Source organism: Aquimarina sp. AU119, assembly GCF_900312735.1.
GTDB lineage: Bacteria > Bacteroidota > Bacteroidia > Flavobacteriales > Flavobacteriaceae > Aquimarina > Aquimarina algiphila.
On sequence record NZ_OMPF01000014.1, the window covers coordinates 461,371 to 519,041 of the forward strand.

50 protein-coding genes (1 of these 50 running past the window's edge) are annotated in these 57,671 nt (G+C 33.5%); 26 read left to right on the plus strand and 24 right to left on the minus strand.

All coding sequences use genetic code 11. The features are described 5' to 3' along the window. Positions 1 to 57: 57 nt before the first annotated feature. Positions 58 to 618, plus strand: coding sequence for an RNA polymerase sigma-70 factor (locus DK442_RS12840; protein WP_109436277.1), 561 nt, complete (start codon positions 58 to 60; stop codon positions 616 to 618). 231 nt (positions 619 to 849) lie between these two features. Here DK442_RS12840 and DK442_RS12845 read toward each other — a convergent pair whose 3' ends face one another. Then, positions 850 to 5,460 (minus strand): T9SS type A sorting domain-containing protein, encoded by a 4,611-nt coding sequence (locus tag DK442_RS12845; protein WP_109436278.1) that lies wholly within the window; start codon positions 5,458 to 5,460, stop codon positions 850 to 852. A 371-nt stretch (positions 5,461 to 5,831) separates the two neighbouring features. Between DK442_RS12845 and DK442_RS12850 the strand changes: the two genes are divergently transcribed. After that, the gene (locus DK442_RS12850; protein WP_109436279.1) at positions 5,832 to 6,557 is read left to right on the plus strand and encodes a hypothetical protein; all 726 of its coding nucleotides are present in this window, start codon (positions 5,832 to 5,834) and stop codon (positions 6,555 to 6,557) included. Positions 6,558 to 6,698: 141 nt separating this feature from the next. Continuing rightward, a complete protein-coding gene (locus DK442_RS12855) occupies positions 6,699 to 8,573 on the plus strand; it encodes an expansin EXLX1 family cellulose-binding protein (RefSeq protein ID WP_109436280.1) in 1,875 nt (624 codons plus the stop codon). A gap of 201 nt (positions 8,574 to 8,774) precedes the next feature. Here DK442_RS12855 and DK442_RS12860 read toward each other — a convergent pair whose 3' ends face one another. Continuing rightward, positions 8,775 to 9,746 carry an endonuclease gene (locus DK442_RS12860; protein WP_109436281.1) on the minus strand — a complete coding sequence of 324 codons (972 nt, stop codon included), beginning with the start codon at positions 9,744 to 9,746 and terminating at the stop codon, positions 8,775 to 8,777. A gap of 122 nt (positions 9,747 to 9,868) precedes the next feature. Between DK442_RS12860 and hflX the strand changes: the two genes are divergently transcribed. Then, on the plus strand, positions 9,869 to 11,077 hold the full coding sequence (gene hflX, locus DK442_RS12865) for a GTPase HflX (protein WP_109436282.1): 1,209 nt from the start codon (positions 9,869 to 9,871) through the stop codon (positions 11,075 to 11,077). 70 nt (positions 11,078 to 11,147) lie between these two features. Here the strand turns inward: hflX and DK442_RS12870 are convergent, their stop codons facing one another. Then, positions 11,148 to 12,257, minus strand: coding sequence for a DUF3078 domain-containing protein (locus DK442_RS12870; RefSeq protein WP_235010953.1), 1,110 nt, complete (start codon positions 12,255 to 12,257; stop codon positions 11,148 to 11,150). 285 nt (positions 12,258 to 12,542) lie between these two features. Between DK442_RS12870 and DK442_RS12875 the strand changes: the two genes are divergently transcribed. Continuing rightward, positions 12,543 to 15,812, plus strand: a complete 3,270-nt coding sequence (locus tag DK442_RS12875) for a S41 family peptidase (RefSeq protein ID WP_235010954.1) — start codon at positions 12,543 to 12,545, stop codon at positions 15,810 to 15,812. A gap of 104 nt (positions 15,813 to 15,916) precedes the next feature. Then, a complete protein-coding gene (locus DK442_RS12880) occupies positions 15,917 to 16,372 on the plus strand; it encodes an N-acetyltransferase (protein ID WP_109436284.1) in 456 nt (151 codons plus the stop codon). Positions 16,373 to 16,436: 64 nt separating this feature from the next. Here the strand turns inward: DK442_RS12880 and DK442_RS12885 are convergent, their stop codons facing one another. The 9 genes from DK442_RS12885 to DK442_RS12925 all read right to left on the minus strand — a co-directional run bounded on the left by DK442_RS12885 (position 16,437) and on the right by DK442_RS12925 (position 23,844). Next, positions 16,437 to 17,390 carry a DUF3078 domain-containing protein gene (locus DK442_RS12885; protein WP_109436285.1) on the minus strand — a complete coding sequence of 318 codons (954 nt, stop codon included), beginning with the start codon at positions 17,388 to 17,390 and terminating at the stop codon, positions 16,437 to 16,439. Between the two features lie 189 nt (positions 17,391 to 17,579). Continuing rightward, positions 17,580 to 18,089 carry a DUF2480 family protein gene (locus tag DK442_RS12890; RefSeq protein ID WP_109436286.1) on the minus strand — a complete coding sequence of 170 codons (510 nt, stop codon included), beginning with the start codon at positions 18,087 to 18,089 and terminating at the stop codon, positions 17,580 to 17,582. Positions 18,090 to 18,117: 28 nt separating this feature from the next. After that, positions 18,118 to 18,555 carry a PaaI family thioesterase gene (locus DK442_RS12895; protein WP_109436287.1) on the minus strand — a complete coding sequence of 146 codons (438 nt, stop codon included), beginning with the start codon at positions 18,553 to 18,555 and terminating at the stop codon, positions 18,118 to 18,120. A gap of 32 nt (positions 18,556 to 18,587) precedes the next feature. Then, the gene (locus DK442_RS12900) at positions 18,588 to 18,914 is read right to left on the minus strand and encodes an SUF system Fe-S cluster assembly protein (protein ID WP_109436460.1); all 327 of its coding nucleotides are present in this window, start codon (positions 18,912 to 18,914) and stop codon (positions 18,588 to 18,590) included. Between the two features lie 50 nt (positions 18,915 to 18,964). Continuing rightward, positions 18,965 to 19,387 (minus strand): SufE family protein, encoded by a 423-nt coding sequence (locus DK442_RS12905; RefSeq protein ID WP_109436288.1) that lies wholly within the window; start codon positions 19,385 to 19,387, stop codon positions 18,965 to 18,967. Between the two features lie 39 nt (positions 19,388 to 19,426). Next, positions 19,427 to 20,140, minus strand: a complete 714-nt coding sequence (locus DK442_RS12910; RefSeq protein ID WP_109436289.1) for a DUF4377 domain-containing protein — start codon at positions 20,138 to 20,140, stop codon at positions 19,427 to 19,429. 40 nt (positions 20,141 to 20,180) lie between these two features. Beyond that, positions 20,181 to 21,194 (minus strand): zinc metalloprotease, encoded by a 1,014-nt coding sequence (locus DK442_RS12915; RefSeq protein WP_333925017.1) that lies wholly within the window; start codon positions 21,192 to 21,194, stop codon positions 20,181 to 20,183. 197 nt (positions 21,195 to 21,391) lie between these two features. Continuing rightward, positions 21,392 to 22,510 carry a hypothetical protein gene (locus DK442_RS12920; protein WP_109436462.1) on the minus strand — a complete coding sequence of 373 codons (1,119 nt, stop codon included), beginning with the start codon at positions 22,508 to 22,510 and terminating at the stop codon, positions 21,392 to 21,394. 119 nt (positions 22,511 to 22,629) lie between these two features. Continuing rightward, entirely contained in the window at positions 22,630 to 23,844 is a 1,215-nt protein-coding gene (locus DK442_RS12925) for an aminotransferase class V-fold PLP-dependent enzyme (protein WP_109436290.1), read from the minus strand. Between the two features lie 96 nt (positions 23,845 to 23,940). Between DK442_RS12925 and DK442_RS12930 the strand changes: the two genes are divergently transcribed. Continuing rightward, positions 23,941 to 25,293 carry a serine hydrolase gene (locus DK442_RS12930; protein ID WP_109436463.1) on the plus strand — a complete coding sequence of 451 codons (1,353 nt, stop codon included), beginning with the start codon at positions 23,941 to 23,943 and terminating at the stop codon, positions 25,291 to 25,293. A 66-nt stretch (positions 25,294 to 25,359) separates the two neighbouring features. On the opposite strand, the gene sufD is transcribed toward DK442_RS12930, so the two are convergent. Genes sufD through DK442_RS12955 form a run of 5 tightly spaced genes read right to left on the minus strand, consistent with a single transcriptional unit; the run spans position 25,360 to position 29,724 of the window. Continuing rightward, complete coding sequence (gene sufD, locus DK442_RS12935; RefSeq protein WP_109436464.1) at positions 25,360 to 26,673, minus strand: Fe-S cluster assembly protein SufD; 1,314 nt, start codon at positions 26,671 to 26,673, stop codon at positions 25,360 to 25,362. Between the two features lie 4 nt (positions 26,674 to 26,677). Continuing rightward, positions 26,678 to 27,430 carry a Fe-S cluster assembly ATPase SufC gene (gene sufC / locus DK442_RS12940; RefSeq protein ID WP_109436465.1) on the minus strand — a complete coding sequence of 251 codons (753 nt, stop codon included), beginning with the start codon at positions 27,428 to 27,430 and terminating at the stop codon, positions 26,678 to 26,680. Positions 27,431 to 27,471: 41 nt separating this feature from the next. Further along, positions 27,472 to 27,876: a hypothetical protein gene (locus DK442_RS12945; protein WP_109436291.1), complete on the minus strand. Its 405-nt coding sequence runs from the start codon at positions 27,874 to 27,876 to the stop codon at positions 27,472 to 27,474. Between the two features lie 25 nt (positions 27,877 to 27,901). Next, positions 27,902 to 29,347, minus strand: coding sequence for a Fe-S cluster assembly protein SufB (gene sufB / locus DK442_RS12950; RefSeq protein WP_109436292.1), 1,446 nt, complete (start codon positions 29,345 to 29,347; stop codon positions 27,902 to 27,904). Positions 29,348 to 29,394: 47 nt separating this feature from the next. Then, entirely contained in the window at positions 29,395 to 29,724 is a 330-nt protein-coding gene (locus tag DK442_RS12955; RefSeq protein WP_109436293.1) for an iron-sulfur cluster assembly accessory protein, read from the minus strand. 171 nt (positions 29,725 to 29,895) lie between these two features. On the opposite strand from DK442_RS12955, the gene thiL reads away from it, so the two are divergent. After that, a complete protein-coding gene (gene thiL, locus DK442_RS12960; protein WP_109436294.1) occupies positions 29,896 to 30,942 on the plus strand; it encodes a thiamine-phosphate kinase in 1,047 nt (348 codons plus the stop codon). Positions 30,943 to 30,946: 4 nt separating this feature from the next. On the opposite strand, the gene DK442_RS12965 is transcribed toward thiL, so the two are convergent. Together DK442_RS12965 and DK442_RS12970 are read right to left on the minus strand one after the other, a co-directional pair. Beyond that, complete coding sequence (locus tag DK442_RS12965; RefSeq protein WP_333968281.1) at positions 30,947 to 31,222, minus strand: hypothetical protein; 276 nt, start codon at positions 31,220 to 31,222, stop codon at positions 30,947 to 30,949. Positions 31,223 to 31,454: 232 nt separating this feature from the next. Continuing rightward, positions 31,455 to 32,234, minus strand: a complete 780-nt coding sequence (locus tag DK442_RS12970; RefSeq protein WP_109436296.1) for an alpha/beta fold hydrolase — start codon at positions 32,232 to 32,234, stop codon at positions 31,455 to 31,457. 37 nt (positions 32,235 to 32,271) lie between these two features. On the opposite strand from DK442_RS12970, the gene brnQ reads away from it, so the two are divergent. After that, on the plus strand, positions 32,272 to 33,564 hold the full coding sequence (gene brnQ / locus DK442_RS12975) for a branched-chain amino acid transport system II carrier protein (protein ID WP_109436297.1): 1,293 nt from the start codon (positions 32,272 to 32,274) through the stop codon (positions 33,562 to 33,564). 393 nt (positions 33,565 to 33,957) lie between these two features. After that, the gene (locus tag DK442_RS12980; protein ID WP_109436298.1) at positions 33,958 to 35,337 is read left to right on the plus strand and encodes a cytochrome-c peroxidase; all 1,380 of its coding nucleotides are present in this window, start codon (positions 33,958 to 33,960) and stop codon (positions 35,335 to 35,337) included. Here DK442_RS12980 and DK442_RS12985 read toward each other — a convergent pair. After that, positions 35,334 to 35,717 (minus strand): glyoxalase/bleomycin resistance/extradiol dioxygenase family protein, encoded by a 384-nt coding sequence (locus DK442_RS12985; RefSeq protein WP_109436299.1) that lies wholly within the window; start codon positions 35,715 to 35,717, stop codon positions 35,334 to 35,336. The genes DK442_RS12980 and DK442_RS12985 overlap by 4 nt on opposite strands. A gap of 113 nt (positions 35,718 to 35,830) precedes the next feature. Further along, positions 35,831 to 37,324, minus strand: coding sequence for a serine hydrolase (locus tag DK442_RS12990; RefSeq protein WP_109436300.1), 1,494 nt, complete (start codon positions 37,322 to 37,324; stop codon positions 35,831 to 35,833). Between the two features lie 334 nt (positions 37,325 to 37,658). Here DK442_RS12990 and DK442_RS12995 point away from each other — a divergent pair, with 334 nt between their 5' ends. Then, positions 37,659 to 38,162 carry a DinB family protein gene (locus tag DK442_RS12995; protein ID WP_109436301.1) on the plus strand — a complete coding sequence of 168 codons (504 nt, stop codon included), beginning with the start codon at positions 37,659 to 37,661 and terminating at the stop codon, positions 38,160 to 38,162. A 65-nt stretch (positions 38,163 to 38,227) separates the two neighbouring features. On the opposite strand, the gene DK442_RS13000 is transcribed toward DK442_RS12995, so the two are convergent. Next, complete coding sequence (locus tag DK442_RS13000) at positions 38,228 to 39,523, minus strand: aminopeptidase P family protein (protein ID WP_109436302.1); 1,296 nt, start codon at positions 39,521 to 39,523, stop codon at positions 38,228 to 38,230. Between the two features lie 137 nt (positions 39,524 to 39,660). Here DK442_RS13000 and DK442_RS13005 point away from each other — a divergent pair, with 137 nt between their 5' ends. Then, a complete protein-coding gene (locus DK442_RS13005) occupies positions 39,661 to 42,513 on the plus strand; it encodes a glycosyl hydrolase (protein ID WP_109436303.1) in 2,853 nt (950 codons plus the stop codon). 132 nt (positions 42,514 to 42,645) lie between these two features. On the opposite strand, the gene DK442_RS13010 is transcribed toward DK442_RS13005, so the two are convergent. Together DK442_RS13010 and DK442_RS13015 are read right to left on the minus strand one after the other, a co-directional pair. Continuing rightward, positions 42,646 to 42,861 (minus strand): hypothetical protein, encoded by a 216-nt coding sequence (locus tag DK442_RS13010; RefSeq protein WP_160114157.1) that lies wholly within the window; start codon positions 42,859 to 42,861, stop codon positions 42,646 to 42,648. Between the two features lie 119 nt (positions 42,862 to 42,980). Then, positions 42,981 to 44,714 carry an AraC family transcriptional regulator gene (locus DK442_RS13015; protein ID WP_160114158.1) on the minus strand — a complete coding sequence of 578 codons (1,734 nt, stop codon included), beginning with the start codon at positions 44,712 to 44,714 and terminating at the stop codon, positions 42,981 to 42,983. Between the two features lie 202 nt (positions 44,715 to 44,916). Between DK442_RS13015 and DK442_RS13020 the strand changes: the two genes are divergently transcribed. The 14 genes from DK442_RS13020 to DK442_RS13085 form a co-directional block, all read left to right on the plus strand. Further along, the gene (locus tag DK442_RS13020) at positions 44,917 to 46,182 is read left to right on the plus strand and encodes a helix-turn-helix domain-containing protein (protein WP_109436306.1); all 1,266 of its coding nucleotides are present in this window, start codon (positions 44,917 to 44,919) and stop codon (positions 46,180 to 46,182) included. A gap of 104 nt (positions 46,183 to 46,286) precedes the next feature. After that, a complete protein-coding gene (locus DK442_RS13025; protein ID WP_109436307.1) occupies positions 46,287 to 46,778 on the plus strand; it encodes a hypothetical protein in 492 nt (163 codons plus the stop codon). Between the two features lie 40 nt (positions 46,779 to 46,818). After that, positions 46,819 to 47,904, plus strand: coding sequence for a kelch-like protein (locus DK442_RS13030; RefSeq protein ID WP_160114159.1), 1,086 nt, complete (start codon positions 46,819 to 46,821; stop codon positions 47,902 to 47,904). A gap of 20 nt (positions 47,905 to 47,924) precedes the next feature. Then, complete coding sequence (locus DK442_RS13035) at positions 47,925 to 48,479, plus strand: hypothetical protein (protein ID WP_160114160.1); 555 nt, start codon at positions 47,925 to 47,927, stop codon at positions 48,477 to 48,479. A 76-nt stretch (positions 48,480 to 48,555) separates the two neighbouring features. After that, positions 48,556 to 49,116, plus strand: a complete 561-nt coding sequence (locus tag DK442_RS13040; RefSeq protein ID WP_109436310.1) for a hypothetical protein — start codon at positions 48,556 to 48,558, stop codon at positions 49,114 to 49,116. 3 nt (positions 49,117 to 49,119) lie between these two features. Continuing rightward, positions 49,120 to 49,416, plus strand: coding sequence for a DUF1499 domain-containing protein (locus DK442_RS13045; protein ID WP_109436311.1), 297 nt, complete (start codon positions 49,120 to 49,122; stop codon positions 49,414 to 49,416). A gap of 203 nt (positions 49,417 to 49,619) precedes the next feature. Continuing rightward, entirely contained in the window at positions 49,620 to 51,239 is a 1,620-nt protein-coding gene (locus DK442_RS13050; protein ID WP_160114161.1) for a fibronectin type III domain-containing protein, read from the plus strand. A 149-nt stretch (positions 51,240 to 51,388) separates the two neighbouring features. Continuing rightward, a complete protein-coding gene (locus DK442_RS13055) occupies positions 51,389 to 52,780 on the plus strand; it encodes a tetratricopeptide repeat protein (RefSeq protein WP_109436313.1) in 1,392 nt (463 codons plus the stop codon). Between the two features lie 29 nt (positions 52,781 to 52,809). Further along, positions 52,810 to 53,448 carry a class I SAM-dependent methyltransferase gene (locus DK442_RS13060; protein WP_109436314.1) on the plus strand — a complete coding sequence of 213 codons (639 nt, stop codon included), beginning with the start codon at positions 52,810 to 52,812 and terminating at the stop codon, positions 53,446 to 53,448. A 236-nt stretch (positions 53,449 to 53,684) separates the two neighbouring features. Further along, positions 53,685 to 54,299, plus strand: a complete 615-nt coding sequence (locus DK442_RS13065) for a hypothetical protein (protein ID WP_109436315.1) — start codon at positions 53,685 to 53,687, stop codon at positions 54,297 to 54,299. Between the two features lie 115 nt (positions 54,300 to 54,414). Beyond that, a complete protein-coding gene (locus DK442_RS13070) occupies positions 54,415 to 55,425 on the plus strand; it encodes a kelch repeat-containing protein (protein WP_109436316.1) in 1,011 nt (336 codons plus the stop codon). A gap of 91 nt (positions 55,426 to 55,516) precedes the next feature. Further along, entirely contained in the window at positions 55,517 to 56,125 is a 609-nt protein-coding gene (locus DK442_RS13075) for an SIMPL domain-containing protein (protein WP_160114162.1), read from the plus strand. Between the two features lie 17 nt (positions 56,126 to 56,142). Further along, on the plus strand, positions 56,143 to 56,700 hold the full coding sequence (locus tag DK442_RS13080; protein ID WP_109436318.1) for a hypothetical protein: 558 nt from the start codon (positions 56,143 to 56,145) through the stop codon (positions 56,698 to 56,700). A gap of 234 nt (positions 56,701 to 56,934) precedes the next feature. Then, positions 56,935 to 57,671: the 5' portion of a hypothetical protein gene (locus tag DK442_RS13085; RefSeq protein ID WP_109436319.1), read on the plus strand. 112 nt of this gene lie beyond the right edge of the window; only the first 737 of its 849 coding nucleotides appear in the window; it begins with the start codon at positions 56,935 to 56,937; the stop codon falls past the right edge of the window.

Consider the following 57,671-nt stretch of genomic DNA (forward strand, 5'->3'; position numbering starts at 1 on the left):
ATCATCTTTAGGAAAAAAGAGAGTTTGAATTTGTTTTTTTTGTAAAAAGCACCTTCGATGGTTGACAATCAAGCAGATATTGATCTATTTTACAGAATAAAAAATGGAGATAAAGGTGCGTTAGAGGTTGTTTTTCTCAAATATTATGATCCACTCTTTGCATTTGCCAAAAGTTTTCTAAATCCTAGCGATGCTGAAGAAGTCGTTTTGGACATCTTTTTTCAATTGTGGCAAAAAAAAGAAATAATCAAAATTTACGTATCCTTAAAAGGGTATTTATATGCTGCTGTTCGTAATCGATGTTTGAATCATATTGAGAGAAATAATAAAAAAAATGAGAGATTAGATCAGGTTGAATATCAATTGTCTGAGAAACTTGATGTTCAACCTGATGAATTGATGATGTATAAAGAAATCCAAAATGAGTTGGATTTTCTAATTGACCAATTACCATCACAATGTAAAGTCATTTTTAAGCTAAGCAGAGATGAGGAGCTAAGTCATAAAGAGATTAGTAAGATCATGGAGATTTCGGTAAATACTGTAAATACTCAAATTTATAGAGCACTTAAATATCTGAGAAGCAAACTTTTTTCTGAAGTATCAGAAAAACTATAACGGGATATCTTATCGATTATAGTAAGATTACTACTAGATAAGACAAATGAGCAGAATATAATTGTAGCTGAACTTCATTAAAAATCTCTTGAGCTTAGCTCTGAGCATTTGGTATAGTTTTCGTTTTCGAACTATGGAGTATTAGACACAATAGAGCATAAAAAAACCCTGCGAAGTTTTTTCGCAGGGTTTTTATTTTATATTTCATCAATTTTTAAAAGATGAATTCAATTATTTTTTAATAATCTTTTTAGTGACATTAAGAGTTCCGTTTACATTTGAAGCACGTACCACATAAAATCCTTTAGGATAATCACTCATATTTACAGAGACTTTAGACTGTCCATTATTAAGTCTAACGGATTGGTTATATACCGTTTTACCGGTTACATCTGTAATCATAATATCTACATCTCCTTTAGTAATTGATGTACTAAATTCTATAGATAATTGATCCAGAACAGGGTTAGGAGAGACAGCTACTTCTGCTTCTTCTATACCAAACTCTTCATTAAACATTTCACTTTCCATAGCTGTTGGGTTATCTGCATAAGCAACTGCATTTTTACCAGCAATACGTTCTCCGTTTTCAAGACATACGATTGCATCTAGATCATATCCATCGGCAAACCAAGGAAAAATAGCTCGATTACTAATATCCACAACTTTAATAAATTTAGCAGAACGTAAATTACCAGTTGCAAGATCAAATTCTCCGTCCTGACATGTTGTTCCCAAAGAAACGAAGTTTACACCATCTTGTGAAGCAAAGACTTCTGCAGACTCAGGATAATAGTTACAAGGAATATTATCAAAGAATCCTGTAGATTCGAATACCGCAAATTCATTAGTATCTTTGTTGTCAAAAATCTCATTGTTTAATTCTACGGTGATGGATCCACCAAACCCTAAGCTTACAAAATTAATAAATCGTCGTTCTCTTGGATTTCCTATAGCACGCTCAGGTCTGCTTCTAAAATAAGATATTCTTCTTCCATCTTTTCTTGGTCCTTGATCAAATGCGATAACTGATCCAACAGAACATTCATTGTCAACAAATTCAGGTTCTAGTAAGAATCGTGCAGAAACAGGTAAATGGTCTGAAGTGGTAAACGCATAATCATTATCATATACTTCATAATGAACAGTTACAGAATTTCGTATATACGCATCATCGAGTTCATTGGTGATAGCAATATGATCAATCATATTATCTCTTGAAATAAAAGAACGAAATCCAGCTTCGCTTAATGCAGAAGAGACAATGGTATAATTAGCAGTATCGTCTACGTATTCCTGAAAACTAGAAATAGTGGATGGAATATCTGCTACGGTCTCATCTACGTCGTCATTATAGTCTCCCAGAAGAATAACTTTATTATTAGCAAAATTTACATCTAATGAATCTTTTAGTACTTCGACATCATACTTACGCATATCATATCTATTTTGCGGATCACTACTATTGTTTGCTCTGGCGTGTAATGCTATTAAATCTATACGTTCTGTTACTCCATTAATAGTAACATCTGCTGTCATTAAGAATGGTAACCTTCCGCTTGCATAAAAACGTGATGTTTCATCTGGATAGTTGACCAAAGCAGAGTCATCTCCACCATTATATAATGGATGAATAGAAGTAAACATTGCTCTGGTTTTTACTACAGAAACAGTTTCAGTATTATAAATAAACCCAACTTTTTGAGATACTCTACCAGAGCCAGGCCCAGAGACGGCATCAGACAGAATATAATCATAACCAGGTAATTGTGCTACCAATTCACCAAACAAGGCGTCATCAGCAATCTCTTCTACTGCGTATACGTCAGCATTTAATTTTCTTAACACAGTAGCAGTACTATCTCTTTGGATAGCATCAGACATAGGGTTTTGGCCTACTGGTGAGTTATTTTCATCACCAAACCACTCGATATTCCATGTTACAACATCAAAAGTGTCTTCTTTTGGGAAACCTACGGTGTCTCCAGGTGGAATAAATTCTACTGCACAAGGAATATCAGATTCCTGCCTTGGTAACAATTGGAAGAATTCTCTAAAACGTCCCACTACTCCTGTGATTTCTGAACAAGTAGCAGGCTGTGCTTTTCCTACCACAGAAGCTACGTCATTGTCGATACGTAATTCTCCATTTCCGCTAGCATCAGTAAGCGTGAAGTTAGCGTTTCCAAACAAAAGATCACCTGGATTTGGAAAGGTGGTATTAAGAACACGAACAAGTTCACCTGGATGGTTTGCAAGTTCTGTAAGCGTAATGTCTAAAGGGGTAATAGGATTCTGCGGAAGACCGTTATTTACTACTTCTGCTACAGAACTGATCTGAATCTGATCATTAAAAGCAGCTCTGACCCCTGTTATTGTAACAGAATCTCCAACTTTTATGTTAGCGTCTGCTTGTACCAGATCATCAAAAACGGCAATACCACCTGTAGCATCTTGTATAAATGCAGGGCCATTAAAACTATCGGTAACCGTTAATACTCCGGCAATAGTTACAGGAGTGCCTTCTGCCAGTGCTCTGGCTTCAGCAATAGTTACAGGTTCACCTGGTGTTACAATAACACCATCATTATCAGTACCTGGTGTAGGAGCTTTTGCTACATAAGAATCTGTATTACGAGCGCCTCCTTGTCCGTTGGGTACTCTCTGCAGGGATTCACCATCTTTACTTCCATTTGCGTTCTCATTAACTTGTGGTTGATCTGCATTTAGTAATACTAACAACTCTGCATCGTCATTATCATCTGTATCATACACAATGGCATCGATGATATTTTCTGTGGTAACTGCTGTTCCGTTAGGAAAGCTGGTAGCGTCACCAAAATATAAGACTACAGCATCAGCACCGTTTTGGAAAGAATTTCCTGGTACCACTAGTCCAACATTGGCAACATCTGCATTTCCAATTACAAAATATCCTTCGGCATTTGTAGAGAATCCATCCAGATCGATAGCATTATAACTTGTATTGTTACTTCCATTATAATTTACCAATACATACCCGTCAAGAGAAGTATTTCCTGTTCCACCATCATATAATTCTACAAACTCCAATGCATCTGAACCTTGAGTATCTGCATCCAATTCGTTAATAATAAGATTGACAACCTCTGTTGCATTTGTATTAGCTGCTCCTGGAGTAGGAATAGCTTGTGTATATGAAGTGGTATTTCTTAATCCTCCCGTTCCATTAGGAAAACGTTGTAAAGATTGAAAATCCTTATCTCCTTTTTCATCCTCATTTACCTGAGGTTCTCCAGTATTTAATAAGATCAATAATTCTATATCATCACTATCGTTAGTGTCATATACAATAGCATCAATTAAGTTTTCAGTAGTTACGGCACTTCCGTTAGGAAAATTAGTAGCTTCTGTTTTATACAACGCTACCGCATCAGCTCCATTTTGTAATCCATTACCAGGAAATGTTATACTTACATTGGCAACATCAGCATTTCCGATAACAAAATATCCATTAGCATTGGTTGTAGAACCAGTTAAGTCATAGGTAGCATAACTTTGGTTATTAGAACCGTTAAAGAATACTAATATATGCCCGTCCAAAGAAGTATTTCCTGCTCCGCCGTCAAACAATTCAACAAATTCCAGAACGTCAGATCCATCTGTATCTGCGTCAATTTCGTTGATTACTAATACGGTTGGATCAACATTGTCAATAACAACGTTTTCGCGATTAGGAGTGTTAACGGCTTCTCCCGGTTCTGCAATAGCTGTTGGAAAACTAGGTAGTCCACTCCCATCAAAATCATTTCTAGTCCATTCAGTTACAACATCGGTATCTTGACCGTTTGGAAACCTTGAAGCCCCACCAACAGTAAATGAATTTCCATCAAAAGATTGCAATAATGTAACGGTAGCATAATTAAGATCTGATGCACCACCATCATTAACTCCGATGTCATCTATACGTTCTTCCCAAGGTGTAATATCCAAAATACCATCATCATTGGTATCAAGATCTTGCCCTAGATTTCCTGTAAAGTTTTTTACAAGAAGTAGCGCTACAGTTCCGTTTTCATAAGTATTACTACCAAATGGAGTAGTGAAGTATCCATTAACATCGGTAGTCCCAAGTTGTATTACCTCATCTATAGTTCCAGAAGCATTACTATCTCCTTCAATTTCTAATATCCAATATTCACTTAGATCAGTTTCTGATCCAGCCAATATCTCTACAAATTCGTCTGTATCTGATCCTGTATGGTTAAATAAAAACTCATTAATTACAGGAACGATAACTGGTGTTCCAAAAGTTTGATTTGTGTTTACTGCTCCATAAGTGTTTGTAGGTGTAGTTTCCCAAATAAATTCTGATGCTACTGTGCCGGCTCCTGATAATTGTAAAGAAGCACCTACACTTGTACTACTAGATTCTGATACTCCAATATCTGTACTTGTTACCCCAGCTGCAGGACCGTCAACTGCTGTTATAACGCCTTCATAACTTAGAAACTGAATTACAGCATTATTATTATCTACTAAGGCGATCCCGTCAGGAGAACCATTTTGTAATCCATTCACAGGAAGAATTTCTACTAAGGTTCCAAAACCATTTTGTTGGTCAGGAAGTATTCCAGAAATTGATATTGTATTGTAAACAGAATTGTTTGATCCATTATACAAAACAATGCTCCAACCAGAAAGATCTGTTCCTGTAACCCCTGCGATTTCTATTGCTTCTTCTACGTCTGTACTTGCATTATCGTAGTGAATTTCATTAATAAATACAGACTGCGTAAATCCATTTTGAGCCCCTAAAAAACAAGAGATGACAAATGGAATTAAAAGTAATTTTAATTTCATGACTATTAGTTTGTTTGTGTGATTTTTTGCGTTATGCAAGGTATGGCATTAGATCGATTTGATCATTCTTACTATGTTAAAAAAACTTTAACAAGTAATTTTTCTGTTATTGAATTTATCTGAAACCTAGAGATTTAAACATATAGAAGACATTAAGCCAAATGAAGAATAAAAAGTAAAGGGCGAAAAAGACGTTTTTAAAAAGGGTAAAACCACCCTGGTGAAATAGGATTTTATACCCTTTGTATTTGATTATCAATAATTTATATTTATAAGGTAGATTTTTGTATGGAGTTTAGTTATCGTGTTGGGGAACATGTTTTACACTAATTCATATCCAGAAAATATTATGAATTAAATACACAGAATAAATGAAAAAGCTTGGGGGTTTTAAAAAGATGGTTTGGATTAGTTTAGGTGTTTTGCTTATTGTATCGTGCGAACAACCCGACGGGGTTACAGAGTTTATAAATACAAATGACCAGGCAGGTTTTATGAGTACAACAGGAAACAGTGATAAAATTATAGATGAAGCTGAATTAGAAACAATAAGTCCGTTATTACATATGAGCTTTGATGGAGATGTAAGCGAGGAACAAGCGTCTACAAAATTTAATGAAGCCGTAGCGGTGTATTTAACCAATAATAAGAGTGATAATAAAGGTTCGGGTACAGAATTGTTGTACAGGATATGGAACTATACCGGGACAAAAAAAGATAATGATACTGATGGCAAAGTGAAAGCTCATGTAGGTTTTAATACCAATAAAGGAGAGTACTACGACATCAATGTTATTTTGGATAACGAAGGAGATGATCGAGAAGGCGGATGGGATTATTATCTTATAAAAACTAATTTACCTAAAGAAGATGTAGCGTGGGTTGAATTAAGAAATGCATTTATTCAACTACAAGGTCAAGATGGGTGGTACCTAAAAAGATACTATTTGATAATATTGGACTCAGATCAGGTACAATTTGCAGTAGGGGCTTCTGATATAGTCTCAGAGGCCGAGGTTTGGTTGGACAATACTTGTGATCTTTGCTGGGATACTTTTTCTACCGGAATCATAGGCGAAGGAAGGTTAAATTTTTGAGGAAGGATAATATATATTATTGTTTAATTGTATGGATTGAATTCTTAAAGTAAAATATGAATACAGTTTTATAGTTGTATAAGGTATAGGATATTTTATAATAACCTAAGAGGATATTAACTCACTTTTAAAACCTTAACTATGAAACTTAAATTTTTAATTATTATAGCATATGTATCATGCTATATAAATTGCGTGGCGCAATGTAATGACAGTATAAAATCTGGAGAAGCTACTTTTTATGGAGGTGTAGCAGGAAGCGAAGGAGGAAATTGCTCGCTTCCAGTAGCAGCAGATGATTTTATGCATTGTGCATTAAACAATACAGATTATGATGGTAGTAATTCTTGTGGAGCTTGTCTAGAGATAACCGGTTCTCTCGGCAAAACTATTGTAAAAGTAGTAGATCGTTGTCCAGAATGTAAACCAGGTGATGTAGATTTAACACAACAGGCATTTTCTGAAGTTGCAAATCCAATAGATGGACGAGTACCTGTTACCTGGAAATTCGTTCCATGTCCATTAGCGGCTAGTAAAACAATTAAAGTTAATTTTAAATCAGGATCTACAAAATATTGGACTGCAATTCAGTTTCGTGATCTCAAACATGCAGTATCAAAAATGGAATATCTTAAAGATAATGCATGGGTTAATGTAGAACGTAAGTTATTTAACTTTTTTATAGAACCAGCAGGTATTGAATCTCCAATGCAGTTACGAATCACATCGTCTGTAGGTGAAGAATTAATATTGAAAGATATTGTGATCAATACAAATACAGATTTTGATACCAAAATGCAATTTAGCACACCACCAAATTGTGGCGGAGAACCATCACAAGAACCAATAGCTTCATTTACAGCTACTCCAGAAATGGGTGTTGCTCCATTAGAGGTGTCTTTTGATGGCACTTCTTCTTCAGATCCAAATGGAGATTCAATTACCTATGCCTGGGATTTCGGGAATGGTGAAACATCAACATTAGCTACTCCAAAAGTAACATTTACAGAGATCAAAACATATACAGTAAGCCTAACGGTGAGTGATGGTACAAATACTTCTGTTCCTGTTACTCAAGATATTGTAGTATCTGATAGCAATATAGCACCAGTGGCTGATTTTACAGCTACACCAACTTTAGGCATTGCACCTGTGACAGTAAGTTTTGATGCTTCTGCATCTTCAGATGCAAATGGAGATACATTAACCTATACTTGGGATTTTGGAGATGGAAATACCGGATCAGGTATAACTGTAGTACATGAATATATTACTGTTGGAAAGTATACTGCAATATTAACAGTAAGTGATGGAAGTAAAACTGGAACAAAGACCACAACGATTAATGTTACCGATGGCAATGGTGGTGTGAGTTGTGCTTTTGGAACACCAACTACTGAGGCGTTACCGGCTATTAATTCTGCATTCGAGAATATATATGTTATAGGTAATGGAGGCCCAAATCTAGATAACGCTACTAATTTTACTATAAATTGGGATCTTGCGAATAACGGATTATACCAGTTTTCTTTAGGTACCAATAACGGTATTCCCGATTGGTATATTAATCTATTACCAAAAATCACACAAAACTTTAATACTACGAAACCATCAATTACAATTACAGATTCTGGATTTACAGGATTGGATGGTGCGTATTGGACAACGGTAGATACAGGTAATTTTGTGTTAGTTTCTAAAACAGGAGGTTTTACTATTTATTTTAGTAAAGAGACCGCTGCTCCTAATTGTGAGGGCACACTACCATTGACAGCCTTTAGTGTAGAAACATTTAATAATCCCGTTCAGGATAAACTAGTCATTAAAGGAGAGGATATATTGACAGGTACTAGCGTTAGTTTAATAAACATTTCTGGAGTAGTATTAAAAACTATTCAAGTTCAATCCAACTCAAAAGAGGTAGAATTAAATACGGCCAATCTTGAGTCTGGGATGTATTTTGTTAAAATTAATTATGAGCAAAGAGAAAAGACATTGAGAATAATTAGAAATTGATGCTAAAAAAACATTTTGTTTTAAACCAATGAAATTATTTTGTAGAAAGGAGTACAGAATCCTTTTTATATAATCAAGACACCTTGATCAATTTTGATCAAGGTGTCTCGTTTTTAAACAATTTGGCTATTATAATTTAGAATGATATTAACACTCTTTTTCGGCTATTTTCAGCGGGTTAAAATCCCCTCTTTTGTAATCTTAATTGAGCCTTAGTTTTATATACACAGGAAAATGATCACTATATCCACCTATGTATTTTCGTCCAATATAAGTTCTAAAAGGGTTTCCTTTATATCGGCCCTTATAGATTTTTAGAAAATCATCATCGAATATGGCTGCATCAGAGAAGCTGTGTTTTCCTTTTTCATATTTATGGAAATTATGACTGAAAATAATTTGATCAAATAAATTCCACTGATTCCTATAATTGGTACTACCGCTATATCGAGTAAGGAGTTGCTCCATGGGATTAAAAAGATCATGTTGTACCAAGTGATTTTTTACACTTTGACTAGATGGGTCATCATTAAAATCTCCCATAATAATGATTTTTGCATTAGGATCCTCAGCAGTGATCTGATCAATAATTTCACGATTTCTTTCGGCAGCAACGATTCGTTTATAAGCAGTAGTTTCGGCACCATCTCTTCGCGAGGGCCAATGATTTATTAAAACATGAATCTGTTCATTATTTAAATTTCCTGTAATCCATAAAATATCTCGAGTATAATCTCTCATCCCATTTTCATTGTCAACCAAAACCTGAACACTTTCAGAATTAGTAACTTCAAAATATTGTTTTTGATATAGTAAACCTACATCAATACCTCGTTCATCGGGAGAATCATAATGAACAATACCATAGTTTTTTCCTTTTAAATGTTTAGAGTTAACCAGGTCTTCGAGAACACTTTTATTTTCAACTTCGGCTACCCCAACAAGGATAGGAGCTTTTCTCGTTTTAGAAAATCCGATGTTGGAAATAGCAGTTCCAAGTTTAAATATTTTTTTTTCATATCGACTTCGATTCCACTGTTTTTCAGAATCTGGCAAGAAATCTTCATCCAGAGTATGTGGATCATCTTTAGTATCAAATAAGTTTTCAAGATTATAAAATGCTACGGTATAATGATTTGTAGATTTTTTATTGAAATAATATGTATTGGCCATAGGATTTAATTTTCTAAGAAACCTTTTGGATTGTAGACTTCTGAGTATATTATTATTGTACTTTTGTACACTTGATTAAAAGCACAATATAATAAATTAAGATATAGAAGATAAGGTAGCTAATGTTAGAAAGGAAGGAAATAGCATACGAAAAAACGGTTTTAATAGGAATTGTAACCAAAAACCAAGATGAGGAAAAGCTTGAAGAATTTTTGGATGAATTAGAATTTCTTACCTATACTGCCGGAGGAGAAGTGGTAAAACGATTTACCCAAAAAATGGATATGCCCAATTCCAAAACTTTTATAGGTAGTGGTAAAATGGAAGATGTAAAGGCTTATGTTGAGCAGCATGAAATTGGAACTGTAGTTTTTGATGATGAATTATCGCCAGGTCAATTACGCAATATAGAGCGTATTCTGAAAGCCAAAATCATTGATCGAACAAACTTGATTCTTGATATTTTTGCACAACGTGCACAGACAAGCTATGCAAGAACTCAGGTTGAGTTGGCACAATATCAATATTTACTTCCCAGGCTTACGGGTCTATGGACTCACTTAGAAAGACAACGAGGAGGTATTGGAATGCGTGGTCCTGGAGAAACAGAAATAGAAACTGATAGAAGGATTGTTAGAGATAGAATTTCTTTACTTAAAAAGAAATTAGTAACTATTGATAAACAGATGGCTACACAAAGAGGAAACCGTGGTAAATTGGTTCGAGTTGCTTTAGTAGGATATACCAACGTTGGTAAATCTACTTTGATGAATGTTATAGCCAAAAGTAAAGTATTTGCAGAAAACAAATTGTTTGCCACATTAGATACTACGGTTAGAAAAGTAGTTATCGGGAACCTTCCATTTTTACTTAGTGATACTGTTGGGTTTATAAGAAAGCTACCAACCCAACTTGTGGAAAGTTTTAAAAGTACCTTAGACGAAGTTAGAGAAGCCGATTTATTACTTCATGTAGTAGATATCTCTCACCCTCAATTTGAAGACCATATAGAATCTGTGAATAAGATACTTGGTGAGATTGATTGCAGAGATAAGGCCACTATCATGGTTTTTAATAAAATTGATTCTTATCAACATCAAACGATAGATGATGATGACCTAACTACCGAAAGAACCAAAGCACATTATACTTTGGAAGAATGGAAACAAACTTGGATGAGTAGAATAGGAGATAATGCTTTATTTATTTCTGCAATACATAAAGAAAATATAGATGATTTTAGAAATCGGGTATATAAAGAAGTAAGAGATATTCATGTCACCCGGTTCCCGTATAATAACTTTTTGTATCCAGAGATTATGGAAGAATAATATCAGTTATATTTTGAACGTACTGAAAGAGTATTTTATTCGGTACATTCAAAATGTAAATGGCACACGTCTAAAATTCATATTTAAGACCTAATCCAATTACTTCTCGAATCTGAAATCCACTGGCCGCATTATCATCATAAATGGATTGAAAGACAAAACTTCCGGTGATGTATTTATTGACTTGTAAATTAAGATTTAAGGTATAATCCAAATCAACGTTTTCTGGATCTTCTATATAATTAGAGTAGAGATTGAGAAGCTGTTCCATAGTTACGTTTTTCAACATTTTAAATTTGGCATAAGCGGCTAAAGAACCACCAAATTCAAAACGAGAACTTTCACCTCCATCAACACCAAAATAATCCCCATCTTCGTACCCTTCAACATTAGTAAATTCTTTATCCACAAATATCATACGAGATGTCACGGGAGCAATATTTACATTTAGATTATCACTTTTTTTCCATAATATACCGGGACCAACTTGTATAAATGCTGGAGAAAAGAAGTGGGTTTCTTCGATACGAATAGTTTCATCGGTATCAGGATCTTTTGTAAATCGATATCCTTTATCAAATTGAGATCTGAAATTGATAAACAACGAATAATTCCAAAAGCCTTTTCCAATTCTTTGTCCAAGCCTTGAGTTAAATTCTATCCTATCATTCGTTTTTCTAGGAAAATCTTCTCCTCTTAAAAAAGTAAGACCATAGTCCGAAATCATTTTGTTGTCCCAGGTCAAGCTATTTTTCTTATAATTGAATTCATAGGTTAAGGCAACATTTCCAGCGATATTAGATGTTCCTCCTCCCTGCCAATCAAAATTAAAGGCAGATTGATTAAAAAGTAAAGAGAAGTTTGCCTTATTTTTCCATCCAATATGTTCTTCTTTTGGTTTTTTAGGAGTAATTTCTTTTAGTTTTTGCTTTAAAACAATGATATTCAGGTCGTTTGTGGTGTTTTTTAAAATACTATCCAGAGATCGTTTTAAGTCCACCTGGATGGAGTCCAGACGTTTTGTTTTTTCTTTTTCCTGGCCAGAAGTATCTGTTATTAAAAAAAGAATTGAAACAGTTAAAAAAAATCCTCTCATTTGCTCTTCTATTGCAGGGGCTGGTGCAAATATACGGTATGTCCCAAGCTTTTTCAAATCAAAAATATTCATTAAAAAATCCATAGAAAATTGCTTTTATGTTAACGTCATACCAGAATATTTATCTTGGTTCACTTATCTATTAACATTAACAAATCAACCCCTTATTATTTGGTAATTGTACACTCTATTAACGTTAACGGTAGGTTAATGTGTCAAAATATTATAAAATGAGAAGATGTTTTGGGATATTTTTGATCTTGTGACAGGCAAATAGAACAAGTTAATAATCAGTTCATTTGATGTAACATTTTAAGTAATTATAGGTCTAAACAAATAACACATATCAATCACAAAAACGTTCATATTATGAAAAATCTCATGAAGAGTATTGCATTATTTATCATATTATGCTTATTCTCAAACGTAAACTATAGCCAGCTACCTGCAAAAATGATACAATACCCAGATGTATCGGGGGTTCATATATGTTTTACATATGCTGATGATTTATGGATTGTTACTAAGCAAGGAGGTACAGCTCATCGCTTAACAACAAAAGAAGGAAGAGAAACTATGGGGAAATTTTCTCCAGATGGTAAAACTATTGCATTTAACGCCAACTATGATGGTAATACCGACATCTATACCATTCCTGTAACAGGAGGCATTCCAAAACGAGTAACTACTCACGGAATGCCAGACAACATTAAAGGTTGGACCAAAGATGGTAAGTTTTTAATATACACTTCGAGAATGAAGAGTGGAAAACAGCGATTTGCTAAAGCATTCAAGATATCAATTCAAGGAGGATTACCAATATCAATGCCCATAAGCAAAGTTGAAGAATTGGATATACATACCAATGGAGAACTTGTTGCTATGACTGATAAGTCCAGGCTTAGCAGAAATTGGAAACGATATCGAGGAGGAATGGCTTCTGATATTTATCTTTTTAATCTTAAAACGTTGACTTCAGAAAACATTACTAAGAATGATAGTAATGATGAATTACCAATGTGGAATAATGATGATCTCTATTATCTTTCGGATAAGGATGCTTCTAAAAAGTTCAATATTTGGAAATATAATCTACAATCAAAACAACATGAGCAAATCACTTTTTTTGATGAATTTGATATCGAGAGACCTTCAATAGGAAAAACCGAAATCGTTTTTGAAGCCGGAGGTAAATTATTTCTTCTCGACGTAACAACAAAAGCGACAAAAGAAATATCAATAAGTGCTATTGGAGATTTTACAGCATTAAAACCTCAGGTAAAAAAAGCAGAAAAATACATACAAAATATACGAATTGCTCCTGATGGTAACAGGATCGTTGTAGCTGCTAGAGGTGATATCTTTTCGGTGCCAAGAAAAGATGGAGTTACCAAAAACCTAACACGCACCAGTGGTGTTGCAGAGCGATATCCTAGTTGGTCTCCAGACGGAAGATACATTGCATATTGGAGTGATAAAACAGGTGAATATGAGTTAATGATCAGAGACCTAAAAACTAATTCAGAAAAACAAATAGCCACTCAAGGTCCTGGTTTTAGGTACCAGTTATTCTGGTCTCCAGATAGCAAAAAACTGATTTTTATAGATCAGGAAATGCATATAAAGTTAGCCAACGTTACTAATAAAACAATTGAGGCTATAGATCAGGAAAATCAATTATTTCAAGGAGGGTTGTCAGAATTCTCAGTAAGCTGGTCCAGTGATAGTCAATACGTGACTTATGCAAATTCTCATGAAAACGGAAATCAGCATATTGTTATATATGCTGTAGAAAAAAAGGAAAAACATGTTATAACTTCTGCTTTTTATAACGATAGTAATCCTGTTTTTTCTGCAGACGACAACTATATCTATTGTACAACAGACCGTGTATTTGACCCTGTATATAGTGATTTTGATAATAGCTGGACCTATCCTAATGCAACCAAAATAGGAATTATACCACTTACCAAAGATGCGATACACCCTATCGAACTTAAAAATGATGAGGTTGCCATACAGGAAGAAGAAAATAAAAAAGAAGGAAACAAGGATAAAAAGAAGAAGACAGAAGAGAAGGATGATGATAAAGATAAAAAACCAGTAGTTATAGATTTTGAAGGAATAGAATCAAGAATGATAATCTTACCGGTGGAATTAGGAAATACGGGAAGAATAAGTGCGGCAGAAGATAAAATCATTTTCTTAAAACATCCCAGAACTGGATCTAAAGAAGAAAAATCTGTATTAAAGTATTATGATTTTAAAGAGGATGAAGAAAAGACCATTATGGAGAATGTAGAAGATTACGAACTCTCGTTTGATAGAAATAACATATTAGTATCCAGTGAAGGAAAAATGGGTGTCATAGAGGTAGCTAAAGATCAGTCACTAGAGGACAAAATAGATACCTCTAAGATGGAAATGACGGTAAACCCAAAAGAAGAATGGAAACAAATCTTTACAGATATATGGCGATTGGAAAGAGATTTTTTCTACGATAAAAACTTACACGGACTGGATTGGAATGCGATGAAAAGAAAGTATGAACCTTTGATTGAATATGCAGCAAGTCGAAATGATCTGAATAAAATAACAGGCGCGCTAATTGCAGAATTGAATGCTTCCCATACATACAGAGGTGGTGGAGATGTAAAAAGAAGCCCAAATAAAACTACTGGATATCTAGGTGTTGACTGGGAAATGGATCAAGGTAAATACAGAATAAAAAAGATCATTGAACCTGCTCCCTGGGATACAGAGGTAAAATCTCCACTTAAAAAACCTGGAGTTATAGTAGAGGAAGGTGATTATGTGTTACGTGTTAACGGAATAGAACTAACAGATTATGCAGATCCTTTTGTTGCATTAGAAGGAAAAGCAGATGAAACCGTAGAGATTGAGGTTAGTAAAACACCAGATGGCAAGAATGCTAGGCGTTATCTTGTTCGTCCTATAAAAAGCGAAGCAAGGCTTAGAAACCTTGCCTGGATCGAGAAAAAACGAAAATATGTTGAGGAAAAATCAGGAGGACGAATAGGGTATATCTATGTGCCTAGTACGGGAATAGACGGACAAGAAGAATTGGTTAGAATGTTCTATGCGCAACATCATAAAGATGGATTAATTATCGATGAAAGATTTAATAATGGAGGTCAAATTCCTGATCGATTTGTAGAGCTTTTAAACAGGCCATTATTAAGTTACTATAAAGTAAGAGAAGGTAATGACTGGGCATGGCCTCCAAGAGGACATTATGGACCTAAAGCAATGCTTATCAATGGATGGAGTGGTAGTGGAGGAGATGCTTTTCCTGATTATTTCAAGAAAAGAAAAATTGGACCACTTATTGGCACAAGAACCTGGGGAGGGTTGATCGGGATTTCGGGAGCACCAGAATTAATCGATGGAGGGTATGTTACCGTACCTACGTTTAGAATGTATAATCCAGATGGAACATGGTTCGCAGAAGGACATGGTGTAGAACCAGATATTCATATTCCAGAAGATCCAGGTAAAGATGCTCAGGGTATGGATGTGCAGCTTGATAGTGCAATAGGAGAGGTTATGAAAACGCTAAAAGAAAATGATAAAAAGCCTAAAAGAAGAATCCCTGCTGCAGAGGATCGTTCAAAATAAACCGCTAAACAAATAATATATTGAAATGGAGCGAGGTACTTTTGTTATCCTCGCTCTTGCTTTTTAAGGAATAGAAGTATATTCGTTTGGTAATACGATCTTTTATGAAAGAATTAAAATTAGTAAAAGCAAAAGAGAAAGATAAAAACTTTCTTCTTCACTTGAGAAAATTGACCATGGTAGAACATTTAGAAAAAGCCGGAATCTATTTGTCTGACGAAGAACATTTATCTAGAATAAACTTTCATTACGATAGTGCTTACCTGATTTTAAAATCAACTGAGAGGGCTGGTTTATTGAAGTGTATAGAAACGGAAAAAACAATAGAAATATTACAAATACAGGTATTGCCCAAATATCAAGGTCAAGGAATAGCAAAGCGCTTAATTAAAGATTTGGCCATAAAGGCTGAAACTTCTCATAAGAATCTAACATTAAAAGTATTAAAACAAAATCCAGCAAAATATTTATATGAACGTATTGGATTTAACATCACTGGAGAAGATGAACAGGAATTTCATATGAAAATGATATCTAGTAGTGAGATAGATAAACAATAAACATATAAAAAAGCGTGCCTTTATAGAACAAAAGCACGCTTTTTTTATAATAGGTTTTTCTCTTTTAGAAACCGTAATTTACACCTAACCCGAATACCTCTCTAATCTGAAATGCTCCAATGGCATTATCATCATAGATGGCTTGAAAAGTTAAGTTTGTTGACAAATACTTGTTGATCGTCATTACAATATTTGCAGTATAATCAATATCAACATTTTGTGGATCTTCAAGGTAATTAGAATATAGATTTAAAATATTCTCCATTGATACATTTTTCATAATTTCAAATTTAGCATACCCATTAAGTGCAGCTCCAAACTCAAAACGAAAAGAGTCATTGGCGTCAACTCCAAAATATCCTCCGGCATCATTAAATGCATCAATTGCTGCTTGATCATTCCCTACATCAGTAAAATCCCCATCAACAAAAATGAATCTAGCTGTTGCAGGAGCGATATTTACCTTTAGGTTGTCGCTTTTTTTCCATAACATACCAGGACCTAATTGTAAATAAGCAGGAGAGAAAATATGTGTTGTTTCTGTTCTGGTTTCTCTTGTACCAATAACATCTCCGGTAGTTGCATCCAGTACAGGTTCTTCTCCAAATACATATCCAGGAGCAAATTGTGTTCTAAAGTTTAAGAAAAAAGAGTAATACCATAATGATTCTTTAATTTGTTTACCTACCAAAGAGTTAAATTCGAATCGATCATTGGTTTTACGGGTAAATTCCTGGTCTTTAATTTTTGTTAAACCATAATCTGCAAGAACCTTATTGTCCCAGGTTAGGTCTCCTTTACGATAATTAAAATCATAGGACAGCGATAAATTTCCTGCAATGTTAGAGGTACCTCCTCCAAGCCATTCTGCATTAAAAGCAGATTGATTAAATAAAAAGCTAATGTTTCCGCCTCTGGTCCAACCTTCTTTTGGAGCATCGTCTTTTTTTTCTTCTTCTTGTGCAAATAGCATTGTAGCACTAATACATAGCACGACTGTTAAAAATGTTTTTTTCATTTGATATAGATAGTTTTAAGATTTTTGATCAGATGATCACTTTAGTTAAGAGGGGTAACTTAACCAAGATAAATAATCTGGATAAAAATTTATGTTGGCAAATATATTTTAAGTAACGATTTTTGCCATGAGTTGAAGATATCTTACCAGTACTTTTCGATAAAAGACAAAATTAACAGACAAAAAGGCTTATTTCCTTTTGTATAGAGGGACAGATGAACATGCTTCTCCGTACATTATACTTTTAGCAATAGGCTGTAATTTTTGAATTAAAGAAATATATGCGCCTTGAGGAACAGGTTTATTGGCACAGCCTTTAATGATAAGAAGCTTATCTTGATATTCTGAAAAATCAAGAGTATTTATAATTTCATTATAAAGTATGGTTTCAAGATTCTCTAAAGACCCAACAACAACTTTTTTTGCAAAAGGTAGTACAGCACTGGTCAAAAGCAGATAAGCCCAACCAGGTATAATTGCATCTGTAGAACATGAGAGTGCAACATAAGTATCTTGGTATTGACTCCAATCATGTTCTGCAATATGTTTTCTAAACTCTTTTTCTCTTAAAAGTAGACCTTCAAAAAGCCAATCTTTAATATCAAAAAGTATTCGATTACCTTCAGGATAGTAATCTTCTAAATCAAAGGTGATTAGGTTTTTGTTATTGGCAACTCTATTTACAATCTCTTCAGCCATCGCATTATTTTTTTGTTCTTTTATAGGGCTATTGATATCCTATTTTTTCTGATAATTCTATTTTGCTTTTTGCAAAATTTCCAGTTCCAAATGCAATTTCTTTTCCATCTTCATTGTATAATATAGATTCTGCAACAAATAGACCTCTAGACTTAAATTTTACTTTTCCTATAGCTGTAATAATTCCTTTGTTGACAGGTCTCACCAAATTAATGTTAAACGAAGTCGTAAGAACAAAAACATCTGTTACAATCGAATTTACAGCAAAAAAAGCAGCATCATCAAGTAATTTAAAATAGACAGACCCATGTATAGCTCCCAGAGCATGGAAGTATTGTTCTGAAATTTCTAGTTCAATTTGAGCTATTTCTTCAGAAATTTTGACTTTGGTAGTATCATACAATTCGGTGTTAATATTAGCTTGTAGATACATTCTTTCTAATTTATTATAATGTTCAGGACTCATTTTCCTATTTTAGAAAGTTACGTAAAATCAAATCAAAGCATTCCTAATTCTAATTTTGCTTCTTCACTCATAAGATCTTGAGACCACGGTGGATCAAAAGTTAATTCCATTTCTACATCATTCACCGCATCTAGAGATTTTACTTTCTCCTGTATTTCCTGAGGAAGAGATTCTGCAACCGGACAGTTGGGAGATGTAAGCGTCATGAGGATTTTTACATCATGATCTTCATTAACAAAGACATCATAAATTAGTCCTAATTCATATATGTCAACAGGAATTTCTGGATCATAAATTGTTTTTAGTACTCTTACAATTTTTTCTCCTAGTTCATTAGTATCTATAGTGATTTCGCTCATTTTCATTATTTTTTAGTCGACTTCGACAGGCTAAGCCTGACAAAAAAGGATTAATTTAGTTGTGTTTGATATGCAATAGCATACATTTTTAATTGCTTAATCATACTTACCAAACCGTTTGCTCGTGTTGGCGACAAATGTTCTTTTAAGCCAATTTCGTCAATAAAATCTGTATCTGCATTAATAATAGCAGAGGGATGCTGACCAGAAAAAACACGAATTAGTATGGCGATAATACCTTTGGTTATGATAGCATCACTATCAGCAGTGAATTCGACTTTATCATCTTTCATTTCGGCATGTACCCATACTTTACTTTGACATCCTTTAATGATATTATTTTCGGTTTTGTATTTTTCCTCAATAAGAGGAAGTGATTTTCCCAGCTCGATCATGTATTCATATCGTTGCATCCAGTCCTCAAACATACCGAACTCATCCACAATCTCTTCCTGAATTTCTTGTATCGTCATTCTTGCAAATTTTCAACAAAAGTACAACAAGAATTGTTGCTATTCAATACTTTCTGCCAATGATAGTATAGTATTAACTAATTGTTGTATTTCTTTGGGAGGACTGCCATGATCAAAGCTATTAGAAGTATATGCCTTGGTTGAAGAGATAATCTTTAGTTGAGCTTGTTGTGCACCATCTACAAATCGTTTTTCCGTTGGTGGGCTTAACGTATTAATCTGATCGATATTTATAGTTTCCAGAAGGGAAAGAATAGTATTCCAATCTTCTTTTGAGCAATTTTTTGAAGCACTATTTTTTAAGGTTCTATCTGAAGTTTTCTCAATGCGATCTTTATTAATTTTGACTTGAAAAAATGAACCTCTTGAGTGTGCTTGATATTCAATGTTTGTAATGATAATATCTTGATTTGGTATAGTTTTTACCGGTACTTTATGGGCTATAGTTGGATTTTTTTCTTTTGATATCATTTTAACAAAAGTATACTGTAATGAAGAACCATCGACAGGAGGTTTTTCTATTTTAGATACTTTTACTTCGATTTCATAATCATATCCTTCTTCATATTTAAAACCATCAATAGCATCATAAAAATAAGTCCACTCATCGGCAAGACTTTCTTTATATAACATGCATTTTTGAGGCGCTATCCCTATGCAGTCAACCAAAGTACTGCCAATATATACCCGTTTCGTTTCCTGGCATGAAGAAAACAAAAAAAGTGTGCTTAAAAAGAACATGAACTTACTCATATAAATTCTTTTTTTTATTTAAAAATACCAAATTGGATATTTAATTAACAACAGAGGGTTTTACAAAACTTTCTCTTGGTCCTCCTTCTGCAAAAACGGCTCTCATTCTATCTTTTTGACCTTCTGTAAACATATACATACACGCATCATCTGTATAGTCCATATAATTCATAGTGATATCATTTGAGTTACAACGGACAGATGGATATACCGGACATCCAAAATTTGGGCCATCGGATGCAGGAGTATCTTCAACAAAGTCATCTTGAGTACAGTTTCCGTCTCCCCAGATATGCCTTAAATTAAGCCAGTGTCCTACTTCATGAGTTGTTGTTCTTCCCTGGTCAAAAGGAGGTGAAACAAACCCTTTAGTTCCAAAAAATTGTGGCGAAATTACAATACCATCGGTTGATGCACTATCCCCGGGGAATTGTGCATATCCCAATATACCTCCTCCAATAGCACAGACCCATATATTAAGATGTGTTTCTGGAGTGATTACATCAGAACCACCATTTGAAGAAAATTTCATTTGATCATCGGTACCCCATGAAGGCCTTGTTGAAGAGACTCTTATAATACTATCTAATGAAAAATGAATATTAACTGTAGAGGCTATTTCTGCAAATTCTTCTGGTACTTGCGATATATCGGTATTGGTTTTGGTAAAATCCTTGTTAAGTACATCGATTTGAGAGCGAATCTGTTCTTCGCTTATATTTTCATCTTCTGTATTGTAAATAACATGAACTATAGCTGGTATAGCTATTGTATCAGTAACGTTGACTCGACCTGTCTTTCGAAGTTTAATAAAGGCTTCGCATTGTTTTTCAATAGCTTCCATTTTAGATCGTAACCCAGGAGTTCTAACCATATGTTTCTCGAGTACCTCCATTGTACTGCATCTCGTAATGGTTTCATTTTGAGTTTGATCAGGAGTTTCTATTTCTTCTTGATGATCTTCTTCTTTGTTTTCTTTCTTAGAATTTATACAACTCTCAAAAAGAATAAAAAGCATCATTAGAACTACTATATTTTGAACTTTATGCATCATAATTATTTGTTTATCAGAATACTATAAGGCATTACATCAATTTACTCATAAAACGAGAAAAAAACATAGTTTGTTTTAATCTTTAACAAAAATTATAGGTGTTTAACAGTATGGTAATTCAAAAATGTTAAATTATAAAGGCAACATTAAAGAATATTGCCTTTTTTGGTATAATAGATTGTATAGGAATAGTGTTCTTATTCTGTAATAGTAGAATTTGTAACACTTATATCGGTATCTGCGTGTGCAGAAATTCCTGGATAAGAGGGATACCAAGAACCTCCAATATTATTTTGAATAGTAGATTCATTGATGATAACATTACCAGAATGATCATTGGAAACAAAAAATATAGCGGCACCAAAATCATTAACTTGATTTGCCTCTATATGAGAACCAAGAAGCGTGAGAGTCATGGTATTTCCATCATTGTATATTGCTCCTCCACTTCCTCCTCCGGGAGTTCCGGATTGGCTAGGGTTTCCTCCATTCCCAATAGCAGAATTATGAGAAAAAAGACTATTGATGATAGTCCATGAGACGCCAATACTACTAATTGCACCGCCATTTGATCCAGAGTTTCCAAAACCTTCTTTTCCGCCAAAAGTACTGTTAACAATAAATACAGGTAGGTTATTATATTGGCTAAAGACTCTAATTGCTCCTCCTCCTACATCTGGTCCAACAGAAGCACAAGTGTTATTAAAGAACCTACAGTTTACAGCTTTAAAACGCCCTCCACGAACCCAGATAGCACCTCCTCCATCATATTCTGTTTCATTGGTAGAATTTCCATTGGCAAATGTGATGTTCTGAACCGTAAGTCTGGGATGATCCTGATTTTGACAGTGATCTGTAGTCCATACCTGATTTTGATCACACGTATTCATGTATAGAATTCTAGTCTGATTATTCCCACTTAGAGTAATTAAGCCTCCTCCATCAATAACAATCTCTTGACTTGTATTGTTAAACACTTTAGCAGGTTGATTTAATGTTATAGTCACAGGATCAGGGCCACAATTAAAAACGATTTTTCCTCCTTTGGTCACAGCATCAATAAAAACCTGACCTGTACAGCTTTCGGGAGTACCGTCACCAACTATAGTAGTGGGATTAGAGACATCTTCTAAGGATGCTTCAGCTGGGATAGGAGAATTTCCGTTTGGGTTTCCTGCAGGAATTCCATCAAAAGGATTATCAAGAGGGTTAATAATAGTTACTGTCTCTGTAGAATCATCACTACTACATGAGGCTAAAAGAACTATTGAAAATAAAAACACACAGTATTTTAGAAAAAGAAAATTAGGTTTCATAGGCATTGGGGTAGGTTAAATTATAGAATTTAAAACGTAGTACAGCTATAGTTTATTGTTTTTTTAACGAGATAACATTTGATTCCCAAGACCCTCTATATTTTTAAACAAGGCTGTTTTTAAGAAAGCATTATTTGGGCTTTCTTGATAGCTTCTACAAGAGCATCAATTTCTTCTTTGGTGTTATAGAATGAAAATGAGGCTCTTATTGTTCCTGGGATTTTGTAAAAATCCATAATAGGTTGCGCACAGTGATGTCCTGTACGAACAGCAATTCCTAATTTGTCAACTATAGAACCAACATCATAAGGATGAATATTTTCTAGATTAAAAGAGATTACAGATGTTTTATTTTTGGATGTTCCATAGATTTTTAATCCTTGGATTTCTAATAATTTTTGAGTTCCGTAGTGCAATAATTCTTCTTCATAGGCTGCAATATTTTCAAACCCAATACTATTCATATAATCTAGTGCTACACCAAATGCAATTCCGCCACAGATATTTGGAGTTCCAGCTTCAAATTTATGAGGAAGTCCTGCGTATGTAGTCTTCTCGAAGGTCACCTGGTCTATCATCTCACCGCCTCCTTGATAAGGAGGGAGCTTGTTGAGCCACTCTTCTTTTCCATATAATAAACCTACACCGGTTGGTCCACAAAGTTTATGAGCAGAAGCAACATAAAAATCTACATCCAGCGCTAGAACATCTGGTTTGATATGAGGACAGGATTGTGCCCCATCGATCAACACAGCAGCACCAACATCATGAGCTTTTTTAATGATTTCTTCAATAGGGTTTATTGTCCCTAAAGCATTAGAAATATGATTGGTAAAAACAAGTTTAGTCTTATCAGTAATCAACTGATTGTATGCGTCCATCACCAATTCCCCTTCTTCATTCATAGGAATTACTTTAAGAACAGCACCGGTTCGTTCGCAAAGCATTTGCCAGGGTACAATATTGGAGTGGTGTTCTAAAGCAGATACGATAATTTCATCTCCTTTAGAAAGAAGATTAGAAAAACCAGTAGCTACAATATTAATGCTATGTGTTGTTCCTGAGGTTAGAATAATCTCATGAGCATGTTTTGCATTAAAATGTTTCTGTACTTTTTTACGAGCAATCTCATAGGCATCAGTAGCCTCCTGAGATAAAGTATGAACTCCACGGTGAATATTAGCGTTATAGTTGCTATAATAATCAACAATAGCATCGATGACCACTTGTGGTGTTTGAGAGGTGGCAGCGTTATCAAAATACACCAAAGGTTTCCCGTTTACCTGTCTGGAAAGTATTGGAAAATCTTGTCGTATCTTTTGTACATCTAGCATAGCAATTTGTTTCTGCAAAAATACTAATACCAATTATTATATATGCGTTTTCTAGGTAGGATTGTTTATTTTTAGATGGATTTAACCCTTTTATATATGAAGCGATTTAAAAAAATTATTAGGATAGTATTTCTTATTGTATTTGTAGGGATTTGTGGTGTAGTTATTCTGAATTACCCAAAACTTGAAATCATTTCTGGATTTTCTGCAAAAAATATGAGTTCATCTATTTTTATTGGACATAGAAGTCTTGAATACACAGATAAAACAGATCATGATGTTCCTAATGTAAGATTGGCGACTGATGAAGTAGATATCGATAATAAGTATGCTATAGCGAATGTATATGGGTTTAAAGAACGAAAGGCAATTTATCGAGAAGGGTTGGGGAGCATTTTAATTGATGATGAATTTGATGAAAATAAACCATTTTTAACTCCGAATAGAACTATTGTAAAAACGAATCTGGAATATCCTTACGGAAACTTACCACAAAAAGATACGATATTTGAAAATATAGACTATGAGAAGGTAAGACAAACAGCTGCCTCGATTTTTGATACGAATGGAGAAAATATAAAAAAAACAAGGGCAGTTCTTGTACTTTATAAAGATCAAATCATTGCTGAACGTTATATTGATGGTTTTGATAAAAACTCAATGGTATTAGGCTGGTCTATGACCAAAAGTGTGCTTAGTACAATGTATGGAGTTTTACAAACACAAGGTAAAATAAACATCAATGACAAAGCTCCTGTATCTGAATGGCAAAATGACGAAAGAAAAGAGATCACGATAAACAATTTGTTACAGATGAATAGCGGTCTCGAATGGGATGAGGATTATGGTTCTATTTCTGATATTACAAAAATGTTATACTTGGAGAGAGATATGACGACACCCCAAATTCATAAAAAGGCTATACATAAACCTAATGAAAATTGGTATTATTCCTCTGGAACTTCTAATTTATTATCAGGAATTCTTAGGAAACAGTTTAATACATATCAAGAATATCTGGATTTCCCTTATCGTGAGTTTATTGATAAAATAGGAATGCATTCTATGCTTATAGAAACGGATATGACGGGTAATTTTGTAGCGTCTTCTTATGCTTGGGCAACAACAAGGGATTGGGCTAAGTTTGGATTATTGTACCTTCATAGGGGAAACTGGAATGGAACTAAGGTTTTTGATCCATCCTGGGTCGAGTATGTGACTACTCCTAGTCCAACATCCGAAGGGGATTATGGAGGTCATTTTTGGTTAAATGCTGGTGGATTTTATCCAGATGCACCCAGGGATATGTTTTCTGCTAATGGATACCAAGGACAACGGGTATTTATTATTCCTTCTAAAGATTTGGTAATTGTACGATTTGGACTTATTGGAGATGCCGGAGTAGATTTTAATACCTTTTTAAAGGATATGGTTGATGCAGTAGAATAAAACAATACAAAATAAAAAAGCCAAATCTAAATCGATTTGGCCTTTTTTTATATCAAAACATTCAGTTTACAAATCAAAACCGATATTAACGTTTAATTTATTGGCAATTAGCTTGTTGATTCTACTTTTGAGCTGAGGTATTTTTACACTTTCTAAAACATTATTTGCAAAAGCATACATGAGTAAGGCTTTTGCTTCTTTTTCTCCGATACCTCTAGATCTCATATAAAACAATGCATTATCGTCTAACTGACCGATAGTACATCCATGAGAACATTTTACATCATCTGCAAAAATTTCTAATTGAGGCTTAGAATTGATTGTAGCTTTATCACTTAACAAGATATTATTGTTAGATTGAAAAGCATTTGTTTTTTGAGCCTCTTTGTTTACAATAATTTTTCCATTAAAAACACCTGTGGCTTTTTCGTCAAAAATACCTTTGTAATCTTGATGACTCTCACAATTAGGTTGAGTATGATGTACCAATGTATTATGATCTACATGTTGTTTACCCTCAACAATGGTTATACCATTAAGTACAGAATCAATACCTTCTCCTTTTTGATAGAAATTAAGGTTATTCCTTGTTATATTTCCTCCGAAAGCAAAAGTATGCACCGACGCAAGACTTTGTGATTGCTGATCGATATAGGTATTGTCGATTAAAGATGCATTTTGATTATCATTCTGGATTTTATAATAATCAACCACAGCTCTTTTATCTACAAAAATCTCGGTTACAGAATTTGTAAGTACTGGATTATCTGTTAAGCTTTGATGACGCTCAATAATCTGTACATGAGAGTTTTCTTCAACAATAATAAGATTACGTGGTTGTAGCATTTGTGCAGATTCTTTTCCTGTAGAGAAATGTATAATCTGTATAGGTTTGTCTGCTAATTTGTTTTTAGGGATGTAGATATAAGCCCCTTCTCTTGAAAACGCAGTGTTTAAAGAAGTAAGTCCATCTTGGCGAGCTATTTTGTTGAAGTAATTGTCAACAATAGGCTTATATTTCTCATGTGTTAATGCCGAAGACATCAAACATACATCAATTTTTTCATGAGTAGTTTCTGACAAATGAGAAGAATATTTACCATCTATAAATACAATCTTGTAGGTATCTATATCGTGAATAAAGTACTTTTTTATATCCTTAAAATCTAAGGCATTTTCTTCCTTTGGAAAAATACTATAATCATGTTTTAAAATAGAATTTAACGAAGTGTATTTCCAAGCTTCCTCTTTTTTGGTAGGAAACCCTTTTTCTTCAAAAACTTTGATAGCCTGGCTTCTAATATCATGTATAGGAGCATCTACATCTACTGTGTTTTCAAAAGCTAAAAAGGAAGACACTAATTTTTCTTTTAACTCCATAGCCTTATGCATTTATTTCTTCCTTAATCCAGTCGTATCCTTTTTCTTCTAATTCCAGAGCTAATTCTTTGGTGCCAGATTTTACGATTTTTCCATCATATAATACATGAACAAAATCAGGAACGATATAGTCTAGTAAACGTTGATAGTGTGTAATAACAACAATAGCATTCTCTGGGCTTTTTAGTTTGTTAACTCCATTTGCTACGATACGCAATGCATCGATATCAAGTCCAGAATCTGTTTCGTCAAGGATAGCTAACTTAGGTTCCATCATAGCCATTTGAAAGATCTCATTTCTCTTTTTTTCTCCACCGGAGAACCCTTCATTAAGTGAACGGGATAAAAACTTACGGTCGATCTCTAATAATTCAGATTTTTCCCGAATTTTTTTAAGCATATCTTTTGCTGGCATTTCTTCCAGTCCTTGTGCTTTTCTAGTTTCATTAATAGCGGTTTTCATGAAATTAGTAACGGTAACTCCAGGGATTTCTACAGGGTATTGAAAAGATAGAAAAACACCATTATGTGCTCGTTCTTCTGCTGCTAATTCATCTATATCCTCTCCTTCTAGAAGGATTTCTCCTCCGGTAACTTCATATTCTTCTTTCCCTGCAACGATATTAGCCAAGGTACTTTTTCCCGCACCATTAGGTCCCATAATAGCATGTATCTCTCCTGCTTTTACATCCAGGTTAAGACCTTTTAAAATTTCTTTTCCTTCGACACTTGCGTGTAAATCTTTAATTTTCAGCATCATCTCTTAATTTGAATATTTAGGTGCTTTTGGCAATTTATTTAATTTTCTTTTTCTTGATCTGCTTCAGAGGAAGAAGTGTGGTCTTGCGGAGAAGACTTAATCTTCGTTGGCAACTCAGAGGTTGGTGCACTTACTCCTATGATTTCAGTTATTTCTACTATCTCTTTCCATTCTTCTAATCCATTTCCTTCATTAGGTTTTATAAGTCCTTTAATCACTACAGGAACCATATCATATTCTTCTCTTTGTAGTGGAGCGACTTTTTTGGCTAGTTCATGTGTAATATCATTAATTATTACACCATAAATAAAGCCATTACCCATAATGACGGCAGCATCATCAATAAGAATAAACTCACCTCGTATTAAAGTAGGTTCTTCATTTTTAGATTTACAAGAAAAAAGGGCAAGGCTTAGAGTAAATAGAATAAATAATTTTTTCATTAATGCAGATTTGATGGTTTCACAATTATCCCACAGAACCCTCTAGAGAAATTTCCAGAAGTTTTTGAGCCTCTACAGCAAATTCCATAGGTAATTTATTCAATACCTCTTTACTAAAACCATTAACTATTAAAGCGATTGCTTTCTCAGTATCAATTCCTCGTTGATTGCAGTAAAAAATTTGATCTTCACCTATCTTACTAGTAGTAGCTTCATGTTCTATTTGAGCAGTTTTATTTTTTGCTTCTATATAAGGAAACGTATGTGCGCCACATTCATTGCCCATCAATAATGAATCACATTGTGAAAAATTACGTGCATTGGTCGCTCTGCTATTAATTTGCACTAGTCCTCGATAACTATTTTGCGATTTTCCAGCAGAAATACCTTTAGAAATGATAGTACTTTTGGTGTTTTTACCAAGATGAATCATTTTTGTACCAGTATCTGCTTGTTGATAATTGTTTGTTACTGCTATAGAATAAAATTCTCCAACAGAATTATTTCCTTTTAATACACAAGAAGGATATTTCCAGGTTACTGCAGATCCTGTTTCAACTTGTGTCCAGGAGATTTTTGCATTAGTTTCACAAATCCCTCTTTTGGTTACAAAATTATAAACTCCTCCTTTTCCATCTGCATTACCAGGATACCAATTCTGCACGGTAGAATATTTTATTTCTGCATCATCTAATGCGATTAGTTCTACTACGGCAGCGTGTAACTGATTTTCATCACGAGATGGAGCTGTACAGCCTTCCAGATAACTTACATAACTCCCTTGATCTGCAACAACAAGGGTGCGTTCAAACTGACCCGTTCCTGCTTGATTAATTCTGAAATAAGTCGATAACTCCATAGGACAACGAACTCCCTTTGGGATATAACAGAAAGAACCATCACTAAAAACAGCAGAGTTTAGGGCAGCATAAAAATTATCTTTTTGCGGAACTACAGAACCAATATATTTTTTAACTAATTCTGGATGTTCTTGTATAGCTTCAGAAATAGAGCAGAATATAATTCCTTTCTCGGCAAGAGTTTCTTTAAAAGTAGTTGCAACAGATACCGAATCCATTACAATATCTACAGCAACGCCGGCAAGTTTCTTTTGTTCATCTAAAGAAATACCAAGTTTTTTAAAGGTCTCTAATAACTCTGGATCTACTTCATCAATACTATTGTATTTTGGTTTTTTATTTGGAGCAGAATAATATGAAATACTTTGAAAATCTGGTTTTTCATATCTAACATTTGCCCATTCGGGCTCTTCCATTTTCTCCCATACACGAAAAGCTTCAAGTCGCCATTCGGTCATCCATTCGGGCTCTTCTTTTTTCTTAGAGATTGCACGAACTATATCTTCATTAAGACCCACAGGAAAAGTATCAGATTCTATATCAGTGTAGAATCCATACTCATATTCTTTGGTTTCTAATTCTTTTTTTAAGTCGTCTTCAGTATACGCCATCTTTTGTGTCCTGAGTTTATTCAGGATCTTGTTTTAAAGTTTAAAAACTATAATGAAAAACTTTCTCCGCAACCGCAGGTTCTACTGGCATTGGGGTTGTTAAATACAAAACCGGTACCATTAAGGCCTCCAGAATATTCTAGAGTTGTTCCGATAAGGTAAAGGAAACTTTTTTTATCAACAATGATTTTTATATTGTTGTCTTCAAAAACTTTATCTCCTTCTTCCTGGCTTTTATCAAATTTTAAATCATAAGATAATCCAGAACACCCGCCGCTTTTTACACCTACGCGAACATAATCGGTCGAAGCATCATATCCATCATCATTCATCAATTCGATGACCTTATTTTTTGCTATATCAGATACTTTGATCATATTACTGTATAATAGATTAATTCTAAATTGAATGCAAATATACTACTTAAGTAGATTTTATACACGAAACCTAACATTTATCTAACAATATTACAATAAGTAAAAGCTATAGTAGAAGATTATGATACTTGAAAATAATGCCAATTAATAGCGATAGATTATCTTTGCAAAATGATTGAAGATAAAAATACATCAAGGACGCAGTTATCTGAATTAGGAGAATTTGGACTTATTAACCACCTGACCAAGAACTTTACGATTAAGCAAAAAACAACTTCTCTTGGTATTGGCGATGATGCTGCGGTTTTGGATTTTGATAATAAAAAATGCGTTTTAACGACAGATTTATTAATTGAAGGAGTACATTTTGATTTATCATATGTTCCTTTAAAACATTTAGGGTATAAAGCTGTAGTTGTAAATCTTTCTGATGTGTACGCGATGAATGCAGTTGCAACTCAGATTACGGTTTCTATTGCAGTTTCTAATAGATTTCCTTTGGAAGCTTTAGAAGAATTATATGCGGGAATTGAAACCGCTGCAAAAATTTATAATATTGATGTGGTTGGAGGAGATACGACTTCGTCGACAACAGGGTTGTTAATTAGTATTACAGCAGTTGGATATGCTGAAGAAAAAGAATTGGTGTATCGCAGTGGAGCTCAGGAAAATGATCTTTTAGTAGTTACAGGTGATTTAGGAGCTGCATATTTGGGACTTCAAGTATTGGAAAGAGAGAAAAAAGTATATGAAGTTAATCCTAATTCGCAACCAGATCTGGATCAATATACATATCTCATCGAGAGACAACTTAAACCAGAAGCACGTAAAGATATTTCAGAACTTCTTAGCGCATTGGATGTAAAACCAACCAGTATGATTGATATAAGTGATGGACTATCGTCTGAAGTTATACATTTATGCACACAGTCTAAGGTTGGAGTAAATCTCTATGAGGAAAAAATACCATTAGACCCTACGGTAATTTCTACCTGTGAGGAATTTCAACTAAATAGCACGACAGTGGCATTAAATGGAGGAGAAGATTATGAATTGCTTTTTACGATAAAACAACAAGATTTCCCCAAAATTAAAGCAAACCCTAGTCTTACAGTTATTGGTCACATAACAGATGAGAAAAGTGGAATAGGATTAGTAACCAGAGCTAATGAAAAAATAGAAATAAAAGCTCAGGGATGGAATCCGATAGAAGGATAGCATATTATGAAGCTGCCTGAAACGAAGTATCTGTAGTATTAGTTCTTGCTAGTTTTTTAGCATGTACAGAAGCCAAAGCGTTGTTAATTTCTTTTAATTTAGGAGTCATTACTTCTAATCTTCCTCTACTATTTGTAGTTGCTTGTTCATTACAATGGGAACAGGTATATTCTTTGATATGATGTGTTACATTTTTTGAAAGTACATAATCATGACCAAATAAAGAACAATAGATTTTAGAAAAGGAAAATGTGGGGGTTGGGGTAGATTTTTTCATCATTTTTAGGGGGGTTAAAAATTCATAGAAACGGATTAGAGGTTCATTATCAATACAATAATAATATTTTTTTTCGTATTAATAGTCTTTTTGTAAGAAAAACTTGCCTTAAAACATTGATTTTTAACTAAACCAAGGCTTTTACAGTGATTTTTGACCTATAAAAGTGTATTTCATCTGGTGTTTTTGCTATATTCCCCGAATACTTTTAGGAAATTCCTTCTAAACGTATACGTTAAAACAAGCTTAAGAATTTAAGAAGCGTATTGATATATTCTTCTTCATTTTCTAGGTAAGACATATGTCCACCATTAAAAGACACAAGATCGATTTTAAATTGTTCTGCTTCTTTAAGATTTTGTGAGTAGGGTAAAACAGGGTCTTTAATACCTGCAAGTATTACTTTGGGTTTATTAAAATTTGATAAAACAGAAGTGCGATTTTTTCGAATCTTCATCCCTTCTAAAGCCGAAATGATTCCTTGCAATGGCATTCTGGAAGCTTGGTTTTTAATTGATTTGATTTTTTCTGCAAATACCAATCTATTTTCTTCTGCAAAAAGATTTGCAATTGCCATACTGGTAAATGCATTTGGATTATTTTTTACAATATCAATAGCTCTGCTTCGATTTGTTTTTCTTTCTGGGCTGTCAGGAAATGATGTCGAGTTAAGCAAGACTAATCCAGAAACTACATCAGGAAAGAGATCAACAGATGCTAATGCGACATAGCCTCCCATAGAATGCCCTATAAAAATTGCTTTTACAATATTCAAAGAATCCAAAACTGCTTTGACTGCTTGTGCCATGTCTTCCATAGTATGAATATATCCTAAACATTCGGTATCACCATGACCTAATAGGTCAATAGTGATGCAATAATAACTTTTGGATAAGTGAATAGTAGTTTCTTTCCACATGGTAGAATTCTCTAAGAAACCATGTAGAAAAACCACAGGAGTACCTTTTCCAAAGACAGAATAATTTATTTTAATTCCTTTATATGCTAATATCATTATGAAAGTTTATTTTTAGGCACATAAACGTAATTAAATGAGATTTAATAAAGAAACTTTCGTTGCAGGATTTGCATTATTTTCGATGTTTTTTGGTGCCGGTAATCTAATGCTCCCTCCACTTCTGGGATTTAAGGCTGGTGATGCATGGCTAATGGTCATTATAGGGTTTGTTATTTCTGCTGTGATCATTCCGTTACTAGGAATTTTTGCACATGCAAGACTTCAGGGAACAATGTTGGATTTTGCCAAGAAAGTATCACCTACGTTTAGTCTTATATATTGTGTGTTAGTATATTTGATTTCGATCGCGTTACCTTCTCCCAGAACGGCCTCGGTAACTCATGAAATGGCAATTCAACCTTTTTTTGGAACCAGTGCCTGGATGACTAGTACAATATACTTTGCATTAGTCTTGCTTTTTGTACTTAATCGCTCTAAGATTTTAAGTATACTAGGTAAATTTCTTTCTCCTATTATATTTATTGTTGTGTTAAGTATTATCTGTATAGGTATTTTTTCTGTACTAACCCCAGAGATTGGTCCTTCAGAATTTCAAACCCCTATAGTCAGTGGATTACTTGAGGGGTATCAGACTTTTGATGCTATAGGTGCAGTTGTAGTAGGTGGAGTGATTATTGTTTCACTAAAGATTAAAGGAGAAAATAACTTTGATAGAAACCGAAGTCTTATTATGCGATCTGGTATTTTGGCAGGGATCGGTCTTTTTATCATTTATGCGGGAATGATTTATAGCGGAGCATTATTTGGATCTGATTTTGACGAAAACATCAACAGAACTGACTTGTTATCAGGCTTAAGTCTCAAAACCCTTGGAAGTGTTGGTGAAATCTTTTTAAGTATTTTGGTAGGACTGGCATGTTTTACTACAGCAGTAGGTATTGTAACAGGTACTGCAGATTTTATGAAAGGACTATTTGGAGGCTCTCAAAAAGTATATTTAATCACTGCGATTATAGGATGTATTCTTGGAGTACTTATGGGACAGTTTGATGTACATTATATTATTAATGTAGCTGTTCCTGCTCTCATGTTTATATACCCTATCACTATAATTTTAATACTACTAAATGTTTTGCCGGATAGATTTACTTCTTCATTGGTTTTTAGATCAGTGGTAGTCGTAACCATTTTATTTAGTATTCCTGATTTTCTGGGCTCTATTGGGTTGAGTGATCTTGTTAGTTCGCTTTTAAAAATCCTTCCTTTAGGGGTTTATAGTTTGGCTTGGCTCTTGCCAGCGCTAACTACTCTAGTCATTATGAATGTATTTGTACCCAAAAGCAGCAAGAGCAAGGGCACTTTATGAGAAGTTTTGATGTTGATTAGTAGTCTATTTCTTACGAAAATAAACACCTTGAATAAAGCATAATGTTTTTTGACGTTTTTCTCGAGAAGAACATTGATTTGTTTAAGAATGCATGCTATAATAATGATAAAGATGTTTTTTGTTTAAGGTTAATACGTCAATTTTATATAAAAACTTCATAGACTTATAAAATACAAAATAGTTTATTTTTAAGTTACAACCGGGGAAACAATCATTTTTACACAAAATATATACGGTTTGACCTTTAAGTATGTATTTTGTCGATTTTTTAATATATATTTAACATAGTCTTAGTCAAAACATTGTTCAACCGTTGGTTTTGCAAATAGTCCTTTCAGTGAAAAATTTAGTGTTTAATTTAAATTTATTTCCATGAAAAAAAACTATTTTCTTATCCTGATTCTTGTCTTAATATCTTGTAATAATGATGATTATGTTGAGATAGATTCTGACGTCTCAAAAACGTATTCAAATACTTCAAACCCGACAGAACAAGATCAAAAATTATTACAAAGATTGGATAGTGTAACAGAAGGTATTGGAGTTTCTTTTTTTATTCTGCCGGATAGTGATGATTATGTTAATATTCCTCAAGATCCGTTAAATTTAATTACAGCAAAGAAAGTTGAATTGGGAAAACTTCTTTTTCATGAAACAGCAACAGGAGGAAATCCTAAGGTAGCGTCTAATAAAGCGATGTACTCTTGTGCTTCCTGCCATCATGCAGCTGCAGGATTTAGTGCCGGAATTAGACAAGGTATAGGAGAAGCTGGTTCGGGATTTGGTATCAATGGCAATGGCAGAATTATAGATCCCAGTATTCCATTAAATCTTGTTGATATACAACCCATTAGATCCCCAACGATATTAAATGTTGCTTATCAAGATGTGATGCTTTGGAATGGTCAATTTGGAGGAACAGGAACAAATGCCGGTACAGAAGCTAATTGGACAAATATTCCAGAGAATTTTTTAGGATTTCAAGGAGTAGAAATTCAGGCGATAAAGGGACAAGATGTACATAGGTTATTAATTGATAAAGATTTTGTAAAAGATTTTAATTACAAAAAACTGTTTAATAAAGCTTTTCCCGATGTACCAAAAAGTGAAAGATATACCAAAGAAAATGCTGCATTAGCTATTGCCGCTTATGAAAGAACGGTCTTACCCAATCAATCTCCATGGCAAAAATGGTTAAAAGGAGATTTTGAAGCACTTACTAAGAAGGAGAAAAAGGGAGCAAGAGTGTTTTTTGGTAAAGGAAAATGTTTTAAATGCCATACAGGTCCAGCATTAAATGACAAAAAATTCTATGCTTTTGGAATGGATGATTTTGATAATTCTTCTAAAGCAATTGTTTTGGATACCCCAGGTTTTGAGAATGTAAAAAAAGGAAGAGGAGGATTTACTAAGAAAACAAAAGACAATTATAAGTTTAAAACACCAACACTTTATAACTTAATCGATAATGGATTTTTTGGTCATGGAGGAACATTTACTTCGGTTAGAGATGTCATTGAATATAAAATTAACGGAACTCCTCAAAACCCTGAAGTACCTGTAGAAAGATTGGCCAAACAGTTTGTAAACGTACAAGAACTTACAGAAAATCAGATCAATAATCTTACCTTATTTATCGAGAATGGATTAAGAGATCCAAATCTGGCTAGGTATGTTCCTAATCTAGTACAATCAGGATTCTGTATTCCAAATAATGATGCCGAATCCAAAGTAGATTTGGGATGTAATTAATTAAGTGTAGCGATCCACCAGACGTTTCCAAAAGGGTCTTTAAAGCCAGCACCACGTGCACCATAATCCTCATCCATAGGAGGCATTAGAGATTTTGCACCTGCGTCTATAGCTTCAAAATACGTCTGGTCGGTATCTTTTACATATACATACATTGATCCTGGGTGCGCAGGGTAATGTTTTGATGCTTCGGTAAGAAGGATTGTACTCTCTCCTATTTTGATTTCAGAATGTTGTATTCTATTATCAACATCGAGAGTTCGAACCATCTCTTGAGCCTGAAAGATCTTTCTGATAAAATCAATAAACTCTTCGGCTTTTTCAACTACCAAATACGGCATAGCTTGCTGGTGGCCAGCAGTAATTTTCATTCGTTGCATACAATAAAAAAGAGGGTTTGTATACTCAACGAAAGAACTGATATAAATATTCTATAAGAGAGTAAAAATATATAGTAAAGAGTTCTTAAATTATATAAATATATGTAGAGATACTACTTTTTTAATCTTTCAATCCATGTATTAATCTTTTTTGATACGGGACTTGCACCTCGATCATAATTAGACATTACCGTGATTATATACCCGTTATCTAAAAAAATATCAAGTTGGGCATTAAGACCAGGAAAACCACCACCATGACCGACTACTTTTCCTGCAGTACTGGTTTTTACTTCAAAACCATATCCGTATCTTGATTTTGCATGATCAGTCCAAAGTAATTCTAAGGAAGATTCTGAAACTAATTTTTTATCAACTAAAGCCAATGCAAACTTATGTAAATCTCTTACGGTTGAAAAGCCTCCGCCGGCAGGCCCTCCTTTAATTATATGTTTGAATATATTATTCCTCCATCCTAATGCGTTATTTGATACAGGAATATACCCTATAGCTAAGTTTTCTACAGGCTGATCCATTTCATAAGAGTCAGAATTAATCATTCCAGAAGGGGTAAAGATATTATTCTTGATATACTCAAAATAGTCCTGACTTGATGATTTTTGGATAATTACTCCCAAAAGTAACATTCCGGTATTGCTATATCTAAATTTTTCTCCGGGGGTAAAAGCAAGTGTTTCTCCTTTGACCAATGGTTTAAACTCTTCAATCGTTCTATATAATTCTCGAGACGAATTCCAATATGTTTTATTAAAATAACTCCCTAATCCACTAGTGTGAGATAGAAGGTGGTGGATAGTAACCTTATCTGTAATTTGTTTGGGAAGCCAGCTCTCATCAATATATTTGCTTATAGGATCACTTAATTTTACCTTTTGTTTTTCTACAAGTTGCATAATCGCAGTAGTAGTAAACATTTTGTTCATAGACCCCAAATTAAACTTGGTATTTATTGTATTTGGTACATGAAATCTTTTAGAAGCTTCACCATATGCTTTTTCAAATAAGACTTCACTTCCTTTAGCAATTAATACAGTACCCGAGAAGACATCTTTTTTAGAAATTTTATCAAGTAAGGCAGAAGTTTTATTGATAAGTTCGGTTTCAGAAATTTGAGATTCTTTTACATTAGAAGGTATATTTGCAGATGAAAACCAAAGACTATCAACTATGTAATCTGTGGTATTCAAAAAACTTAAAGTGATTGCATACCAGGAATCAAAATTATTACCTTTAACAATGACTACTGTTTTATCAGGGCGAGAAGGGGTATACGTTCTTATACTATGAAAATTAACCCCTCCTGTTTTTCTATAGTTGTCTAATAAATATTCCTGAATATCTTCCATAGAGAATTTCTTCAGGATATCTTCACTGCGATGTTTTGTAATAAATTGACTTATTTTCTGAGCATTATTTGCATTAAATACATCTATCACTTCTTGAATTACTTGTCCCATTTTTCCTTTGGGAAAGTTAGAATCATCTTTATAATCAATTTTAGCTACTTGTTGGGTATAACCGAAGAACGGAAATACTAAAAAGAGACATATGATTTTAAAATTAGAGATTGGTTTTAAGATTATCATAAGTTAAAGATTTTGATGGTTTTATGATCTTTTTTGTATTCAACTAATGAAAGGATGAAAATATTTTCCTTTAGACTATATAAAGCATCAAATATTGTTCCATTCAACACGTAAAATAAAGGATGCATAAGACATATGGTTAATATCATACCAAACAAATCTTAAGACAAAAGTAGGTGAGGTTTGAATAAAACATAATTTAAGATTTAAATAATTGAAAAAGAATGAATTAGTTCTATGGTATAAGACATTTGAAATAGTGAAAGTTTTAATTATTCTTTAATCTAGTAGTTCGTTATTAAGATGATATTATGAATTAAAAATATTCTTTATTATGAAAACTAAAGCAATACTAATATTAACCTTTTTAAGTACAGCCTTGTTTACTGTTATGGGATTTATAACAGATGAAGAAGATAATCATTTGATTAAAAAATACAATTATCTGGAGGAACGTTTAAAGAATACCAAAATATATACCATACAAGTCATTGAAGCCATGCCAGAAAGTGAATATGGATATAAACCAAATAAAGATGTTAGATCATATACTGCCTTGGCTTCTCATATTATATACTCCATAGAATGGAATCTTGAAGTAATGAAGGGAACTCCTATTAAATGGAACCCTGGTGATGAGGATGGTTTAAGTAAAAAAGAATTGATTACTTATGCAAATGAACAGTTTAATGCCTTCATTGACTTTGTTCTTAAAGCAGAAGAAACCTCTAAGTTAACAGATAAAATTATTGATGTATTGAATCATAATGCACATCATCGTGGACAAATGGTCACGTATTTACGAATGAAAGGAATAGAGCCACCTAAGTATCGGTAAATAAGTAGGTGGTCATTGCCTTTTCTTTTTTTAAAGATAGTATCAATTTTTATGATACATTAAGCCTAGGACTTGTTCATAAGCTCTTCAATTTCTTCTGCTTCTATAGGGATATTGGCCATAAGATTAAAAGGGTCTCCTTTTTCCTGTATAACAACATCATCTTCTAGTCGTATTCCAAAACCTTCATCCGGAATATAAATCCCTGGTTCTACTGTAAATACCATATTTGCTTGCATAGGCTCGGTTAAAATACCGTAGTCATGAGTATCTAATCCGATATGATGAGAAGTACCGTGCATTAGATATTTTTTATAGGCAGGCCATTCAGGGTCTTCTTTTTGTACATCGGCTTTATCTAATAATCCCAGCCCTAATAATTCTGAAGTCATAATCTTACCTACTTCTACATGATAATCTGCCCAGATAGTTCCTGGTACTAACATTTTAGTCGCTTCATTTTTAACACGCAGTACGGCATCGTACACGGCTCTTTGTCGTTTGGTATAGGTTCCAGACACAGGAATTGTACGGGATAAGTCACTAGAATAGTTAGCATATTCTGCAGCAACATCCATCAAAATCAAATCTCCTGCCTTACACTGCTGATTGTTTTCTATATAATGAAGAACATTAGCATTAGTTCCACTTGCTATTATGGGAGTATATGCAAATCCTTTGGACCTGTTATTGATAAATTCGTGTAGTAATTCGGCTTCGATATTATATTCCCAAACGCCAGGTTTTACAAATCCCAAAAGTCTTCTAAACCCTTTTTCAGTAATATTACATGCCGTTTGCATCAGATCAATTTCTATAGCGTCTTTTACAGAACGTAATCGTTGTAAAATAGGATTACTTTTGGCAACCGTATGTGCGGGATATTTTGCTTTCCACCATTTGGTAAAACGATCTTCTCGAGTTTCGGTTTCTACATTTGATCGGTAGTGCTCATTCGTATTGACATATACGGTTTCACATTGCGTCATAACCTCGAAAAAAATCTTTTCCAAATCCTGAAGCCAATACACAGTTTTGATTCCAGAAACTTCCAAAGCGCGTTCTTTGGTGAGTTTTTCACCCTCCCAAATGGCAATATGCTCGCTGGTTTCTTTTAAAAATAGAATCTCACGATGTTTTGCTACCGGAGCATCAGGAAAAAGAAGTAAAACACTTTCTTCCTGATCTACACCACTTAAATAGAAGATATCCCTGTGTTGCTCAAAAGGTATAGTGCTATCTGCACTAATTGGATAGATATCATTACTGTTAAATACGGCAATGCTATTAGGTTTCATTTGCGCTGTAAAGTTCTTTCTATTCTTTATGAAAAGATTGCTATCTATTTGGTGGTATTTCATCTGATACTAATTTATTAAATGCTCATTACGGATTTCCAAAAATACTAAAGCAAAAAGGATGTATTGTTAAACAATATCTAAAAATTTTGAGGTTATTTTCACAATATCTACTTTCAGCCCACTAAATATCCATCAAAATGAAAATATTCACATCGTCATTAGTATTCGTATTGCTGTCAACTATAGTTTTTGCTCAGCAATCTCCAACACCTGCAGAGGCCGTACAAAAGGGATTGTCTGCCAAAAAGCAAATGGAAACTTCTTCATTAGTTCGGCATGTTCCTTTTAAAAATATTGGCCCTACCGTAATGAGTGGACGTGTAGTCGATGTCGATGTCAACCCAGAAAATACTGCAGAATTTTATGTAGGATATGCTTCAGGAGGATTATGGTATACTGTAAATAACGGAACCACATTTGATCCGGTTTTGGATACTGCAGAAACTATTAACGTAGGCGATATTGCAGTAGATTGGAAAAATAACATCATCTGGGTAGGAACAGGTGAGAATAACTCATCGAGATCATCCTATGCCGGGACAGGGATTTTAAAATCTACTGATAAAGGTAAAACCTGGAAAAATGTAGGATTGCCCGACTCACATCATATAGGGAGAATTGTTATTAACCCTAATAATCCCGATGAGGTTGTAGTAGGAGTTACAGGACATTTGTATTCTGTTAATGAAGAACGCGGAGTATATAAAACTACAGACGGAGGAACCACTTGGAATAAAACCTTATTTATTAATAATGAAACGGGTATTATCGACCTGGCATCTGCTCCTAATAATTTTAATGTTATGTATGCGGCTGCTTGGGATAAAGATCGTAAAGCATGGAATTTTGAAGGAAACGGACCAGGATCTGGAGTATATAAAAGTACAGATGCCGGGAATACCTGGACCAAGATTTCTGTAGAAGGAAGTGGTTTTCCTACAGGAGAAGGTGTAGGTAGAATTGGACTTGCTGTTTTTGACGAGAATACCGTATATGTAGTTCATGATAGCCAGTTTAGAAGAGATAAAAGCGATACTAAAAAAGATGGTGAAGGATTGACTAAAGAAGATTTTAAAACCATGTCAAAAGATGCTTTTTTAAAACTAGAAGATAAAAAGCTAAATGCATTTCTAAAAACAAATGGTTTTCAGGAAAAATACAGAGCTGATAATCTAAAACAACTAGTTCGTGGAGGCACAGTACAACCTATAGATCTTGCCAAATATCTTGAAGATGCAAATGCCATGTTATTTGATACGCCTGTTGTTGGAGCAGAAGTATATCGTAGTGATGATGCAGGTAAATCCTGGAAGAAAACTCATGAGGATTTTCTAGATGATATTTTTTATAGCTATGGATATTATTTTGCTCAGATACAGGTAAACCCAGCAAATAAAGATCATATTTATATATCTGGAGTACCTATCCTAAAGTCTAAAGATGCAGGAAAGACCTTTACCAGTATTAGTGGTAGAAATGTTCATGCAGATCATCATTCCCTATGGATTAATCCTAAAAACCCAATGCATTTGATCAACGGGAATGATGGGGGGGTAAATATATCTTATGATGATGGTGAGCATTGGATCAAAGCCAATCAGCCAAGTGTAGGACAGTTTTACTATATTAATGTAGATAATGAAAAACCTTATAATGTATATGGAGGTCTACAGGATAACGGAGTTTGGGTAGGAGCGCATAATGCCAGAGAAGATGTTTCTTGGCACCAAAGTGGTCATTATCCCTGGGAAAGTATTATGGGAGGCGATGGTATGCAGGTCCAGATTGATAATCGGAATGCTAATATCGTATATACCGGATTTCAGTTTGGAAACTATTTTAGATTGGATAGAGCAAAGGAAAAGCAGACCTATATCCAACCAAAGCATGAGTTAGGAGAATCACCATATCGATTCAATTGGCAAACACCAATTTTATTATCTCCGCACAATCAGGATATCCTGTATTTAGGGGGAAATAAATTAATGCGATCTATGAATCAGGGTGATGACTGGACTGCTATATCCAATGATCTAACCGGTGGAGGCAAAAAAGGAAATGTAGCCTATGGTACATTAACTACTATTTCTGAGTCTCCTTTTCAGTTTGGATTAATCTATACAGGTAGTGATGATGGATTGGTGTATGTAACCAAAAACTCTGGCGGAAGTTGGAATAAAATCTCCAATACGTTACCTAAAGATTTGTGGGTATCCAGAGTAATTGCTTCTTCTCATAAAAAAGAAAGGGTATATGTGACGCTTAATGGGTATCGATGGGATGACTTTACACCTTACGTATATGTAAGTGAAAACTACGGACAAACCTGGACATCGATTGGAAGTAATTTACCTGCATCTGCTATTAATGTAATTAAGGAAGATCCTGAAAATGAAAACGTATTGTATTTGGGAACTGATAATGGTGCTTATGTAACTTTGGATAAAGGAAAAACATGGCAGGCATTCTCTGAAGGAATCCCTAATGTAGCAGTGCATGATATTGTTATTCAGGAAGATGCTAAAGATCTACTTTTAGGGACACACGGTAGAAGTATCTATAAAACTAATATAGAGCCAATACAACTACTTGATAATACCATTATCAATAAAGGACTTCATGTTTTTGAAAATGAAGGTATGAAATGGTCAGAACGATGGGGCGTTTCCTGGAGCAAGTGGATGGAACCTAGAGAACCATCATTACCCATCACATTTTATGCATTAGCTCCTGGGAAGTTTACAGTTAAGATTACTACAGCCTCGGGAAAAATACTTCAACAGTTTTCTGTAGATGGAGACAAAGGACTAAACTATACAAAGTATGATGTAACGATTACCGAAAAAGCAAAAAACATTCTCGAAAAAGAATTTCCTGATGATAAAGTAGTAAAAAGAAAGAATGGAAAATACTACTTACCTATCGGAAGCTACGAAATTGTAATTAGTGATGGTAAGAAAACCGAGAAAGTTGGTCTTGAGATGAATTGATACATTCCTTTTGTTATTAACTATACAAGAGAAATATATTTTTATTTATATACAAACAAAAACCCTCAAACTATGCATAGGAAAAGCATAGTTTGAGGGTTTTTTTTATATAATAGTATAGCTTAAAGTGGATTAACCCCATTGGATTATGGTTGTACCACCAGATTCGCAACCTCTAGCTTTTGTATTACAATTTTCATTTTTCGTTTTGCAATATATCTTAGTTTCATTAAATACATCACATCCAGGTTCTCGAGATGTCAGACCACCTTTTATAGATGACATCTGCTCTAATTTTGTAATATTTAATTTCTCAAGCGTTAACTTTTTCCCCGTTGCTTTTTTCATAATCATTGATTTTTAAGTTTTACTTTTCTTGTATTCCAAGAATAAATATAGGGTAAAAATGATGATATAGCCTAGAAATGAGGAGGTTATTAGACGAAATTCACGAAATTCCGATAAAATCATGGAGTATCTAAGCTATGTAATCGTTTAATAAAATAGGAAGTTTTGATGCCCGTACTCTTTTTAAAAGCGGATGAAAAAGACTCAGCAGTATTAAACCCCACCTCTTCTGCAATACCTTGTATGGTATAGTTTTTTAAGGTTTTATTTTCTTTAAGTTGTGCTACTGCATAGTCGATTCTAAGGTCATTAATATAATTGGTAAAATTCTTATGTTTATGATGGTTAATTACTTTGGATAAATATTTAGTATTGGTTTTTATGTCTTTGGCCAAAGAGGTCGTACTAATGTTCTTTTTTAAGAAGTGTTTGTTGGTTTCAAACACATCAAGTTTATTTAGAATCTCTGTTATAATATCATTGGCTACTCCAATATCAGCTTGTGGTTTTTCCTTTAGGTTTTTCCTAGGTTTAGATCTGCCTTGATCGATGAGTTGCTCAAATTTTTGCTGATACGTTTTCCTTTTTTTGTATTGACGATATAGAAAAACAATGGCAATAGTAGCAAGTGATGAAAGAAAAATCACTAGAAGGTTTAGGTTTTTATTATTGCCTTTCAGTTCTTCAATAAGTGTTTCCTTTTCTTTCAGAAGCAAGGGAGTATCAAATTCTTTAAATAAACGAGAAGAAACAAAAGAAGTTTTCTGGTTGATGATACTATCAAATTGTAGTAGTTTATTAATGGATTCTAGTTGTTCCTCTTTTTTTTCATTGACTTTATAAAAATTAATGAGAAACTCATACCCTTCTCTAACTTCAGAAGGAGTAATTTTTTCTTGTTGTACAATAGAATCCATTGTAAGAAAATGCGTTCTGGCCGATATGATATCTTGTTGTAACAATTGTAGTTTCCCAAGATAAAACTCTCCTAATACGTATGATTTTTTATTTTCTGGGTGATTTTTATCTATTAATGAAATACCTTTGAGTATACTATCAGAAGCACCATCAAACTTTTCTTTGAAGAATAAATTAATCCCTTCATTAATAAGAATTTTTCCATAAAAGCGATCATGGTGATATCTAGATTTTTGAGAATATTTAATTGCTTTACTATGAAATGCTGATGTTGAATCTAGAGAGTTATTATATCGATAGGATTCTGCTAACGGAATGATTGATTTTAAATATTGAAGTGTGTCAAAAGAGCTTTTAGTTTTTATATACTCATAATATTCTTTAAAAAGAGATAAAGCTTCTTCATGCTTCCCGATTTCGGTTTTGATACAAGCAATATTGTGCTTTGTTATATAGATAAATTTAGTGTTCTGTACTTTTTCTGCTATCGCTAACAATTTCAGATAACTATCTAAAGCTAATGTGTGATTTCCTTTATTTACATAATACCCTCCTTTAAAGGAATATCCTCTAATCGTAATATCATAATCCAATCCTCTACTTAATTTAATAGAGCGATCTAGTAAAGTTATCTTTTCTGATTCTTCTATAGCATAATATGATAATAGTCCATAGGCTTCAGCTATTTTTATTGTATTATCCTCTTTAACGGCTTTTTTTAAAAAAGTATTTAAATATATTTTTGATGTTAAAGTATCGGGCCAGGTTTTAAGATAGGTTTGGTATAATCTATCATAATCCAATCCTTTAAGAGAATCTGGGATAACAAAATCTTTGTCTTGTGCTGTAGTGATGTGCGCACCAAAAATCATAAACACGCATACCATCCTTATCCATAAGGAAGTAAAAAAGAGATATGTCTTTTTTAATTTCAAGGGGTTTTTGTCTATTTATATCACTATAAAGATACTATTTTCTGTCGTTATTGGGATTTACTACAAAATCAACACAAATACTTGATATTCAAATATTTATTTTCAAAAATCAATCTCGAAATTCTTAGAATTTCGAGAAATTCCATTTGTTTTTAGCAGTGTAGTCATTCTATATTTGATTCAGACAAAAAAATCAACCGTGATGAATATCAAGAAAAACATAGGGAATAAAATAGCAGTAAAAAGATCTGGTATACTACTATATGGATTTGTATTTCTTTTTGCGTGTGTAGTAGTTTTCAAAATACTAAAGATTAATATCACCTCGTTTGAGATGACCCATATGTTTACTTCTTTGATTGTATTAAACATTGCATTACTTCTAACAGTAGGGTATTTTCTTTTGATTACTATAAAGAACTTTTCAGGTTTTTATAGCATCCCAACATTGTTTCAAAAAACAGTGACAACGGTTTATGATCATATTTTTAGCACAGTAAGTGTCGAAGTACAAGAGCCAGAGATCAACAAGGATAAGAAAAGTGGACTAAGAAACACATTTTCAAATTTTAATATCCCCGGTTTGAGTCAATTGTTTTCTGATAAAGAAGAACATAGGATACAAAATACAACGCCAGAAACAATTGCAGTACTTAGTTATTTTGCAACATCACTATTCGAGAAAAACAAACTCGAAGATGTACTTTGGGATATTGTAGAAAATTGCATTTCACAACTTCAGCTCGAGGATTGTGTAATCTATATGTTGGATACAGAAAAGAAAATGTTAATCCAAAAAGCGGCATTTGGGTATAAGAATAATGGAGAACGAAAAGTGATAAGCCCAATTCAAATTCCGTTAGGAAAAGGTATTGTAGGTAGAGTAGCGCAAACAGGAAGATTCGAATATATATCCGATGTTACCAATGATGCTGAGTATATTATAGATGATGCCAATAGAATGTCAGAACTCTCTATTCCTATTTTTGTTGATGATGAGGTAGTGGGAGTTTTAGATTCTGAGCATTCACAAAAAGATTTTTTTACTGAAAATCATATTTTCTTATTTCAATTAATTGCCAGATTAACCGAGAATAAGCTAAAACAGTTACAGACAAAAAATGCATGTCATATTACTGATGATAATGTGTATTTTAAAGAGCTTGAATTTTTAATGAAAGAAGCCAAAATATACAGAGATGCTAATCTGGGATTAGATAGTATATCTACCGAACTTAATATTAGTGGTAACTATTTGTCGCAGTTAGTAAATAAAGTGACAGGTCGCAATTTTACAGATTATGTAAATGGATTTAGAATAGAAGATGCAAAATCAAAACTTAGAAATCCAGAATTTATAAACTATACTATTATCGCTATTGCATTAGAGTCTGGGTTTAATTCTAAATCTACTTTTTATAGTGCTTTTAAAAAGCTAACCGGTATTTCACCAAAAGAATACCGGTAAACTCTTAAAATATGTCCGAATTCTTTGAAATTCAATGATACGGGATATTCAATAGTAGTATTATCAATAGTTTTATGGAAATAAAACTGAAAATCATATTACACATGAAAAAATTAGCCTTATTGGTTTTTATGGGATTAATAGCGTCTTGTACACAACCAGAACTTGAAATTACCGAAGAAAACGTATCCGAACCTAAAATTGAAATCATCCAGGATAGTAAAACGTGGGAATTTCCTGGGGATGATGAATTGCAAGCCCCGTATGATCCGGGTGTTTATGGTCCAGAAACCTTAACAGCTGGACATAAAGGAGTATTTTCTTATATTATGTATCCACTTGCACAAAAGCAAATACCATCTGAAAGAAGAGGATTTAGAATATATATAAGAAAATTGCTTTGTCCGTCTAATACTTGGGAATTGCAAGAGATGTTAGAGGTTCCTTATAGTTCTGTTACACTTGTTTTCCCTGAAGATTATTGCGTCTATTCCCTCGATAATTCTACAAGATGGGAAATAGAGTATCAAGTATATGATACCAAAACGGGTGAAGATTGGGTCTCTAGCTCGAGAGAGGTGAAAATATTTAATTAAACAGTAGAAAAATTGAATTTTATGCTTTTGAATGATTGCTATGAAAAATAGATTCAGAATAGAATACATCTTTGGCATTTTGGTAATCCTTTTAGTAGTTTGTAGTTGTGAACTACATGAAGGCGTTACTAACAAAGAAATCCTCCTAACGTCTCCAGAAAAAATACTACCAGCAAGTGGAATTAATCTTCCAAACACCGTGATAAGTGAAAAAACCTCTTATGGAAGAAGAGCGAATCATGCCTCTGTTGTATTTGATAATAAAATGTGGGTAATCGCCGGGCATGGAAGGATCAGCGATACAATATTTTTCGAAGATAGAAATGATATATGGTGCAGTACAGATGGTAAAAACTGGCAAGAGGTAAATTCTAAAGCCGCATTTGAACAGCGTGGAGGTCATGCTATGACTGTTGCTAATAATAGTATGTGGATTGTGGGAGGTAAAAGATCCCCATCTGGTGGTGGCCAGTACTTTAATGATGTGTGGCGTAGTAAAAATGGAAAAGATTGGGTACAGACTGTAAAAAATGCTCCTTTTTCTGCTCGTAGACATCATACGCTTACAAATCTAAATGGTAGAATGTTTTTAATAGGAGGGTTTAGTAATCCTTTAGATGAGGAGGATTGGGTAAAAGGAGATATATGGGTAAGCAGCGATAGCGTACAGTGGGATCAAGTGACCAAGTTAGCTCCATTTGGCAGACGTCATGGGCACGCAACAGTAGTATATAATAATAGAATTTGGGTTATAGGAGGATATGATAATTATGGAAATTATCTTAATGATGTTTGGTATTCCAAAAATGGATATCAATGGAATTTGGCCACACCAAATGCTCAGTTTTCTCGAAGAAGATTGCATGAAGTAGTAGCCAATGAAAAAGGGATGTGGCTTACTGGAGGTTCTTCTAAAGGAAGTTCTTATCATAATGATATATGGTTTAGTAAAGATGGAATTGCCTGGGAATCTGTGAATGTAATAAAATTTTTCCCGGCTAGAGGATATCATACTTCTTTGTATTTTGATGATAGACTTTGGGTTCTTAATGGATATTATGATGTTGCAGATGAAGAAGGTTATTATAACGCGGTTTATTTTCGGGATATATGGGGATATAGGTAATGTCTTTATATTATAAAACTATGCTAGATTTTGATATAAAATCAATTAAGCTTTTGGTCTTTTATATATTAATTACAAGTTGTAGTGACGATGATATTACATTAGACCAGACTCCACCATCTTTTATGGTTACACCAATAACAATCCATGAGGTTAGTTCATTTATCGCATTTGGTGAGTCACTAACCCCTACTCAACAAAACCCTGCAATTGAATATTTTACTAAGCAATCAAATATACAGCTTAGATCGGTTTCAGATGGGGTTGTAGAAGATATCAGAATGAATTCAAATATTGATGATTTAGAAATATGGATAAAACCAAATGATAATTCTACATGGCTTATCATACAGGATCACATATTAGATGTTAATGTTTCTTTAGGTGACCAAGTCGATGCAGGTCAAATATTGGGAAGAGTAGGTTTGGGAAACAGAACTGAACTTCAAATCAACAGAATTAATGGTGAGAATAATATAGCCCATTGTCCATTAAATTTTGGTACCCAGAATTTTGTTATACAGCATACTAGTTTTTTTGAAAATTGGTGTGTTGCAGAAACCGTAATTCCCTAAGAAAATATTGTTGTTAATACCTCTAAAAGCTCGGTTAATAATCATTAGTAATACAATTAATCTAAACGAATTTTTCATGTTTCATAGGGATAGAGCAATAAGGCTGTTAAGTATCGTATTCATATATTTTATAAGCCTACCTCTTTTATTTGGGCAACAAAATTATAATCATGATCAGACACCTAAAAAATTCAATATTAATCTTGCGTATGGAATAGCTTACGGAATACAAGGTATATCCATACCTCCTTTTACCTATAAATTATCTGCTGGTGTAGAGTATACCATGGGTAAAACATCAGTGTATGCTTTACCTGGACTTACTGTAGGAATTGCTCCGGTAGTATTTTTTCATTTTGAAACGGGAATAAACTATCGCTTTATGACTATTGATTATAGTACAAATTCTTATAAGACACAAGATGATGAAATAGTAAGAAAGTTTAGTAATGAAAATATTAATTTGGGAATTCGAATCAAGCTAAACAAAAAGAAAAAAGGGAATGTATTCTTATGGATAAAAGTGGGTAAAAGTATTTCTGAAAAAGGGTATAATGAAGAATTTCCGCCGATATGGAATGGATATAATGCAGAGTTAAGAATTGTATATAAGGTTTTCAAATTATTTAAAAATTAAGAAATGGGAGTAAAATTCGAAGCTTCAAAAAAGTACGATTCAAGCAAGATTGAATTAATTCATAATATCAAAACTGCCATTGACAAATCTAAGTTTAAGATAGAAAATATTGATAAAGAAAATAGAACCATCTATGCAAAGTCATCATTAAATATTTGGTCTTGGTTTGAAAAAATAAGCATAAGAATCGAAGAAAATGGAAATGTAACGATGAAAAGTGAATGTTATCTTTCAACCCAAATAGTTGATTGGGGAAAAAACAAAAGAAATGTAAAAACATTTTTTAGACACTTGGGATAATTAGATAGTGACCCCCAGAAAAATGGATGATGTTCATATTTTGACAAAACTTATTTAAGATGTCCGAATTCATTGAAATTCAAACTTTTCGGATATTAACCTATTTCTTCTCAATTACTTTTATCACACTCTATATAGATGATGGACTCGTAGTATGATTTATATAAGGTATATCCAAAATAAATAGAAAAACATATAGACTGATGAAAAAGAAATATTTTTTACCAAATTTAATCTTCATATGTATTTTGATTTTGGGGTGTAATAGTGATGATGATCAAAACATAACGACAACACCTCAAAATCAAAAACCAGGAGATTTTACAATACAGATTACTCAGATTACTGAGAATAATGCATTATTGAGTTGGAATGCAGCAGTTGACCCCGATGAAGATAAAGTAACGTATACGGTGGTTCTGGGTGATAACGAAGTACAGACAAATCTAGAAACAACAGAATTCCTGTTAGAAGGTCTTATTGCTCAAACTAATTATAATGGTAAAGTAATTGCTTCTGATGGTAATGGAAATACGTCTGAGAATACATTTGATTTTACCACAGAAGAAGGTGAGATTATCAATGAAGAAGTATCAATAGCATGGGAAAAATCCTTTGGTGGCTCTCAAATTGATGTGGCTAATGCTATACAATTAACAGTAGATGGTGGATATATAGTCGCAGGTACGGCTAATTCTGATGATGGAGATGTAGGCGGTAATAACGATGCAGATGGATATCTGGGAGGGGATTATTGGGTTATTAAACTGAACAATTCTGGAGATATGATATGGGAGACTAACCTTGGAGGGAATAGTGATGAAGCAGGAAATAGTATACAACAAACAACAGATGGAGGGTATATAGTAGTTGGGTTTACTGACTCTAATGATCAAGACATTAGTGGAGATACTTCTTTTGCTGATTTTTGGATTGTAAAATTAGATGGGTCTGGAAATTTGGTTTGGGAAACTAACTATGGCGGAAGTGGAAATGAGGAAGCAACTTCTGTAGATCAAACTTTGGATGGTGGGTATATTGTTGCTGGTTTTACCAGTTCTTCAAACGATGATGTAGGAGGTAATAATGGAGGTATTGATTATTGGGTAATAAAGTTAGATGCTGAAGGAGCCTTAATATGGGAAACCAATCTTGGCGGTAGTGAGTTTGATATTGCACAATCAGTTGAGCAAACTAGTGATGGGGGATATATTGTTGGAGGATATTCAGAATCTTTAGGCGATGATGTGGGAGGTAACTATGGGGAAAAAGATTATTGGATTGTAAAGTTAGATGCTTTAGGAAATTTGATTTGGGAAACCAATCTTGGAGGCTCACTTGATGATTTGGCCTATGATATTCACCAAACTACAGATCAAGGTTATATTGTTGCTGGATATTCTGAATCCTCAGATTTTGATGTAAGTGACAACAACGGAAAAAAAGATAGTTGGATCGTAAAGTTAGATACTTCGGGAGCAATAGTGTGGGAAGTTAACCTTGGTAGTTCAGAAAGTGATGCTGCGCGTTCGATTCAGCAGACTACAGATCAAGGTTATATTTTTGCCGGTAACTCAGGAGCAAGTGATTTTGATGTGAGTACCAATAATGGAGGGTATGCAGATTATTGGGTTGTAAAATTAAATCCTCTTGGTGAATTGTCATGGGAAATTAGCTTTGGAGGCCCAGAACCAGATTATGCAAATGCTATTCAACAAACCAATGATGGTTATATAGTGACAGGTTATGTCTGGGGTCCTGGAGAAGATATTAGCGGAGCTGGGAAAGGCAAATGGGATTACTGGATTGTAAAATTAGAATAGATATATCTACATAACAATAGTAACGTAATGATTAGATTTTTTTGTCCAATTGCTTTTCATTACCCGGGATCCTCATTAACTAACCTAACAACAGTAATGAGGATCCTTTTTTTGATAATGATATGGTAAATAAAAATTATATTTAAGAAATGAAACGTACTAGACTCACAACCATAGTTTTTTTTGCAAGTTTTTTTACCGTTTTTCCATGCTTTTGGGATTATGATACTATTGAAATGGAAAGGCAAAAATTTCCTAGTGTGATCGAATTGATTTCGGGAAAATTCTTAAGACATTCACCAGAGTTTCATTATTGGAGAATAAAAGATCGAGAAGAAAAACTACAAAAATTTCCAGACAGTCTTCCGTTATTGGATGATCTCGCCGTTTCATATTCAAAAATAGGAGATGATAAAAAAGCTATCAAAATTATCCTTAAAAAAGAGGCGATTAAACCAGGAGAGTATAAGACGTATGCTAATTTGGGTACATTTTATCTGCATGATGGGCAATTTAAAAAAGGAATTGAATACATAGATAAAGCGGTAGAAATTAACCCTGAGGCACATTTTGGTAGAGAAATATATCAACGACACGTTGCAGAGTACGTGCTCAGTAAAATGAAAAATGGAAAGATTCCACTACCACTTTCTTCAAAATTTAGAAGGTGTCTTGATTGCCTTCCCGAACCAGAACATGAACAAAATTTTTATGCATTTCTTGTAAACAAGTATGAGGAAAAAAAGAATACATCAACAAGTAAGTCTCAAAAAGATGAAGTAGAAAATGGTATTTTCGGTCCAATAAGAAACTTACCTTATGCAGAGCTAGAAAAGGCCATTATCGGTATTATGGGGATGATGAAATTTGGAAATTATGATTCTCCTGTTTTATTAGAAGTATTAGGAGACCTATTAATGGGCACAGGAAGGAAAGGAGGAGCAAGACAACTTGCTGCACGAGCATATTTTAAAGCATCTTATAATATTGAAGATGATATTGTAAAAGAAGTGTATAAGAAAAAAATCGTATTTACTCTTTTTCATCAGTATACAAAACGGCGTGGAAAAAAGTTTACACTATATGAATTAGAAGAATTGTTAATAGAAGAAATTAACGAAGGAAACAGGTTTTATCAAAAAATACGTGATGATGAAATGAGATGGATACGATCAGGAATGGATCCAGAACAAGAGTTTACAACAAAATACTATAAAGAACCTAAACTAGGAGTAAGAATTCAACATGGAAAAGGTGGACAAATGCATCTCGATAGAAAATATGCCAGGGATACTACAATTGGAAAAATTATAGATTATAGACCTGTTCCAAAACAAAATATTTTACTGGACAGTGCCTATAAAAAAGATATTGATAGTTTGTTTAATAAAAAACCAGATAAAGAAAAACATGTAACTCAGGAAACCGATAGTGAAGACCAAAAGGAAAATGAAAAAACAACAAAATATTGGGTTTTCGTAGTATTGACAATAGGAGTTTTAGGCGTAGGAATTTTAATGTTGAAGAAAGGAAAAAAATAAAAAAGGAGTAAAGGTAACTTATAAGAGTTATGGATAAAACCAAAATCGCAATAGAGGTTTTTGACAAATTTGCTAAGGTATATCAAGATAAGTATATGGACCTGGCAATGTATCATGATACTTTTGATTTGTTTTGTGAGTCTATTGAAAAAAAGAATGCAGAAGTTTTAGAAGTTGGTTGCGGACCAGGAAATATTACAAAATACATGCTTCAAAAACGTCCAGATTTTAAGCTATTGGCTACAGATGTATCCTCAAAAATGATTGAGCTAGCAAAAATAAATAATCCTACCACTCAAATTGAAATGTTAGATTGTAGAAAAATAACTACTCTTACTCAAAAGTATGATGCAATTATATCTGGGTTTTGTTTGCCATATCTCTCAAAAGAAGATGCGTTACAATTTATACAAGATGTATCTGTAGTATTAAAGCCCAATGGAATTTTCTATGTAAGCACAATGGAAGATGATTACAGCAAATCAGGTTTTACTCAACCAAGTTCTGGAGGAAAACAAGAAATATATATTCATTACCATGAGGCTGGTTATTTAATCGAAGCATTAACAGGAAACGGATTTACAATTATGGATAAAAGACGAAAAACACATCCTCAATACAAAGACACTACCACAAAAGACCTGATTATTATTGCCAAAAAAGGATAGCTTTTCCAGTTTAAAAGTGCAAATCAGAGTTTTACTTAAATCTAGATATTTCATTTTCTCAAGTAAATACTAAACGTTTTTTGGTGTATTAAAAATTGGTATTAGAGTTTTATTTTCATATTCCTTGGTAAATCCCCCTAAATATGTCCGAATTCTTTGAAATTCAATCTTTTCGGATATTCAACATCCTCACTCCCACTAGGTTTGTACTCTAAACTTTTAAAAAACAACAAAAAATGAAAGCGATGAAAGATTTAGTGAAATTGAGTTTGATACTTGTACTATCTGTATCTATATTTTCTTGTTCTGATGGTGAAGATGGTGCTATAGGCCCTGCAGGACCAGAAGGTCCAGCTGGAGCACAAGGAACTCAAGGAATCCAAGGTGATCCGGGAGATCCAGGAGACCCTGGAACCGCAAATGTGATATATTCAGATTGGATTCCAAATGGTTTTACACCAGGTGGAGGGTTACTGCAAAAAGTTTTTACATTAGCAAACGCTCAACAGATTACAGATTTAGGAGTAAACTTAGATACCAGTACTGTATTAGTATACGGAAGAGGTGATATTTTATTGGTGGTAGGAGATGAAGTATTTCCGTTACCTTATGAAAATAGGTCTACAGAAGAACGATATACATATACTACCACTAATCAAGGGTCAATACGAGCAGTAGGATTTGCTGCTTCTAATACTGATAATGATTTTGATCGTTTTGATGATTATAGGTACGTTATTATACCTGGAGGAGTAGCCGTTAGTTCAACTTCTTCTGCAACAAAATCTACACCAGATTATACTACCATGTCTTATAAAGAGATTGCGACTCTATTTAATATTCCAGAATAATAGCCAAATGTAAAACAACACATACGCTACTTGTGTTTAAGTTTGTGATTTTGCCCTTCAATTATTTTTAGATAGTTAATGATTGAAGGGTTTTCATTAAAAAAATATAGTTGAAATGAAAAAACATATATATATAATACTGGCATTTGTGTCTTTAGTAATGCTATCATGTAGCACCGATGACAATCAGATAGAAGAAGTAGAAACTACATCTATAAAGATGTTACCTCTAACAAAGAAAAAATTGAAGTCTACTTTGGTTGCCAAAGAAACCTCTTTTGGAGGTCGTGCTAATCATACCTCATTAATATTTGATAAAAAGATGTGGGTAATAGCTGGTAATGGACCAGGCATTTATTATAACGATGCGTGGTTTAGTAATGATGGGACCAACTGGATTGCAGCTACAAAAAAGGCAGCTTTTTCAAGAAGAACAAATCACGCTACAACAGTTTCTAATGGTAAAATGTGGTTAACAGGAGGAGAACTAGTTGATGAAATGAATGATGTTTGGTATTCTGATGATGGAACCAACTGGGTATTGACCAATAATAATGCTGCTTTTTCGCCAAGATCAAGCCATGCTATGGTAGACTTAAATGGAAGAATGTTTGTGATTGGAGGAGAGGAAAATGGTGTTGAAAAAGGAGATGTTTGGGTAAGTAGTGATGGAGTTAAATGGAATTTGGCCACTAATCTGGCACCTTTTGGTGAACGAAGAGATCATGCCGCTGTAGTTTTTGATAATAAAATCTGGGTGATTGGAGGATATGATATAAATAATAATTTTTTAAATGATGTATGGTACTCTCCAAATGGTTTTCAATGGTTTCTTGCTACAGCAAATGCAGATTTTCTTCCGAGAAGAAATCACGCTTTAACGGCTAATAAAAAAGGAATGTGGTTAACTGCAGGAACCAGAAATAATGATTTTAAATATTTTAATGATGTGTGGTTTAGTAACGATGGTGTAACCTGGACAGAAGTTAAAGTATCTAAAACCTTTCCTGAAAGAACAGAACATACATCTGTACACTATGATAAAAAATTATGGGTCATTAATGGATACGGTTTGGATCTAGGAAACTATTATGATTTTTATACTGATATCTGGTCTTTTGAATAAAAAAGAAGAGGAAATACAAACAATAAAACATGCAAAGATCTTGTGTTTTGATTTAGACAAATGCATGCATCAATTTTATAAAAATAAGAACATGAAAAAATTAATTATAGGATTATTATTATGTGCAGCTCCAATTTTTGGACAGCAACAAAATAATACAATAACAGTAAGAGGCGAGGCTTCTAAAAAAGTTGAGATCAAGGAGTATATTGTTAATCTAGAGATCAAAGATCTCGTAGCTGATGGGTATCAAAATATAGAATCCAAAAATAGATCCCAAATTATCGAAGAATACAAAAATAGAATAAAGGGCATAGGTATAGATTTTAAAGAGTTTAAGCAAAATAAATTGTACGCAATCACCGCTTTAACGTATCGTACAACTTCGTATTACACCTATGCAACAACATCTTTTGAAGAAGTAGAAAAGATGTTTGGACAACAAATGAAAGGTGTAACAATTACTTGGGTAGAAATATTTGCCAAGGAAAATACCAATACAGATCTTGCAGCATTGGATAAAATGGCAATACAAGATGCGATGAATAGAGCCAAGATAACAGCTACTAATATCAATAAAAAGATTGGAGCCATCCAAAAAATAGAAACTTCTAGTAATAAAGCATATTCATACTTTAATACTTCTAAACCTAACGAACTACATAAACATTATGTACAAGTAACGTTTGTTTTGGAGTAGTTCTTAAAAAAATAGATATGAAAAAATTTGCAGCACTTGTCTTTTTTGGATTTATAACAGGTATAGGATATGGACAACATTGCGCAAATGATATGACAAGTTTAATTATTATTGATGTAAGATTCGATACTAAAATAATAGATGACCTAAAAGTAACGTTAGTTGATTCTTTAGGAAATAGATATTCTGGTAGTGAGGTTCCTAACTCGATGTTAATGCAATCACCATCAATTGAGTTTTTAAATTACAGGCATTCTGAAATAGATGTTTCTAAAATAGCCTTGAATTTTTGGGAGAATAATCGTTTTTATATGTTGTATAGATACAGTTTTGAGCTTGAAGGGCTTTTTATCAAAATTGAAAAACCTTTAGGTATGAATAATAATTATAATTTTGAAACTAGTATACACCGAATTCCAAAAGGAGCAGTTTATAATTTATGTAGAGAAGGGACTTTTTCTAAAGGATTAAAACATGAATATAACAGAGACGATAATTGGTATGAAGAATATGCTAAAACATTCGAGCTATCTCAACCTCCTCCAATTATACATTTGAACCAAATAAAGAAATAAAGCCTAATCACAAAACCGATTTCTAAAGGGATTCACAAAGATTAAAATAAGTACTCATATACTCTTTTCTGTTTAACTGTTCTTGTAATAGAAACCAGAATATATAGGAGATCAAAATACCAACATTTTTTTAAATAAATGCATAAAAAGATAAAAAATCATAGCAATACAAAGAAGTGGATAAAAAGATGTTTTGCTTCTTTGCTTCTTATTATGATTGGATTATGTATAATAATGATATTTCCCCAAAGCGATTTTAAAAAGTTGGTAAGACAAACAAATTATGACTTATCGCAATACCATAAATTACAAGAATATAAAAAGTATTATGCACTTAATGATGTCGGACTAACAAACAAAGAGATTCATAAGATTAAGAATTCATATCATAAAGAGAATTTGTCAACCAATAAAGACTCTATTATAGCATATTCTATAATTGGGTATTATAAAGATAGGATTATTAATAATCTTCAAAAAATAACAAACCATAAGACCTTTACAAAAAAAGATATCACAGCATTACTAGATGATGATTTGATCAAAATGGTAAAGTCTGATGATAACAAATTATTCCATTTTTCATTTGATGCAAAGGTATTTGGAGTGTTATTTAGAGAGCAAGTTTCTATACTATACTACGATGATTATAAATGGAATAAGGGAAAAAGTATTCATAGCCATAAAGAAAAGAAAACACTATATGAATTCTATCCAAATAGCTATAACACTATAGATACTATTCATACCAATACAGGGGTCAACTATGTACTGTTTGGACATGATAAGGTACGAGGAAATAATTTCATGGATCATATTAGTCTTTACACCTATGAGAAAGGTAAACTTGTCCACAAATTCAATTATTCTTTGGCCCATGAAGGAGATGAATATGCAATCAAATATGACAAGATAAATCATGTTATTGATGTGGTATATACACCAAATGAAAAATATGCTACATCGATAGA

What these genes read in the sequence shown, in the direction of transcription:
- hflX (WP_109436282.1), top strand. Translation starts at nt 9,869, where the DNA reads ATGTTAGAAAGGAAGGAAATAGCATACGAAAAAACGGTTTTAATAGGA.
- DK442_RS12955 (WP_109436293.1), bottom strand. Translation starts at nt 29,724, where the DNA reads ATGATCAAAGTATCTGATATAGCAAAAAATAAGGTCATCGAATTGATG.
- DK442_RS13060 (WP_109436314.1), top strand. Translation starts at nt 52,810, where the DNA reads ATGGATAAAACCAAAATCGCAATAGAGGTTTTTGACAAATTTGCTAAG.
- DK442_RS13065 (WP_109436315.1), top strand. Translation starts at nt 53,685, where the DNA reads ATGAAAGCGATGAAAGATTTAGTGAAATTGAGTTTGATACTTGTACTA.
- DK442_RS12855 (WP_109436280.1), top strand. Translation starts at nt 6,699, where the DNA reads ATGAAACTTAAATTTTTAATTATTATAGCATATGTATCATGCTATATA.
- DK442_RS13055 (WP_109436313.1), top strand. Translation starts at nt 51,389, where the DNA reads ATGAAACGTACTAGACTCACAACCATAGTTTTTTTTGCAAGTTTTTTT.
- DK442_RS13000 (WP_109436302.1), bottom strand. Translation starts at nt 39,523, where the DNA reads ATGAAATACCACCAAATAGATAGCAATCTTTTCATAAAGAATAGAAAG.
- DK442_RS12840 (WP_109436277.1), top strand. Translation starts at nt 58, where the DNA reads ATGGTTGACAATCAAGCAGATATTGATCTATTTTACAGAATAAAAAAT.
- DK442_RS13080 (WP_109436318.1), top strand. Translation starts at nt 56,143, where the DNA reads ATGAAAAAATTTGCAGCACTTGTCTTTTTTGGATTTATAACAGGTATA.
- sufB (WP_109436292.1), bottom strand. Translation starts at nt 29,347, where the DNA reads ATGGCGTATACTGAAGACGACTTAAAAAAAGAATTAGAAACCAAAGAA.
- DK442_RS12945 (WP_109436291.1), bottom strand. Translation starts at nt 27,876, where the DNA reads ATGAAAAAATTATTTATTCTATTTACTCTAAGCCTTGCCCTTTTTTCT.
- DK442_RS12875 (WP_235010954.1), top strand. Translation starts at nt 12,543, where the DNA reads ATGAAAAATCTCATGAAGAGTATTGCATTATTTATCATATTATGCTTA.
- DK442_RS12930 (WP_109436463.1), top strand. Translation starts at nt 23,941, where the DNA reads ATGAAGCGATTTAAAAAAATTATTAGGATAGTATTTCTTATTGTATTT.
- DK442_RS12910 (WP_109436289.1), bottom strand. Translation starts at nt 20,140, where the DNA reads ATGAGTAAGTTCATGTTCTTTTTAAGCACACTTTTTTTGTTTTCTTCA.
- DK442_RS13040 (WP_109436310.1), top strand. Translation starts at nt 48,556, where the DNA reads ATGTTTCATAGGGATAGAGCAATAAGGCTGTTAAGTATCGTATTCATA.
- DK442_RS12860 (WP_109436281.1), bottom strand. Translation starts at nt 9,746, where the DNA reads ATGGCCAATACATATTATTTCAATAAAAAATCTACAAATCATTATACC.
- DK442_RS12870 (WP_235010953.1), bottom strand. Translation starts at nt 12,257, where the DNA reads ATGGATTTTTTAATGAATATTTTTGATTTGAAAAAGCTTGGGACATAC.
- DK442_RS12880 (WP_109436284.1), top strand. Translation starts at nt 15,917, where the DNA reads ATGAAAGAATTAAAATTAGTAAAAGCAAAAGAGAAAGATAAAAACTTT.
- DK442_RS13070 (WP_109436316.1), top strand. Translation starts at nt 54,415, where the DNA reads ATGAAAAAACATATATATATAATACTGGCATTTGTGTCTTTAGTAATG.
- DK442_RS12965 (WP_333968281.1), bottom strand. Translation starts at nt 31,222, where the DNA reads ATGATGAAAAAATCTACCCCAACCCCCACATTTTCCTTTTCTAAAATC.
- DK442_RS12890 (WP_109436286.1), bottom strand. Translation starts at nt 18,089, where the DNA reads ATGGCTGAAGAGATTGTAAATAGAGTTGCCAATAACAAAAACCTAATC.
- thiL (WP_109436294.1), top strand. Translation starts at nt 29,896, where the DNA reads ATGATTGAAGATAAAAATACATCAAGGACGCAGTTATCTGAATTAGGA.
- DK442_RS13010 (WP_160114157.1), bottom strand. Translation starts at nt 42,861, where the DNA reads ATGAAAAAAGCAACGGGGAAAAAGTTAACGCTTGAGAAATTAAATATT.
- brnQ (WP_109436297.1), top strand. Translation starts at nt 32,272, where the DNA reads ATGAGATTTAATAAAGAAACTTTCGTTGCAGGATTTGCATTATTTTCG.
- sufD (WP_109436464.1), bottom strand. Translation starts at nt 26,673, where the DNA reads ATGGAGTTAAAAGAAAAATTAGTGTCTTCCTTTTTAGCTTTTGAAAAC.
- DK442_RS12990 (WP_109436300.1), bottom strand. Translation starts at nt 37,324, where the DNA reads ATGATAATCTTAAAACCAATCTCTAATTTTAAAATCATATGTCTCTTT.
- sufC (WP_109436465.1), bottom strand. Translation starts at nt 27,430, where the DNA reads ATGCTGAAAATTAAAGATTTACACGCAAGTGTCGAAGGAAAAGAAATT.
- DK442_RS13050 (WP_160114161.1), top strand. Translation starts at nt 49,620, where the DNA reads ATGAAAAAGAAATATTTTTTACCAAATTTAATCTTCATATGTATTTTG.
- DK442_RS13025 (WP_109436307.1), top strand. Translation starts at nt 46,287, where the DNA reads ATGAAAAAATTAGCCTTATTGGTTTTTATGGGATTAATAGCGTCTTGT.
- DK442_RS12900 (WP_109436460.1), bottom strand. Translation starts at nt 18,914, where the DNA reads ATGAGCGAAATCACTATAGATACTAATGAACTAGGAGAAAAAATTGTA.
- DK442_RS13030 (WP_160114159.1), top strand. Translation starts at nt 46,819, where the DNA reads ATGAAAAATAGATTCAGAATAGAATACATCTTTGGCATTTTGGTAATC.
- DK442_RS13035 (WP_160114160.1), top strand. Translation starts at nt 47,925, where the DNA reads ATGCTAGATTTTGATATAAAATCAATTAAGCTTTTGGTCTTTTATATA.
- DK442_RS12845 (WP_109436278.1), bottom strand. Translation starts at nt 5,460, where the DNA reads ATGAAATTAAAATTACTTTTAATTCCATTTGTCATCTCTTGTTTTTTA.
- DK442_RS12925 (WP_109436290.1), bottom strand. Translation starts at nt 23,844, where the DNA reads ATGCTAGATGTACAAAAGATACGACAAGATTTTCCAATACTTTCCAGA.
- DK442_RS13075 (WP_160114162.1), top strand. Translation starts at nt 55,517, where the DNA reads ATGAAAAAATTAATTATAGGATTATTATTATGTGCAGCTCCAATTTTT.
- DK442_RS12970 (WP_109436296.1), bottom strand. Translation starts at nt 32,234, where the DNA reads ATGATATTAGCATATAAAGGAATTAAAATAAATTATTCTGTCTTTGGA.
- DK442_RS13005 (WP_109436303.1), top strand. Translation starts at nt 39,661, where the DNA reads ATGAAAATATTCACATCGTCATTAGTATTCGTATTGCTGTCAACTATA.
- DK442_RS12980 (WP_109436298.1), top strand. Translation starts at nt 33,958, where the DNA reads ATGAAAAAAAACTATTTTCTTATCCTGATTCTTGTCTTAATATCTTGT.
- DK442_RS12920 (WP_109436462.1), bottom strand. Translation starts at nt 22,510, where the DNA reads ATGAAACCTAATTTTCTTTTTCTAAAATACTGTGTGTTTTTATTTTCA.
- DK442_RS12905 (WP_109436288.1), bottom strand. Translation starts at nt 19,387, where the DNA reads ATGACGATACAAGAAATTCAGGAAGAGATTGTGGATGAGTTCGGTATG.
- DK442_RS12895 (WP_109436287.1), bottom strand. Translation starts at nt 18,555, where the DNA reads ATGAGTCCTGAACATTATAATAAATTAGAAAGAATGTATCTACAAGCT.
- DK442_RS13020 (WP_109436306.1), top strand. Translation starts at nt 44,917, where the DNA reads ATGAATATCAAGAAAAACATAGGGAATAAAATAGCAGTAAAAAGATCT.
- DK442_RS12985 (WP_109436299.1), bottom strand. Translation starts at nt 35,717, where the DNA reads ATGCAACGAATGAAAATTACTGCTGGCCACCAGCAAGCTATGCCGTAT.
- DK442_RS12915 (WP_333925017.1), bottom strand. Translation starts at nt 21,194, where the DNA reads ATGATGCATAAAGTTCAAAATATAGTAGTTCTAATGATGCTTTTTATT.
- DK442_RS12995 (WP_109436301.1), top strand. Translation starts at nt 37,659, where the DNA reads ATGAAAACTAAAGCAATACTAATATTAACCTTTTTAAGTACAGCCTTG.
- DK442_RS12885 (WP_109436285.1), bottom strand. Translation starts at nt 17,390, where the DNA reads ATGAAAAAAACATTTTTAACAGTCGTGCTATGTATTAGTGCTACAATG.
- DK442_RS12850 (WP_109436279.1), top strand. Translation starts at nt 5,832, where the DNA reads ATGAAAAAGCTTGGGGGTTTTAAAAAGATGGTTTGGATTAGTTTAGGT.
- DK442_RS13045 (WP_109436311.1), top strand. Translation starts at nt 49,120, where the DNA reads ATGGGAGTAAAATTCGAAGCTTCAAAAAAGTACGATTCAAGCAAGATT.